This is a genomic window from Xenorhabdus japonica, from assembly GCF_900115195.1.
GTDB lineage: Bacteria > Pseudomonadota > Gammaproteobacteria > Enterobacterales > Enterobacteriaceae > Xenorhabdus > Xenorhabdus japonica.
The window spans coordinates 1-42,707 of record NZ_FOVO01000030.1; the positions used below are offsets into that span (position 1 = coordinate 1).

The 42,707-nt window shown below is 43.7% G+C and carries 49 protein-coding genes, 1 tRNA gene and 2 pseudogenes; 18 read left to right on the plus strand and 34 right to left on the minus strand.

Annotated features, from left to right (window positions below; genetic code table 11):
• The 22 genes from BM135_RS11725 to BM135_RS11830 all read right to left on the minus strand — a co-directional run.
• Positions 1-2,627 (minus strand): TipJ family phage tail tip protein (locus BM135_RS11725; protein WP_092519900.1); only part of this gene is annotated, 2,627 nt, incomplete at its 3' end.
• Entirely contained in the window at positions 2,627-3,217 is a 591-nt protein-coding gene (locus BM135_RS11730) for a tail assembly protein (RefSeq protein WP_092519901.1), read from the minus strand. The genes BM135_RS11730 and BM135_RS11725, both read right to left, overlap by 1 nt.
• Complete coding sequence (locus BM135_RS11735; RefSeq protein ID WP_092519902.1) at positions 3,160-3,873, minus strand: C40 family peptidase; 714 nt, start codon at positions 3,871-3,873, stop codon at positions 3,160-3,162. The genes BM135_RS11730 and BM135_RS11735 overlap by 58 nt, the downstream gene beginning before the upstream one ends.
• A gap of 2 nt (positions 3,874-3,875) precedes the next feature.
• Complete coding sequence (locus BM135_RS11740; protein WP_092519903.1) at positions 3,876-4,580, minus strand: phage minor tail protein L; 705 nt, start codon at positions 4,578-4,580, stop codon at positions 3,876-3,878.
• Complete coding sequence (locus BM135_RS11745) at positions 4,577-4,912, minus strand: phage tail protein (protein WP_092519904.1); 336 nt, start codon at positions 4,910-4,912, stop codon at positions 4,577-4,579. Before BM135_RS11745 ends, BM135_RS11740 begins: the two co-directional genes overlap by 4 nt.
• 35 nt (positions 4,913-4,947) lie before the next feature.
• Complete coding sequence (locus tag BM135_RS11750) at positions 4,948-8,298, minus strand: tape measure protein (RefSeq protein WP_092519905.1); 3,351 nt, start codon at positions 8,296-8,298, stop codon at positions 4,948-4,950.
• Between the two features lie 64 nt (positions 8,299-8,362).
• Positions 8,363-8,884: a hypothetical protein gene (locus BM135_RS11755; RefSeq protein WP_092519906.1), complete on the minus strand. Its 522-nt coding sequence runs from the start codon at positions 8,882-8,884 to the stop codon at positions 8,363-8,365.
• Between the two features lie 151 nt (positions 8,885-9,035).
• Positions 9,036-9,389: a hypothetical protein gene (locus tag BM135_RS11760; RefSeq protein WP_092519907.1), complete on the minus strand. Its 354-nt coding sequence runs from the start codon at positions 9,387-9,389 to the stop codon at positions 9,036-9,038.
• A complete protein-coding gene (locus BM135_RS11765) occupies positions 9,386-9,688 on the minus strand; it encodes a hypothetical protein (protein WP_092519908.1) in 303 nt (100 codons plus the stop codon). Before BM135_RS11765 ends, BM135_RS11760 begins: the two co-directional genes overlap by 4 nt.
• Before the next feature lie 172 nt (positions 9,689-9,860).
• The gene (locus BM135_RS11770; protein WP_092519909.1) at positions 9,861-10,550 is read right to left on the minus strand and encodes a DUF6246 family protein; all 690 of its coding nucleotides are present in this window, start codon (positions 10,548-10,550) and stop codon (positions 9,861-9,863) included.
• Positions 10,551-10,599: 49 nt separating this feature from the next.
• Positions 10,600-11,352, minus strand: coding sequence for an Ig-like domain-containing protein (locus tag BM135_RS11775; RefSeq protein ID WP_092519910.1), 753 nt, complete (start codon positions 11,350-11,352; stop codon positions 10,600-10,602).
• Positions 11,353-11,403: 51 nt separating this feature from the next.
• A complete protein-coding gene (locus BM135_RS11780; RefSeq protein WP_092519911.1) occupies positions 11,404-11,778 on the minus strand; it encodes a phage tail termination protein in 375 nt (124 codons plus the stop codon).
• A complete protein-coding gene (locus tag BM135_RS11785) occupies positions 11,775-12,146 on the minus strand; it encodes a hypothetical protein (RefSeq protein ID WP_092519912.1) in 372 nt (123 codons plus the stop codon). The genes BM135_RS11780 and BM135_RS11785 overlap by 4 nt, the downstream gene beginning before the upstream one ends.
• A gap of 1 nt (position 12,147) precedes the next feature.
• On the minus strand, positions 12,148-12,495 hold the full coding sequence (locus tag BM135_RS11790; RefSeq protein ID WP_092519913.1) for a hypothetical protein: 348 nt from the start codon (positions 12,493-12,495) through the stop codon (positions 12,148-12,150).
• Between the two features lie 2 nt (positions 12,496-12,497).
• Positions 12,498-12,863 (minus strand): DUF7370 family protein, encoded by a 366-nt coding sequence (locus tag BM135_RS11795; RefSeq protein ID WP_092519914.1) that lies wholly within the window; start codon positions 12,861-12,863, stop codon positions 12,498-12,500.
• A complete protein-coding gene (locus BM135_RS11800) occupies positions 12,844-13,098 on the minus strand; it encodes a hypothetical protein (protein ID WP_092519915.1) in 255 nt (84 codons plus the stop codon). The genes BM135_RS11795 and BM135_RS11800 overlap by 20 nt, the downstream gene beginning before the upstream one ends.
• 9 nt (positions 13,099-13,107) lie before the next feature.
• A complete protein-coding gene (locus tag BM135_RS11805; protein WP_092519916.1) occupies positions 13,108-14,199 on the minus strand; it encodes a major capsid protein in 1,092 nt (363 codons plus the stop codon).
• A 10-nt stretch (positions 14,200-14,209) separates the two neighbouring features.
• Positions 14,210-14,638 (minus strand): hypothetical protein, encoded by a 429-nt coding sequence (locus BM135_RS11810; protein WP_092519917.1) that lies wholly within the window; start codon positions 14,636-14,638, stop codon positions 14,210-14,212.
• A gap of 5 nt (positions 14,639-14,643) precedes the next feature.
• Positions 14,644-16,032, minus strand: a complete 1,389-nt coding sequence (locus BM135_RS11815) for a DUF2213 domain-containing protein (protein ID WP_092519918.1) — start codon at positions 16,030-16,032, stop codon at positions 14,644-14,646.
• 20 nt (positions 16,033-16,052) lie between these two features.
• Positions 16,053-17,036 (minus strand): phage minor head protein, encoded by a 984-nt coding sequence (locus BM135_RS11820; protein WP_245737391.1) that lies wholly within the window; start codon positions 17,034-17,036, stop codon positions 16,053-16,055.
• Positions 16,993-18,420, minus strand: a complete 1,428-nt coding sequence (locus BM135_RS11825) for an anti-CBASS protein Acb1 family protein (RefSeq protein WP_092519920.1) — start codon at positions 18,418-18,420, stop codon at positions 16,993-16,995. Before BM135_RS11825 ends, BM135_RS11820 begins: the two co-directional genes overlap by 44 nt.
• Positions 18,421-18,432: 12 nt before the next feature.
• Positions 18,433-19,905 carry a terminase gene (locus BM135_RS11830; RefSeq protein WP_092519921.1) on the minus strand — a complete coding sequence of 491 codons (1,473 nt, stop codon included), beginning with the start codon at positions 19,903-19,905 and terminating at the stop codon, positions 18,433-18,435.
• A 23-nt stretch (positions 19,906-19,928) separates the two neighbouring features.
• On the opposite strand from BM135_RS11830, the gene BM135_RS17990 reads away from it, so the two are divergent.
• From BM135_RS17990 to BM135_RS11840, 4 genes and pseudogenes are all read left to right on the plus strand, one after another.
• Positions 19,929-20,099: an HNH endonuclease gene (locus BM135_RS17990; RefSeq protein ID WP_422646151.1), complete on the plus strand. Its 171-nt coding sequence runs from the start codon at positions 19,929-19,931 to the stop codon at positions 20,097-20,099.
• Positions 20,096-20,272 (plus strand): hypothetical protein, encoded by a 177-nt coding sequence (locus BM135_RS17035; RefSeq protein ID WP_175486116.1) that lies wholly within the window; start codon positions 20,096-20,098, stop codon positions 20,270-20,272. The genes BM135_RS17990 and BM135_RS17035 overlap by 4 nt, the downstream gene beginning before the upstream one ends.
• Positions 20,273-20,315: 43 nt before the next feature.
• Entirely contained in the window at positions 20,316-20,633 is a 318-nt protein-coding gene (locus BM135_RS11835; RefSeq protein WP_092519922.1) for a DUF5405 family protein, read from the plus strand.
• A 373-nt stretch (positions 20,634-21,006) separates the two neighbouring features.
• A pseudogene (locus tag BM135_RS11840) lies at positions 21,007-22,101 on the plus strand (tyrosine-type recombinase/integrase); the annotation flags it as partial.
• A gap of 21 nt (positions 22,102-22,122) precedes the next feature.
• Here the strand turns inward: BM135_RS11840 and BM135_RS11845 are convergent.
• A tRNA-Arg gene (locus tag BM135_RS11845) sits at positions 22,123-22,199 on the minus strand.
• Positions 22,200-22,392: 193 nt separating this feature from the next.
• Here BM135_RS11845 and folD point away from each other — a divergent pair.
• The 3 genes from folD (at position 22,393) to sra (ending at position 24,040) form a co-directional block, all read left to right on the plus strand.
• Complete coding sequence (gene folD / locus BM135_RS11850) at positions 22,393-23,268, plus strand: bifunctional methylenetetrahydrofolate dehydrogenase/methenyltetrahydrofolate cyclohydrolase FolD (RefSeq protein ID WP_092519924.1); 876 nt, start codon at positions 22,393-22,395, stop codon at positions 23,266-23,268.
• The gene (ybcJ, locus tag BM135_RS11855) at positions 23,268-23,480 is read left to right on the plus strand and encodes a ribosome-associated protein YbcJ (RefSeq protein ID WP_092519925.1); all 213 of its coding nucleotides are present in this window, start codon (positions 23,268-23,270) and stop codon (positions 23,478-23,480) included. The genes folD and ybcJ overlap by 1 nt, the downstream gene beginning before the upstream one ends.
• 326 nt (positions 23,481-23,806) lie before the next feature.
• Entirely contained in the window at positions 23,807-24,040 is a 234-nt protein-coding gene (gene sra / locus BM135_RS11860) for a stationary-phase-induced ribosome-associated protein (protein ID WP_092519926.1), read from the plus strand.
• A gap of 128 nt (positions 24,041-24,168) precedes the next feature.
• Here sra and cysS read toward each other — a convergent pair whose 3' ends face one another.
• A complete protein-coding gene (cysS, locus tag BM135_RS11865) occupies positions 24,169-25,551 on the minus strand; it encodes a cysteine--tRNA ligase (protein ID WP_092519927.1) in 1,383 nt (460 codons plus the stop codon).
• Between the two features lie 272 nt (positions 25,552-25,823).
• Here cysS and ppiB point away from each other — a divergent pair, with 272 nt between their 5' ends.
• From ppiB to purK, 4 genes are all read left to right on the plus strand, one after another.
• A complete protein-coding gene (gene ppiB / locus BM135_RS11870; RefSeq protein WP_092519928.1) occupies positions 25,824-26,318 on the plus strand; it encodes a peptidylprolyl isomerase B in 495 nt (164 codons plus the stop codon).
• Positions 26,319-26,360: 42 nt separating this feature from the next.
• Positions 26,361-27,083: a UDP-2,3-diacylglucosamine diphosphatase gene (lpxH, locus tag BM135_RS11875; protein WP_092519929.1), complete on the plus strand. Its 723-nt coding sequence runs from the start codon at positions 26,361-26,363 to the stop codon at positions 27,081-27,083.
• Between the two features lie 168 nt (positions 27,084-27,251).
• On the plus strand, positions 27,252-27,776 hold the full coding sequence (gene purE, locus BM135_RS11880) for a 5-(carboxyamino)imidazole ribonucleotide mutase (RefSeq protein WP_245737393.1): 525 nt from the start codon (positions 27,252-27,254) through the stop codon (positions 27,774-27,776).
• The gene (gene purK / locus BM135_RS11885) at positions 27,773-28,855 is read left to right on the plus strand and encodes a 5-(carboxyamino)imidazole ribonucleotide synthase (RefSeq protein ID WP_092519931.1); all 1,083 of its coding nucleotides are present in this window, start codon (positions 27,773-27,775) and stop codon (positions 28,853-28,855) included. The genes purE and purK overlap by 4 nt, the downstream gene beginning before the upstream one ends.
• A gap of 65 nt (positions 28,856-28,920) precedes the next feature.
• On the opposite strand, the gene BM135_RS11890 is transcribed toward purK, so the two are convergent.
• Complete coding sequence (locus BM135_RS11890) at positions 28,921-29,535, minus strand: riboflavin synthase subunit alpha (protein ID WP_092519932.1); 615 nt, start codon at positions 29,533-29,535, stop codon at positions 28,921-28,923.
• Between the two features lie 2 nt (positions 29,536-29,537).
• Entirely contained in the window at positions 29,538-30,005 is a 468-nt protein-coding gene (locus BM135_RS11895) for a hypothetical protein (RefSeq protein ID WP_139204101.1), read from the minus strand.
• 13 nt (positions 30,006-30,018) lie between these two features.
• Between BM135_RS11895 and BM135_RS17515 the strand changes: the two are divergent.
• The 4 genes and pseudogenes from BM135_RS17515 to BM135_RS11915 form a co-directional block, all read left to right on the plus strand.
• Positions 30,019-30,216, plus strand: a pseudogene (locus tag BM135_RS17515) (transposase); the annotation flags it as partial.
• Positions 30,217-30,598: 382 nt separating this feature from the next.
• Positions 30,599-31,543 (plus strand): siderophore ABC transporter substrate-binding protein, encoded by a 945-nt coding sequence (locus BM135_RS11905; protein ID WP_092519934.1) that lies wholly within the window; start codon positions 30,599-30,601, stop codon positions 31,541-31,543.
• Positions 31,544-31,848: 305 nt separating this feature from the next.
• Positions 31,849-32,334: a YbhB/YbcL family Raf kinase inhibitor-like protein gene (locus BM135_RS11910; RefSeq protein ID WP_092519935.1), complete on the plus strand. Its 486-nt coding sequence runs from the start codon at positions 31,849-31,851 to the stop codon at positions 32,332-32,334.
• 40 nt (positions 32,335-32,374) lie between these two features.
• Positions 32,375-33,154 carry an L-threonylcarbamoyladenylate synthase gene (locus BM135_RS11915; RefSeq protein ID WP_092519936.1) on the plus strand — a complete coding sequence of 260 codons (780 nt, stop codon included), beginning with the start codon at positions 32,375-32,377 and terminating at the stop codon, positions 33,152-33,154.
• 65 nt (positions 33,155-33,219) lie between these two features.
• Here BM135_RS11915 and BM135_RS11920 read toward each other — a convergent pair whose 3' ends face one another.
• The gene (locus tag BM135_RS11920; protein WP_092519937.1) at positions 33,220-34,137 is read right to left on the minus strand and encodes a LysR family transcriptional regulator; all 918 of its coding nucleotides are present in this window, start codon (positions 34,135-34,137) and stop codon (positions 33,220-33,222) included.
• 280 nt (positions 34,138-34,417) lie between these two features.
• Between BM135_RS11920 and BM135_RS11925 the strand changes: the two genes are divergently transcribed.
• Together BM135_RS11925 and BM135_RS11930 are read left to right on the plus strand one after the other, a co-directional pair.
• The gene (locus tag BM135_RS11925) at positions 34,418-35,716 is read left to right on the plus strand and encodes a 3-isopropylmalate dehydratase large subunit (RefSeq protein WP_092519938.1); all 1,299 of its coding nucleotides are present in this window, start codon (positions 34,418-34,420) and stop codon (positions 35,714-35,716) included.
• Positions 35,713-36,264, plus strand: a complete 552-nt coding sequence (locus tag BM135_RS11930; protein ID WP_092519939.1) for a LeuD/DmdB family oxidoreductase small subunit — start codon at positions 35,713-35,715, stop codon at positions 36,262-36,264. The genes BM135_RS11925 and BM135_RS11930 overlap by 4 nt, the downstream gene beginning before the upstream one ends.
• A 59-nt stretch (positions 36,265-36,323) precedes the next feature.
• Here BM135_RS11930 and hemW read toward each other — a convergent pair whose 3' ends face one another.
• The 5 genes from hemW to BM135_RS11955 form a co-directional block, all read right to left on the minus strand.
• Entirely contained in the window at positions 36,324-37,454 is a 1,131-nt protein-coding gene (hemW, locus tag BM135_RS11935) for a radical SAM family heme chaperone HemW (protein WP_092519940.1), read from the minus strand.
• On the minus strand, positions 37,447-38,040 hold the full coding sequence (locus BM135_RS11940; RefSeq protein ID WP_092519947.1) for an XTP/dITP diphosphatase: 594 nt from the start codon (positions 38,038-38,040) through the stop codon (positions 37,447-37,449). The genes hemW and BM135_RS11940 overlap by 8 nt, the downstream gene beginning before the upstream one ends.
• Before the next feature lie 73 nt (positions 38,041-38,113).
• The gene (locus BM135_RS11945) at positions 38,114-38,677 is read right to left on the minus strand and encodes a YggT family protein (RefSeq protein ID WP_092519941.1); all 564 of its coding nucleotides are present in this window, start codon (positions 38,675-38,677) and stop codon (positions 38,114-38,116) included.
• Between the two features lie 27 nt (positions 38,678-38,704).
• A complete protein-coding gene (proC, locus tag BM135_RS11950; protein ID WP_092519942.1) occupies positions 38,705-39,526 on the minus strand; it encodes a pyrroline-5-carboxylate reductase in 822 nt (273 codons plus the stop codon).
• 52 nt (positions 39,527-39,578) lie between these two features.
• The gene (locus tag BM135_RS11955) at positions 39,579-40,274 is read right to left on the minus strand and encodes a YggS family pyridoxal phosphate-dependent enzyme (RefSeq protein WP_092519943.1); all 696 of its coding nucleotides are present in this window, start codon (positions 40,272-40,274) and stop codon (positions 39,579-39,581) included.
• 22 nt (positions 40,275-40,296) lie between these two features.
• On the opposite strand from BM135_RS11955, the gene BM135_RS11960 reads away from it, so the two are divergent.
• On the plus strand, positions 40,297-41,298 hold the full coding sequence (locus tag BM135_RS11960; protein WP_092519944.1) for a type IV pilus twitching motility protein PilT: 1,002 nt from the start codon (positions 40,297-40,299) through the stop codon (positions 41,296-41,298).
• A 104-nt stretch (positions 41,299-41,402) separates the two neighbouring features.
• Here the strand turns inward: BM135_RS11960 and ruvX are convergent, their stop codons facing one another.
• Positions 41,403-41,825 carry a Holliday junction resolvase RuvX gene (gene ruvX, locus BM135_RS11965; RefSeq protein WP_092519945.1) on the minus strand — a complete coding sequence of 141 codons (423 nt, stop codon included), beginning with the start codon at positions 41,823-41,825 and terminating at the stop codon, positions 41,403-41,405.
• On the minus strand, positions 41,825-42,388 hold the full coding sequence (locus BM135_RS11970; protein WP_092519946.1) for a YqgE/AlgH family protein: 564 nt from the start codon (positions 42,386-42,388) through the stop codon (positions 41,825-41,827). Before BM135_RS11970 ends, ruvX begins: the two co-directional genes overlap by 1 nt.
• Between the last annotated feature and the right edge of the window lie 319 nt (positions 42,389-42,707).

Below are 42,707 nucleotides of genomic sequence, written 5' to 3' on the forward strand. Positions count from 1 at the left end.
TGTACCTTCTTCATGTCCTCAGCAAAGGCCACCCGGTCGGTAACCTGTGTGGTCTGAATATGCAGGATTTCCGCCCGCATATCCCCGTTCACTTTCAGCTGACGCTGGACAGCTGACCCCGTCAGGGCGGCAGCGGCCATAACCGCCTCAGAGTTATAGTCAATCTGCGATTGCAACCGCTTCCCGACTTCGGCGGTGAGGAACTTGTTGCCTAACTCGCTCAAAATTTCCTTTGTGTTATCATCAGGCGCACCAACCGCTTCAACAAAATGTGATTTTCCGAATTCATTTATGCTGCGAACATAAAACCAATACGGCATTCCTGCTTTTAACTGGCCTTTTATCCAAAATTTGGCAATACCCAAAAAATCGGCTTTAGACTCAATTTCATTGATGTTGGTGATTTGTTTTTCGGAAAACCAGAACTCAAATTGCGTATCTAGTGTCTTTGGTGCACTGATATGAGGGATCGCTTTTAACTCAAAAAATCCCGGCTCAATGTTAACTACAGAAGGTGCGGCAGGAGTGCCAATTATCATCTGAACCTTGGATTCATCCCCCAGCATACCGCTATCATCGCGGGCACGAACGCCAATCATGTAAATTCCAGCATCTAGGCCATTAAAGTAGTATTCAAGTTCTTTGGTATTACTTCTCGATACCACTTTATTGTCACGATATACCGATACATCAAAAGTGATATTGCGGTTAATAGTTGTTGTAGCCCACATTGCACGAGCCTGTATCTGGGAGCTATCGAGAATATAGGCAATGCTCAACCGCTCAATGTTAGGAATGCGGATAACGTTTTGTGTGGCTGGATTCCCCTGAAAATCAACGCCATTATCAACAATCGCTTCTTTCTGCGGCTCATGCTGAATACAGGTGAAGTTGTAATTGCCCGTTTTATTGTCCTCGGCAATGCTCATAACCCTGAATAAACGAGTTACCAGTGATTTTTTGGAAATGGAAAAAATGCCCCATTGTCGCAAGCCGACAGGCGTATCTTTTAATGTGACAATATCGCCATTAGCAGAATCAATATCCACCCGAACAAATTTGCCCTCATTTCCCATATAAGAGAAATAACCTGATTCCCCCTTGGTAAATTCAACAGGTGCATCAAGACGAACTTCTTTGCCTGAAAATGAAAGTATCCGTCCACCAACACGCGCAACAGCGAAACTGTTATCTGCAATCTCGATAATGCCACCCGGTGTGCAGTTAATGCCCTCTCGACCTGTACTGAATGTCACTGAATCAGTTTCAAGCTTTTCAGTCTCAATTATCCATTTGCCGACACGATGAGCCTGACCGCGACTGGTGCAACCAAAAGCAGCCACCTTTTTAATATTGATTCCAAGACGGGCCACCAGCTCATCATCTTGGATAATTTCCCGCTCGCCTTTCCAGCCGTTATCTGGGTTAGTCCATGTAACCTCAATCATGGTGTGGCGTGCTTTTTTTGCAGCAGAACTGTAGTTGAACTTTCCCTCAACCACGTTAGCGTTGGTGAATGTCCAGACCGGATCGGATGGCCTATCCTGAAATGCAGTAAGTTTCAAACCGTCCCATACCTGCATACCACGGAATACGGACGCCAAATCATCCAGAACATCCCGCGCTTTTCGTTGAGTGGCTATGTAGGCGTTACAAGTGAAGCGAGGCTCCATTCCACCAAAGCCATTGGGTACGGATTGATCACAATACTGAGCAATGGCATACAGTGCGAATTTGTCACAACCAAATGACCCCATCAACTTCCCGATGCCATAGCGGGTATTGGTCACTAAATCATAGAATATCCATGCTGGGTTATTGGTGTACGCTGGCTTAAAGCGTCCTGTCCATACCCCCTTATATTCACGTGTCTCAGGATCATAATTGTCAGGTACCTGAACAATCATTCCCTTAATGTGATAGGTACGCTTTGGTGTATCAGCGAATAATGACCTATCAATACGCATACCAACCACAGCGCTATTGGGGTAGCTCATCAGGGTATCCGTGATTTCGGTATAACTGGCCCATACCGTACCGTTACGGAGTTGGTCACTTTTACTGTCATCCGTTAGGCGAGATACCCTGATTTGGAAAGGTTTTTTCTTGGGCGCATCAATAGTGTGGGATTCCAGATATTGACCGCTGATTTTCCCTGGTCCTATCTGAACGGTCTTTGCATTGTACCAACCAGAACCGTCATTTACATCAATAGCCATTTGCACTGAACTGTTGCTTTGATTGCCTTTGCTATCCGTTTGGACGAGCTGACTAACTCCCAGAGTGAACCTGACTCTATCCACATCACGGTTGGACACAGATCTGAGAATAGGCATGTCTTTTTTCACTTCAACACTGACAGGAATTTCACTTTCAACGAATGGATAATCACTGAGTGGTTCTTGGGATTGAGTGCCAGCACGCCACTGTACAGTAACGCCGTTAATATTAGGATTGCCATTTTTATCAACAACAGGAGTTCCGTTAATCCTGAACCCATGCAGCCCGCCCACAGGCCCTTCTATTTGTCCTTCGCTGACCAGATCAACAATTCTCAAAAACTGTTTGTTTTTTAGGTTGTCGTCAACCAATGTTGGCGTACTGCCACCGCCTCCACCCTTACCCATTATTCCGTCTCCAAGCCTTGAGAAATAACATTCGAGCCTACAACCATCTCACCGTATGCAATGGGAACCGGATAGCCTTGACCGATACGATTTTCCAGTGAATTGAAATACTGATTACCACCTGTTTTGCTTGAACCCATTTCAGGGGTTTGAGGCATTTTGGTTAACATGGATGCCAAACCTGCACTGATCAGGGCAACGCCCGTAATTGCTAATCCGGTTGCTACTGTGCCAGTCATACCCATACTCGCCCATGCTGCCATAGATGCGCCACCCGTATAGAATGCGGCGGCAACAGCCACAACACCCAAAATAGCCATGCCAACACCATTACCACCAGCACCAACAACAACCGGAACGATAGTAACGGTATCCCCATCATTAAGCGGATAGTTCATACCAACGGGAATGCTATTTTCTGTCATATCCCGCCCTGCAATACGTACACGGATATGTCCATCGGACAGTGCTTGTTGAAAGCCTGTTAACTGGTAACACAAGCATCTCACCGCCTCCGCTGCATCACGAACCTCTAACTCGTAACGCCGACCAAATCTTCTAAGATGGCCTCCAAGCTGTAGTTTGACCATTGTTTGTGTCTCCATACTGAGTGGGTGTATCTGAGCCAATAGCCGTCATAAACATCGCGTTTACTTATGCGATCTGGCCTGTGGTGTAGGATTTGCTGATTACCGATATAAATAGCCCCATGACAAGGCGTCTGACTGCCTAGGCAGATAAGAATGATATCGCCGGGTTGAATTTCATCTACCTGTTCAAGTCCCTGACTGGCTATATTATCGAGATAAAGATTTTGCCCGGCATTCCACCATTCATCGTCACGGCTGAAATCGTCCAACTCGATACCAGCAAGGTGATAAGCATCACGGATTAATGAATAACAATCCTGTGTGCCATGTATGAATTCCCGACCCAATAAACGCGGAACAGGGCGGAATTTATGAACCCGATCACCACAGGTCAACCACCACGGTAACCCGGTTTTAATTTGCTGCTCCCTATCTCCGGTACTCAGGCGAGACTTGCCGTTTGGGTGACTGTGAACAATGACCTCAATATCCGCAAAACACTCTGCGGTTATCCAGTCATCGGGGTTAATTTCGAAATAGTTCTCAGGATCTGGCGAAATATTGCGGCATGGAAAATAACGACCTCCCGAAATCAGGCCGCACGATTCCCTCACCCCTTCCACTTTCGCGTGGGCGATAATGTCTTTTTCAATCATGATTAACCTAGCTTGTTAGCACCTAAAAAGCCGCCAAAGGGCATAGATAAAGGGCGAGGGAATCGTTTAATACAGCCGCTGTACTTCTTTGAGCAGCGGTCTTTAAGTAAATTAGTAGTTGGCTGGTCTTTTTCATCTGCCACGGGTGGGCCATCATAGCCACAGTCAGCAGAACGATATTGCCAACTGCAAATATCAGCCTGAATCACCCGCGCCGGAATCAAAGCGCCATCAGTCTCACTGGGTAATGCGAGTACATAAGTTACGAAGTCAGCGTTGGAATCTTGCTTTTGCTCTATCAGGTACTTGCTCACGGCTTCTCTGGTTGGATCTGCCTGTGGGTTGCCATTCGAAAAATTCACCGCATCAAGATAAATTTCCGGCACTTGATGACGTGTCACCACAGCACCCAAGGCATCATTGAAATCCTGATTTATTGCTGTAATGAACCCGTTAATGTTGGCAAAAATCATTTTTGGTCTGGAGCTTGGCCCTTTGCCACTCATTTCAAATCCTGTCACCTCAACTGGATAAGGTTCATAACGCATTCCCTGCCAGATAATAGGCTGTAACTTCCCATTCATGCCATCATGAAAGCGGTAGATGTCGCCACCAAAGACCGTTAAATCTATCTCATACAGATTGAGAATGGCATTCTGAGCCAGTTCGGTGACCTCAATCCGCATCTCTTTTGGAATGTCTCTCATGCCACCACCTCCTCAAAGATGCAGCTAATAGACCAGCGCATCCGATGACGGTTGACCGTCCACGAACGGCAAACGAAGGTACGCAATTGGTTATCATCACTGGTTCGCCATGTGAATGACTCTACCGCGCCTCGTGCCCGTAGAAACTCATCAATAGCACGTCCGGTCTCCACGCTCCCAACAAAGCTAAGCTGGTAGCGTTTTAACTGGTTATTGATACCGTCTTTAATGCGCTGCTCGTAGCCGTCACCAAACTTAATCACTTTGACACGCGGCTCATGGCTGACCTCGTAGTTATCCTGTGGCCGCCACTTAAATTCTGGTTTTGTCATATTTTACCCAATAAAAAACCCATCCGAAGATGAAGTCATTCATTTAACATTCCACCCGGTCGGCGCTCATCTATCAGCACGTCATAAATGGATTTCTTCACCATTCCCGACATCAATCGTGCATCCTGTTCAGAAAAGTTACCTTGTGTCTGCACACTAAACGAAATATTGATATCGCCGACAGAAACTCCACCCCCCCCTTTCCCTATGTCTCTATTGCTAACCACCTTACCCCTGTCACCCGGTATCATATATTGATGACCATTATTAGCCTTGAATATCTCAGGCTTGTTATTTTCACCAATACGATAAGCCCCGTTCGGGCTAACTGGTCCGCCGTTTTTACGGGCACCCAATAACGCAATCATCGCAGGGACAGCGGTTGCCATAGCCATCATGCCGACTGTAGCAGCGGATCCCATTGTTGCCACACTAGTAGCCGCAGCAGCAGGAGCCATTGCCGTAGTAATCGTCGCACCTGTAGCAACAGCATCGACCTTAGCAGCTGTACTCGCGGCTTTCCCAATCACCATATTCTTGATTTGCTGCATACCCATCTGAACCAGCGCCGAAACAGCTTCATTCGTGATGGTAAGCGCCAAATTTCTCATGGCTTCATTAGCTGTCTGAGTGCCGGTTAACAGCCCTGTTATGGAATTGGCAGAGCGTTGCCCCAATGATTCAACAGCATCACCTAGAAATTGATACATCTCATTTTGGCTCTTCCATTGCTCCCATTGGGAACTCGCAAGGTCTTCTTGGTATTTCTTTTCAATAGCGGCTCTGGCGGCCTCAGCTTGTTCCTTAAGCTCAGTATGCTGTTGCTCAAACTGCTTGATGGCTTCTATCTTCCTGTCATGCTCATTGATGAGATTTTGTACTGGGTCGAATTCCCCAAGAGTTTTCATAGCAGGTGATACGGCCTCATTGACTTTGCGTTGTCGCTCTTCTTCTGCGGCCTTATCCTTAATCGCTTTCATCTGTTCCTGAAAGATTTTTTCGTCGATAAGGTGTTTATCGTACATCCTCTTGAGGCCATCTTCCTCTTTCTTGCGAAGCATGGCAGAGTGAGCGGCAACATCAAGTTCAGATGCTTTAATCTTGTCGTCTCTTTCTTGATTAGCCAGCCAAATTCTTTCGGCATTAGCTTCCGCTGCTTTTAGCTGGGATTCACTAGAACCTTCCGGCATTGCCTTGCGAACGTCATATTTAGCCATCTCAAGGCTATTTTCTTTATATCCGGTATTGAGACGATCTAAGGCTTCTTGTTGGCGTTTTAATGTTTCTGTTGCTTCATTGGCTGATTTGGAGGATTTTTTATTGGAATTTTTCGCTTCCTCTCCGTTTTGCCATATTTGTGTATACATCACTTCCAATTGTTTAATTGCATTCTGATCTGCTATCCCCGCATCCTCGGCATCATATTGAGCTTGAAGTTCTGCTCTGGCTTTACCTTCAAGCTTACTTAAAGCGAGGCGTCTTTCAGTTTGCTTCTTTAATTTTTCACCTTCGTCACCACCCCAATTTATTTTGAGGTATTCAGAGTTAAACTCTTTCAGTTCATTAGTCGCTATACCTAGAATTTGAGCAAAATGCTCCTGTGCACCAGTCATTCTGGCAATTGAACTTATAGCTTTATCTTGAGCCTCTGCGTTTTCTTTAGCTGCTTTCATTTGCTCAACGATAGTTTCATTAACTCGCTTGTATATTAATGCTAAATATCCCTCTGCATCAGCTAACTTTATTTTCTTGCTATAAATCTCCCCTGCTAATTCTTTTGCTTTCCTAACATTCTTATTGTAGTTCACCATGTAACCATTATTTTCATCTGTAGTTACTCCAAATTGAACAGCTAAATCCCAATATTTCTTCTGTTCCTGATTTGCTCCCCTTAGTTCTTCCTCTAGATCACTCATCTCATCCTTTAAGTTTTTTATATATTCTATCGTCTTGGCTCCAGATGCTTCTGCCTGTACTTTATTCATTTCTTTCAATTTTTTGATGAGATCTGACAAAGTTTCGCCAAATTCCATAGAGGCCTGCTTTGCTTGTTGCGCCTGTTGGTAATAATAGAATAATGCTCCACCAGCCAACATAGCAGCTCCCATAGGCCCACCAATTAATGCAAGCGCTCCCTTTAACCCTGTCAAGGTTATACTAGCTGCTTTATTTGCCGCAGTTGATCGTGCTGTCGCTATCGTTTCCGCGTTTTTGGCTTGGACGTAAGCCGCTGACGCAGCTATGGAAGCCGATTTTTTAGCATTGAGATTATCTAATGCGAATGCTTCCGCTGCGCTCCCTTTTGCTACGTTATATTCAGCCTGAGCAAGATTTAACGCAGAGGCAGCAGCATCTTTATCAGCCCAAGCCTTTCTTGTTGCTGCCTGAGCGGCATATAATGCATTCCGAGCTGAAATCTGTGTCGCTCTCGCCTCACCGATGGATGCAGCAGCACTCTCCAATTTTTTTCTCGTAGCTAGTGTCAGCGCCCCAACAAATCTAGAACCCATTACCGCAGCGACCACCAAAACCACATTTGAAACAGCATTCATGTTTTCACTCAAGGTAATAATCACATCATTAAATGCACTAACTCCGGCTTTTACTGTAGATGACTCACCAAAGAATTTGGTCAGATTATTGCTTGCTACCTGCATAGACTGACCCATTGTCATAATGGTTTTTGCAAATTCTTTGCCAATAACATTACCTTGAGATAATAACCCCTTAACTACAACATCTGTTGTCAATTTCCCCTGCGCAGCCATTTTGCGTAATTCACCAATATTCACACCCATAGAATCAGCCAAGGCGACCATTAGGCGACTACCCTGTTCTGCTACAGAGTTGAATTCCTCACCACGCAGAACGCCAGAAGCTATACCCTGCGACAATTGAATAATTGCGTTCTCTGCTTCCGTGGCGGTCGCACCTGAGACAATAAATCCTTGGTTAATTACCTCTGTTAGTCTCGTTAATTCAGCCGCAGAAATATTATATTCTCGTGTACCTCGTTCCAATCGACTATATAAAGTGGCCGTTGCATTCAGGCTGGTACGGGTATCCTGTGAAAGTTGAAATACCCTATTGGTTACATCAATCAGTTGCTCATTAGCTCGAACAGAGTTAGCTAGCTTGTTATTTACAACCGTCCATGCATCAGCGTAAGCAGCTACTTGTTGAACCGATAGTGCGGAGGTAAGAGCGATGGCGACTTTCGATACTGAGGATAATGCCTTTTCTGCCCCATTAACCGCCTGCCCTGTTTGATTAAAGCGTTGCTCTACCTGCCCTAGACGCGAATCTAATTGCCGTTGCGCCGTCAACAATTGCGCTACATCCATTGATACCTGATAAACGATATTACCTACTTGATATTCTGCCATTTACTGGTTCCTTAAAAAGGAAAACCCCGCCAAAGCGAGGTCTTGGTTATCAATTAATTTTTTATTACAAGGCGCTTTTCAAATCATCGGTGTCAAATTGGATTCTCGTTTCTCCATTACCAGTTGAAATAATGGAGTTAACATTATCTTTTCTATACACACTGTATTTAGTACCTAAACAAGATCTTTTCTCCACACAACCATATGGAATTTTTTTCACTGCATCACTATCTGTGATGTTATTTTCTGTTGCCACAGGCTCGCCAAGTTTGCTATGTGCATAAGAGGAAAGATTCTTATAATACGATGATGAATCATCTTTCACTGTTGCTACAACACCAACTATTTTTCCATCAATAACTTGAACGAAATAATTTGCTGAGTCTCCGGCTTCTGGACTTGGAACTTTTTTTAGATCAGCTAATATGAAATGTTTTTTTGATGAGATTAAATCAACTTTTTTCACCAACCCTTGCTCTTTAATTTTCTCAAAATCACCACCAAGAGTTATACCAAAAACCTTAATTGATCTATCACAACCCGCCAGAAATAAGCAACTAATCACAACTAAAAAGAGTCTTCTCATCACAATTCCCCATCATTAAATTTTGCTCATAATACCAACCAATTAGTGCAAAACAACGCAAAACGCCACATTTAAGTGGCATTTGTGTGATGATTATTTGATTAAAGCCGAAAAATCAGCGCGCGGCGGGTTGGGTTAACTATTATGTCTGTTAAGCGGCTTTATGGCGCTTACTTGCTGATTTTCTTTTTTCGTTTTTCATCGCCTTGCTGTGAGCTTCTGTCAGTATCCGTTTTTTCTCACTATTAACAAAACGATTTAAAACCTGCCGAATTAATGGTTGATAGCCCAGACCGTTAAGGTCAGCTATCATTTTCAGGTCTTCTATCAGAGACTTATTTAACCTGATTGAGATTGGCTGTAAGTCCAGCGCCTCGTTAATCAGATCCTCCGTGATATCGTCAGATACTTTAATGTGAGCCTCACTGCGACCAAGCTCACCGCTCTCCCATGCCTCATCAGTAGAAGCTATCAGGTCTGTTCGCTTATCAGTTTGTCTGCTCATTTCTCTGTTCCTAGGCCGTATTTTCTGTAAATTCTCAATTCATCTTCGTTAGGTGCATAGGCTGTTCTTATAGCCACCCCTTTATCAGGGTAATGAATAAAGACTATCTTCAACTTAACACCATAATCAGTTTCAGATATAAACCATCTAGTAGGCGGGTCAGTTCTATTGTCTTCTCTCGCATCCTCAAGAAAACTCCCTGTCCGATTAGAAAAACACTGGAGTATATCCTCTTCATTAACAGGCGGGCTCTTGCCTGCTAACTTCAACCTAATGTTTGATGATATCAAGAGCTTCATATATCGGCATCTTTAACCTATGGTTAATCTGTATATACAGAATACACCACGAAACAGATCTAAACAACTCAAAAGACTTATAAAATATCGATAAATGCCGTGTAATTAATAGATAAAATAAATCATAAAACTATGAATTTTGTATATACATAATATTAAATGTTTAAAACTATTATTTTTTCATGCTAACCAGTCTTCGCTTGCCATTCATCAGGTCATTAGCTCGCTGATCATCAGCATCAATAACGGCATCATACTCTTCACGGGTGAACCCCTTCTCATCGGGAAACTTGGCTTTCAGCATCATCTGAAATTCGGTCATCGTTAACTGTTCAGCCTCTTCGCGTGACATATTGAAATGAGCGCGAGCCGCATTGATATACTCAATAGCTTTAAACTGGTCAGAAAACTCTTCCGTTCCTTCATGGCGCTGTAGTTTCCTGATTTTCACTTTACCAATGACGCCATGTGTTATCAGCTCTCTGGCAATCACAATAATGTCGTTAATTGGCACACTACCCAGGCGATATACAACCCCTTTTTGCCCTGGTCTCCATTCACCAATCAGCTCTTCCACATCATCGTTACAGCACGCCTGCACAACTATTATGGATGTTGACAGGATACTGCGTCCAAATACAGGTTTACGCATCAGTTTAATCAGCCAGTCTGGAAGTGTGCCGTAAGCCACCAGCGCACGGTTAATTAATTCCTGAGTCTCTGCCCCGTTTAATAATGTATACGTCTCTACAATCTGTTTAGGTGTACCAATACGTGTCATTGCAGCGAAAGAAGGGCGCAGTAAATAATCGGTTTTATCAGTGGAGATAACCATCTCACCAATATCAATAATGGGCGTCATAATTCCTCCTGAACATTATCAAGGGCGCTCGCAAGTGCCCTTTGTAATATTAAGCGGTCACAGTCACAGCGCACTTAGCTGCTTTGTTGCCATCCTGAGTCAGAACAGTGATATTTACTGCGCCTTCTGCAACCCCTTTTACCGTCACGACATTGCCTACCTTACTCACTGTAGCGACATTGGTTTTATCCGATGTCACGGTATAGTTTTTATTGGTCGCATCAGCAGGGCTGAAATTTACGACAAATGAACCGGTTTTTCCTACTGCTACCGTCAATGATTGAGGATTAACAGTGACGGATTGCACAGCGACTTCTTCAATCAGCCAATCAACCGTATCAGCATCACTGACTTTCAATTCACCGGAATAGGTGGCAATCTCGTTAGCTCCAAATTGAGATGACCAAGATGTAAACACCATATAACCTTGCAGAACGAAAGAGTTTTCTCCAGTGAAGTCCATTTGCACCCAATATGACGGTTGGCGCCCGGATTGAACTTCTTTCGGGATCTCCCGCAGCAATCGCAATGGACCAAAATCTTCGGCCTTATCGCGTTTGCGGTATTCACCGTCAAATGAGATTGTTAAGTCCATACTGGTTACGACGCTTTCCACCAGCCCTTTTGAATCATCCGCCTCTGAGGTCAGGGTGTTGGGGGATAGGTCAAATGATTTGGTGGTCAATGCACCTATCCGAAAAAACGCTGATTGGTCTGGTACTGCATCAGGACAACCATGCGCAATGCGAATAATAGCGTTGCGACCAATAAGTTTATTGGTTTCTACTGGGCAATTTGCCATGTGAATAACCTCTATTAATAGAAATAAAAAAAAGCCGCCTGAGCGACTTGATTATGATGTACAGCGAAAGAGCAACCGGATAACGTATCGGTTCTCTTGTGTGGGGATGGGGGTTGTTAATCCCCCTAGATTGAAAACGGAGGTCAAACAGTCATCGTCTGGATGTTCGGCAACATAGTCGAGGATTTCCTGTGCACGCTGGATAGCGGGTTGTGGATTATTTTGTCCACTGACCAGAATTACCTGCACATTGTCATCAGCCCCTAAATCATCCAATCGACCAGTGCCACCAGCGGGCTGAAAAACCATGTATTGTTTCTCGCCGCCATCACCTTTCTGTTCAATCCAAGTGACCATCTGTACCGTGAAACCATCAATCAGCCCTGCCGTTGCCAGATAATGCCGGAATTGTTCAAATACACTCATAACGATTTCAATTCCTCCGTTACGGCCTTATCAATCTGTGTCCTCATTTCATCAAACCCCAATTTAAGGAACTCTTTTTTCGCTGTAGCTCTGCGAAAGCGCTGCTTAAATTTAGGATCATGAACATAAAGCGCATAGTTTGCAGAATATCCTACCCGCCCCGTTAATCGTGCTCCCTGAAAGCGAACATCACGGAACTGAGAGTTAATGAGAAAAGAAGTATCGATTGGAGTATAAAGTGCAGCCTGAGCGCTTCCGATATACAGCGCTTTATACATAGCACGGACAACTTTCCGCCCACGTATATCACCGATTAGGGCATTTAACTTAGCCTGCGCTTCTTTAATGCCTTTGACTTTTACGCCCATATCAGACTCCTGTGACTAACGCATAATCATCTGCAAGACGTTCGAAAGTATCGGCATAGCGCACGGTGTGTTTGATTTCGTCAGCCCCTGCCGCGATAGGATTAAGATTAGATGACTCACCAATCAGGATATAATCCCCTATAGAGGCATCAGCAAACTCAGTCCAAAATGTGTTTTTGACAACAAGTTCAGCACCAACCCCTGATATTTTGCTGGACAACCCACCCTGATAATCACACAGGATAGTACGTGGCGTTTCATAACCAAGTGGCTTGCCATACTCATCATTCCCCAGCCGCTTCCAGAATGTGCACATAGCGGTATAGGCCCAGTTCGCCGTATTGCTCATATTCACCCCACTACATCAAAGAAGCCGACTGTTTTGCTCTCCAGCGGCAAGCCAGACAAACAGCCGGATGTATCCCACACTCTGATTTGCTTAAGCAGATAATCCGTTCCAGCGGAATCATAAGCGAATGAACGGGAAGCGCCGGAAGGGGAACCTTGCGATGCAATTTTTCTTGCACCGGTCAGGGAGGCTAAACGGACGGCGGCATAGATAAGCAGTAGTTTTTGCAAGTTTTCATCGTAGCCATGAACAGCCATGCACTCAGATTTGTCATTCACCTGACCCAGTAACAACTCCAGAACTGAATCAGGCAATGTAAACCCAAGTTCGGCGATCATTGGCTTGATATCATTCAGCGCTATCTGCATCGTGTTTATCCTTCTTACCTTTGCCTTTGGCTAATTTCTCAGGCTCAGGCTCAGGCTCAGGAGGATTGTGCGGTGTTGCTACTTCAAGCACACTATCCTTAATTAACTCCGCCAGCCCAATCAACGCCCAACGCTTTGCAGTTTCCTGATCTACTTCCACCAAATCGCCAACCTCCAGTTTTTGGAGATCGGCACCAGAAAAAAGATTACCTGCAATCACTTTTACCAGTGCCATAAATACTCCTTACCCTTTGGCGAACAGCACACCATGCTTGTTGTTGATATCAGTCTTGACCATCAGGCCAGCCGCACCCCATGTACGCCATACATAGTCAGAGTTGTAGAACTGGCGTGGATCAGCGACCGTACCGAATGCTTGACCAACGACAGGTGAGATAACACCAGCACCCAGTGGTACAACCAGAATCTCATTGCCTTCCAGTTGAAAATCTTCTTTGATTTCTTTGATACCCGTCAGTTTTTTGATTTCCTCTAACACTGTGCGAGTGGCGTTAACATCAAAGTAAATCTTCTCCCAATGAGACAGGATGTCACCTGACACATACCAAGTTTGCTCGGCATACATGAAGTTTTTCAGGCGCAATGTGTCACGCAGTGCAATGGCGCCTTCACGGATGGCTTTAGCTTCTGCCTTGGTAAAATCAATGTTCAGGCCACTCGCGCCCAAATCCACCATGCCAACACGCTCATCAGCTTTCAGGCCTTTCCATGTCTTTCCGTCAAACTGAACGTAGTTGCCTTCGCTATCACGGAAACCGTTAAATATGTAATCCACATACTTACGGCGAACGCTATCCACTGAACCACGCTGAGCATCAGCCAGCGACGCCAAGGCAGATCCTTTGTTAAAAATTGGGTCACGCCACTGGAACTTAAATCCAGAATCATGAATTGGCACCATCGTTCCATCAAAGGAGTATGCACGAGCATCTAACGCAGCACCGATCTGCCCGCTCATGGACGTATGCGCCCAGCCTTTACCGCCAGTACGCGCGTATTCGTACACCGACTCTTCCAGACGCACAGAACGAGATAATGACATCAGGTCATTCAATAACGTGAATTCTGTGTTAGGCTCAAATTCAGCCAGTACTGTTTGGTCATACGCACGGTACAAACGGCGAATATCGTCGATGGCATTGACCGCATTCAGCACAGGCGCGTTATTTGCCTCCCCCTGCCAGCGAGTACGCGCCAAGAAATCCGCTACTGCCTGCGCAGAAGCATTACGGGCAGCTTCGAGCTCGCGAAACTGCATTTGATTGACTTCAAGGTTCCCTGTTTCGGTCGCCTGTTTGGTTGAAAAATAAAACATTCATCTCTCCTTATTTAAAAACCACGCGTACTAGATCGCCCGCTTTTGCCGTGATGTTGTCTTCTTCGACATAGGCAAACGCAACAACGCCATCACCTGCCGCCGCAATCTGACCGTTAGTAACTGTTACAGGTTGCCCCTTTTTGTACGTTCCGGCAGCTGCACAGAGGTTTAGGAACATTCCCGCCATCGGCTGCATAGCAACAACCACACCGCCCGCCTTAATTGAGTCGTCCACGGTCTGGCAGCGGAGGTAGTCGATATTGGCGACATAGAGCATTGCTGCCTCTTTGCCATCGACAGAAGCTTTGAATTTGCCTTTGTCAAAATAACCAATCGTGCCGGGCTGAGTATCCGCCGCCGCCGCACCTTCGCGATTCAGCATGGGGTTGGTAAATACACCACCCGCATGAATTACATGTTTTCCGTCTTTCGCCATTTCTATTACTCCGGCATAGATGTGAATGATTCAGAAGAATTGTTTGTAAATGATGAATTCAAACCTGTTGAGGTCTGACATTGTGCATAGAAGCCATCGAGCGCCGCGCCATCCAGTGCGTTAACTACCGTGTCATCTAGACCGAACTTCGCTTTCACAGCAGCGCGTTTATCGGATTTCTCCTTGTCTGCGTTGGCTGTCAACTGAGATTCCAGCGTGGTGATTTTGTCAGTCAATGGTTTCATGGCTGCGTTTATTGCTGCGGTGATCGCATCAGTATTTGTTGCGGCCTCTTTCTCTTTTTTCTCGCGCGCGGCTTTTTCTTCCGGCGTTTCTTTGTCTTTTGCTTCGTCAGCATTCATCTGGTTGTATGCATCAAGCAGCTCAGCTTCGGTCTTGCCGTCAGTCGGCTTACCTTTCGCTTTCAGGGCGTTAACAATCATGTCTTTCATCGGGTTATTAGCTCCGTTGGTTTTAATTTCGTATTCAGTTGGCTTGCGCACAACTTCGACAGACTCTCCGACGAGTTCGGCTGTACCGTCATCGTTCATGAGATATTTTTGTTGGTAGGTTTTACCGGACAGGTAATAGATAAATTTGTCAGGCCAGACGGTTTCAGGGTAAGGCCAGTCATCATCGGGATATACAGTCCTGAGTTTTGCCCTGAGAGCTGAGTAAATATCATCGAATGAGAAATTAGAGGCGTTGGTGAAAAAGAACTTAGCTTTATCAATCACGCCTTCTTTTGTGCAATCTGACGCATCAGAAAGATTGACCACTTCGACCTCTATTTTCTGTCCATCAGAATTAACAAAAATCCCTACGCCCTCTTTTGGTGTTGCGGCTCCTGGCTCATCAGGAGGAAGAATAGCCACATGATCGAACTGCATGTTTCGTGCAATCCATGTGTATTTTTTCCCCTTTGACTTCCCTCCGTTCTGCTCACGTTGTAGCAAGAGTCCAGTAGAAATGTGTATAGGCTCAGCTTCCTTGTTAGCGATCATGTCATCCAGACGTTGTAACAAAACCTTGCCTTTTTCTGTAGACTCCGCATACCGACGGTTAATCTTCATGTCCATGACAACCCGATCACCGTCTTTGCGTACATTCTCAGCCCACGCACCAACATGAAACTGATTTACCGCACGGGGAACATCCGCAGAGACATACTGGCCGTCAATGCTGGGGTGTCCCAAAGGCATTTGCTTGCCTTCTATTGATTTGTAGCTCTTGTTAATCTCACTAGCGGGATATAACCCTCCGTTCATCACAACATCATCGACAACGGGCACAACGCCACGAATGACGACATGCTCATCACTATCAATAGTTTCAGTTGAGATATTGGAAGAATTTAAGGCCAGTGATTTAACATGAACGCTAGATAGCTTCATGCTGTGACCTCTTTGAATTGTTACGTAGATGAATCAGGTTCTTGCCACTCTTTCCGTTCTTCTGTCAGACGCTCAGTCAGACCCGTGTTATACAATTTTCCTTTATCATCCAGTACCACAGGCTGTTGTGCACAATAACAGCGATAGCGATTCCCATTTTTAGAATAAAACTCTTCAACTTCCTGCTTGGTATAAATCTTCCCGTGCCTCGCGGCGTGCCATGATCTGGTAGTTGGTTTCAGGGCTGATAACCAAAGCAACTTAATATTCAATCCAAGCCGCTCTTTAGCCCACACCGTTTCATTCCAATTAGCTTCTCTCAGTGCGCCGACCTGCTCAGTTTGGGCTATGTTCTTAGCGTGGCTCATTGATACATCCAACCGCTTACTCACAATCGCCACTGTTTCCCTTGGATTTACCCCACGAGCGATAGCCTCAGCTATTACATTGGACAAATCAGCCCTTGCCGCATCAGACAGCCCCTTCCAATCGCTATAGGTTGCTACAAATGCCGTAGCAATCTGATTCTGATAGGCAGGTGTTGATAGCAGAACAGAAAGCATCGTTTGCTGTGCGTAAACTTCTGACTGCACCGATAGGTTGGTATAGGCATTTAAAGTTCCGCGTTTATACTCATCGGATATATAACTAAGCACCCATAACTGATCTTTCCAACCCTCAAGCAAATATTCGTCCAAAATTCCCTGTATTCGTTCAAGCAGCAACGCTAAAGCACCCGCTGACATGCCATAGATGAAAGCTTCTTTATTCACACGGAATAACCAGTCCGGCTTTCCTTTTGCGTTTTTCGCAAGAATATAGCCTGATATCCCATCTTTTTGATGTCCGATTAGAGTGCTGTCAAATAATTGCTTGAGGGCTTTCTTGATGTCGTAATACCGTCGCTCTATATCACGGAACATCTTATTCACAGGGCGGTATGACTGGGTGGGGTCGCGTTTATTCCTCGGTATTATCGGGGTTCCGATTCTGGTCTTGCTCATCAGTTAGCGGATCTCCTGTTGCACCCTGTGGCTCAGGTTCTTCTTCCAGAGGTTCCAGTTCACCCACTGTACGAATTTCATTAGGGGTAAATATAGGCGTTCCGAAAGCTTGCTGGGTCTTAAGTGCTGCTTCTGCCATTTTAATCATATTGTCGATTTTCTCCTGCTCACTGGATGCTAGCATGTCAGACCATGCAATAGTGACCTCGCCAGAAGAAGGTGGCTCGATAATGCCGATTTCCCACAATCGCTTTATCAATTGCGTTACATATTGAGTTAGAAATCCCCATCGGCGACCGTTCAGGCGCACTTTCCATGTCGCGTCATCTTTATCCCCGGCTAATTTTCCCGTTTGAGTACCAAACAGAATGGTAAACGGCACTTGCACAGAGGCGCAAAACTCACGAGTGGTCACTTCCCATGTCGGCGTTGGATCGCCCGGAGCCACAGACAAGACATTCAACCGCCCTGCTTGCATCACTGCTGCCGAGTCCGTCCCTCTATTTAATTTACTGATTTTGTCTTCTAATGCCGCGCCGAGGTCTTTGTAGCCAGCTTGAATCGCCGCTGTAGTGATGTCGTGCAGATTAGTTTCTTTATCAAACTCCACCCCAATTTGACGAGAAGCATTTTTCAAAAACCCTTCTGAACTGCCACCGGAGACCTTTTCAATATCCAGTAGTTTGTTATAACCCGATCTGAGTAACGGCGTCCCTGAAAAAATATTTCCATCCTCAGCCCCCTCGCACAAAACAATAACCCGCGATGGGTGAATAGCAAGTTGCTTGGCTGGCCCTTGTATCTCAACCTGACCGACCGGACGCTCATCAAAATTGAACATCTTTGGCTGTCCGTAGTTTTCTGAATTGATATCGGTATCCCATTCGGCAACGGTGAGTTGAGGCTCCCAAACTGGAATCAGGTTTACCAGCGCTTCGCCTTTTAACCTTGATACTACCGTGGTATCAATAGGCTCACTCCATACCCTACTATCCCGAACTTGAATGAGCAGCGCCGAGTAATGCCCTATCATATTACGGCGATCAGAATCTTTGATTTTCGGCCAATATGGTTTTAATAATTTTGTTACTCTTGTCTCCCATGAACTGGTGACATCCACCTCTTTCTTTTCCTCACCATCAATGATGGTCGGGTTATCCTGCCAACACCCATCCAGTAAACGATGCACAGCAGCATGTGCCACTGCATTACGTTCATAGGCGTTGTAATATTCTCTGAACCTGAGTTGTTCGGGATAGCCGAACTCAGAATAGATATTGGTGCGTTTCGTATTGCCGCTAATACCACCAGCTGCATAGATCATCCGCTGGGCGATAGTGTCAGCCAGACTATTAACCAGAAACTCTGTTTTGCTTTCACTCACGAAAGACTCCCCTTAAAAGAAAAATGCACCGACTGTCTTGCGATTGTTCTTGGCTACCGCGAAATAACGAAAACCATCGGCACCGTGTGATGTGAAGTCATGAAGCGGCTTATCTTTCCAGCAGCCGCGCTTGTCATCCCACTCTTTGCGGTAGCTTTCCAGATGGGAAATGCCTTCACTGCACTTTTCTTCATCGAATACGCAGTTAGGCAAAATTTCACGTACCGATTCAATACCGGTATCAACACCAACTTTTGGCACGACTTTGAATATCATTGAATACCGCTGGCCGTCGATTTCATAACCTTCTCGCGCCAACTCTCGGCGTGACTTAGCATCAGCACCAAATTCACGGTTATCGATGTCATGTGGCCCCCAATGCTCACCATAGGTATAGCCTTTGTCTTTCAGCACCTTCATATAGTGCCGCAGCCCTTCGCATGAGTTCTCGTAGTAGTCAATAATGTGAAACTCTTCACCTACTTCACGCACGAACCAGATAGCCGTTGAATCCCCCACCCCGATATCCCAGAACGTGTGTACAGGCAGGTGTGAGTTATCCGGCAATTTGCCAATGCGTTTGTTTTCGTACAGCCAGCGAAATTGCTTGGCGTAATAGGCTCCTTCGACTGATTGCTGGAATGCCTCGGAGGGGATCGACGGGTATTCCCGCTTCATGTCATCGCCGAGCGTTTTCTCTTTGGCGAAATACCAAGCCTGTTGGCGTTCAGTTAGAGTAATGCCGTACTTACCTTGCAACTCTGAGAAATAATCACGCAAGCGGCTTGGTATTGCCTCTACCGGATCAATGGCATAGAGAGGATTCTTCCACCACGAGAAGAAAAAGAATTTCCAATCGAGGTTAGATAACTGCTTACCCTGCATCTGAGCTTTCTCTGCCGTCTGACAGTAATCAAAGAAGTAACCCGCTCGCCCTTCTGCTGTGCTTTCAATCGTGGTGAAACAGTCAGTTGATACCGCTTCAAATGCCCCAGTGACAATCTCACGCGCTTTATCGGGGAACTTGGCGCATATCTTCCCGAACTCCGACACATGTAGATAGCGTAATGTGCCCCCACGAAAGGAAGTGGAGACATACAGTGAACCACCTTTGCGAAAGACCAGCTCCCCGGCTGCATCGTTACTTGCAGGGTTGGCCGCTTTAATTGAATCGGGCAATCGGTCGTAGGCATATTTGACCTTCTCTCGAAACAGGCGCTTAGCATCGTTTAGCGTGTGGGCTATCAGGGCGCATTTTGCTGACTCAAATAGCGCAGCATCAAGTTGAATAATGCAGACTTCTGTTGTAAAACTAAGCTGACGGGCTTTAAGAATGATGTTGCGGGTGTGAATGCCTTCGAAGTATTCCAGCTGCTCTGGCGTCATCTTGAATCTGACAGGGCGGCCTTCTTTGTTGGTTATCCAATAGAGGTGATTGAGCCGCCAGAGTTTATCGCGCAGTAACGCTAAATGTTCTGGCTTCATATTATCCCTTAGCGAGTTCGTCCATCGATGGCAACCCTCAAAATTGCCAGATTGATAATTTACTTATGGTTACACGTCAGGAAAATGTAATTTTAAATAAATTGTACCCCAACACACCTACTGAGTATAAACAAACTACTACGTATTTAGCGCGTATAATGATAGCAATCAATAATAAAGAGAGAGTGATATGAAAGTAAAAATTGAAATAACAAAATCAGAAATATTAGAATACATCAATGGCGATTATTCCATTCCAGAATCTGAATGCCAAGAATTAATTCAGAATGACGCAAAAACTATTTTAGAACGAGGCGGATTTCAGAAAATAACAATGGACGATATCACCGTTATTATTCATGAATAACCATTCGAAAATGGCAATGGACTGCCTAACGTGAGAATTAAATATGAAACTAGATTTAGGAAAATACGTTATTACATCCGATAGTCGAAAATTTATTTTAAACACCAAGACAATATTAAAGTCGGGTAAAAATGCAGGACAGGAAACATTACGTACAATTGGTTATTATCGGCATCTGAATCAATTAATGCGTGATGTAATGAGAATGGAAATTGATAGCGCCGACATCAGAACGCTGCAACAGCTCAGTGACAAAATAGATTTAATCACCAGAAATACGGCTGAGATGCTGAATAATATGTCAACTGAAATTCACAGGTGCCACGCTCAGATTCGTGAACTCGAATCTCAACACCCATGACTAGCGAATTTGAGAATGTAAGGAGCGTCTCGGTTGACTATTTCGCGTCAACCGTTTTACAAATTTATTTGATTTTGTCAACCGAGCATCATGAATACACAGAACACATACGAAAACGCAAGGAGGGCGGTGGCGAGGGAGTGCCTGAATGAACTAAATAACCTGCCCAAATACGACGATACCGCAGTCACCGCAATTCTCGATAAATACGTTCCCAAATTTAAACCACTCAATCATATGAAATTCAGTGCAAAATCTGTGCTGGCATATTATGTGAGAGTTATTAAGAAGGAGATGAAATGAGGCTCATCACTAATAATGAAAGCGTCACCCTATCCCGTAAATCAGCAGCAGCTTTCATAGGGATTGATGTATTAAGGAGTCTCTTGGGACAACGGACAAAAAGCAAGCTCAGGAGCTGCACGACCGAAGAAAGGCCGAATTATGGCGCATAGAAAGATTGGGCGACTTCCCTGACGTAACTTTTGATGAAGCCTGCTTGCGATGGATTGAAGAAAAGGCCGATAAAAAATCACTGGATGATGATAAGGGGCGCATGGGGTTCTGGCTGGAGTACTTCGGAGGGGTCAGATTAAAGGATATTACCGAAGCCAATATTTATACTGCGGTTAGTAAGATGAAAAACCGTAAGGCCAAGGAGCGCTGGGAAAGCCACGTTAAAGCTGCAAAGAAGAAAGGGCAAGAAATCCCTGCCTATGAAGAAGTCCCGGTATCGGTGGCAACCAAAGCAAAACACTTGGCCTTGATGAAAGCTTTATTAAGAGCAGCTGAAAGGGACTGGAAATGGCTAGAGAAAGCACCGGTGATTAAGATTCCCCCCGTTAGAGACAGACGTGTCAGATGGCTGGAACCTCACGAAGCTCAAAGGTTAGTTGATGAATGTCCCGACCCGTTACAGTCAGTCGTTAAGTTCGCACTGTCTACAGGACTGAGGCGTTCAAATATTATTAATCTGGAATGGTCTCAAATTGATATGCAAAGACAAGTGGCATGGATACACCCAGATCAAAGTAAATCGTCTAGGGCTATAGGGGTAGCCCTAAACGAAACAGCTTGTAAAGTATTGCGTGATCAAATAGGAAATCATAGTAAATGGGTGTTTGTCCATACCAAGCCATCAACCAATCCTGACGGGAAAGTCATGCCTAAAGTCAGAAAGATGCGTGTTGATGATAACACAGCTTGGAACTCTGCATTAAAGAGAGCAGGGATAGAAAATTTCCGGTTCCATGATTTACGGCATACATGGGCTAGCTGGTTGGTTCAGTCAGGCGTTCCATTATCAATTTTACAAGAAATGGGGGGATGGGAATCAATCGAAATGGTAAGGCGTTATGCTCACTTAGCACCCAATCATCTCACTGAGCATGCGCGACAAATTGATGCAATTTTTGGTGGTTGCGTCCCGAATCCGTCCCAGTCAGGAAAACTAGCGATTGCAAAATAGAGGTAACTCATTGATTTTAAATGGTACGCCCTACAGGATTCGAACCTGTGACCTACGGCTTAGAAGGCCGTTGCTCTATCCAGCTGAGCTAAGGGCGCATTATGATATGCAGAAAAATAAGAAACATCATTAATGCGTTGATGTAGCACCGGATTATACGGGCATAATGGAATGAGTCAATGGGCTTTTCGCTCATCTGCTCATTTTATGATTATCAATAAAACTGACAGGCGGTTCATGTTCTGACAAAATAGCATTTATTCCTATACTTGATGATGGAATCTTAAATACATGTCAGCACAAATTATTGATGGGAAAACGATTGCGCAGACAATCAGAAGCGAAGTTGCAGAAAAAGTCAGGCAGCGTGTTGCAGCCGGAAAACGAGCGCCGGGTCTTGCCGTCGTTTTAGTGGGCGAAAATCCCGCTTCTCAAATTTATGTCGCAAGTAAACGCCGCGCCTGTGAAGAAGTCGGTTTTATGTCACGCTCTTATGATCTGCCTGATACCACCAGCGAAGCCGAATTACTCTCCTTGATAGATAATCTAAACGCCGATACGAAAATCGACGGTATTTTAGTTCAACTCCCTCTACCTGCCGGCATTGATAATGTCAAAGTACTGGAACGTATTCATCCCGATAAGGATGTGGATGGTTTCCATCCTTATAATATCGGTCGTCTATGCCAACGTGCCCCAAAATTGCGTCCTTGTACTCCACGCGGGATTGTAACCCTGCTTGAGCGCTGCAATATCAATACTTATGGGCTAAACGCGGTTATTATTGGTGCTTCTAATATCGTTGGACGCCCGATGAGTCTTGAATTGTTGCTGGCAGGATGTACGACTACGGTAACGCATCGTTTTACCAAAAATTTACGTCAGCATGTTGAACAGGCTGACTTACTGATCGTCGCGGTCGGTAAGCCAAATTTTATTCCCGGCGAGTGGATTAAACCTGGCGCGATTGTGGTTGATGTCGGCATTAATCGACTGGAAAATGGCAAAGTCATTGGTGATGTGGATTTCGATAACGCGTCCGAACACGCAAGTTGGATCTCTCCTGTGCCCGGTGGTGTTGGCCCGATGACCGTTGCAACATTAATTCAAAATACCTTGCAGGCTTGCGAGGAATATCATGATGTAGATACAACTGAAGGTTACTGATGGAAATTTTTTATTTAGATAGTCATCCTTATGTCGAATTATGTGATTTGCTGAAGCTTCAAGGGTGGTGTGAAAGTGGAGCTGCGGCAAAGACAGTGATTGCAGAAGGTTTGGTGGAAGTCGATTCTCAAGTTGAAACCCGCAAACGCTGCAAAATCGTTGCCGGTAAAGTGGTTTCCTTTAATGGCGGATCTGTTCGCGTTGAAGAGTAATTAAGCAGGGTTGCAGCTCACAAGGCTGCAACTTGAAAAATAGAAGACTTAACAGTTAATTATTTTTATTACCGTCAGCATAAGACAAAACACAAAATCAAAAGCTCTCCAAGAATCAATCCAGTAAATATCGAACTAAAAGTCAATCCAAGAAAAATATTAAATATCTAATGATTTCGATAATTCTGACAGTAACTTCATCTGACTTTATTCACGGGATATGTGACATTGACGATATCTTGATAAACAATTATGTCAGTAATGTTTTGGTTTTCTAATAAGTTGCTATACTGAGAGACTTGCGTACAACTGAAACGGAGTTAATTATGTTAAGTAATAGAGCTGCAAGAAGGTTGTTGGGTTTGTCTTATAAATTAAGTAATTCTAAACGTCGAGTAAAAGTCTCTCTTCTCAATCCTGCTTCCGATGATAGTGCACATCAAGTACCAGAGCATCTGAGTAATTCCTCTTTTGTTTCCATGAAACGGGACTCAGTTTCTGGAAAAGTTACCTATCACGTTGTAAATGCTTTCTATCCTGAGTATCTAAATACTCATTGATAAATCTGTCGGTTTTTATTTCGCTTATATATACAACACAGCTAAGTATTACAGCTAAAAATATCGCTATGAAATTGTAAATGCGATAAAAACTGAACCGCCCATCTAAGGGGCGGTTCTGGAATCGATTATTTACGGCGCCATGTTGTTCCTTGTGGCCCATCTTCCAGCTCAATTCCCATTTCATTTAACTGGTCGCGTGCCGCATCAGCCAAAGCCCACTCTTTGTTTTTACGAGCATCATTACGTTGTTTGATTAGCGCTTCGATTTGGGCTACGTCATCATCTGCCTGTGCTCCACCTTGCAAAAAATGTTCTGGATCTTGTTCCAAAAGACCAAGAATACCCGCTAATTTACGCAGTTCAGCAGCCAAACCGTTAGCTGTCACCATGTCTTCTGTCTTCAGGCGGTTCAGCTCACGCGCTATGTCAAACAAGACTGAATATGCTTCCGGTGTGTTGAAATCATCGTTCATTGCTTCAGTGAAACGGGCTTCAAACGCTTCTCCACCAGCAGGCTGAGCAGATTTATCTGTACCACGCAGGGATGTATACAAGCGCTCCAGAGAAGTACGCGCCTGTTTCAGGTTCTCTTCCGTATAATTCAACTGGCTGCGATAGTGGCCGGACAGCAGGAAATAACGTACGGTTTCAGCGTCGTAATATTCCAGCACATCACGGATGGTAAAGAAATTGTTCAATGATTTGGACATCTTCTCTTTATCTATCATAACCATACCGGAATGCATCCAATAATTGACGTAAGGGCCATCATGGGCACAAGTTGATTGTGCAATCTCATTTTCATGGTGCGGGAACATTAAATCAGAACCACCACCGTGAATATCAAAATGGTGCCCCAGTGCCTTGCCGTTCATTGCGGAACATTCAATATGCCAGCCCGGACGACCTGCACCCCACGGAGATTCCCAGCTTGGCTCACCCGGCTTGGACATTTTCCACAACACGAAATCCATTGGATTACGTTTTACATCTGCCACTTCAACACGGGCGCCAGCCTGCAATTGTTCCAAATCCTGACGGGAAAGCAGTCCATAATTAGGAGTGGTGTCAATAGAGAACATGACATCACCATTTGCAGCAACATAAGCATGTCCACGCTTAATCAGCTCTTCCGTAATTTCAATAATCTCAGGGATATGTTGTGTTGCACGAGGCTCTAAATCCGGACGCAAGAGGTTTAGTGTATCAAAATCGCAGTGCATTTCTGCCAACATGCGTGTGGTTAAATCGTCGCAACTTTCCTTATTTTCGGTTGCACGTTTGATAATTTTATCATCAACGTCAGTGACGTTACGGACATACGTCAGATCGTATCCCAGATAACGCAGGTAACGGGCGATAACATCAAATGCAACAAATGTTCTGCCATGACCGATATGACACAAGTCATAAATGGTAATGCCGCACACGTACATGCCCACTTTCCCTTCGTGAATCGGCTTAAATTCTTCTTTTTGACGACTGAGAGTATTGAAAATTTTTAGCATCAGTGGGTTTTCCGTAAAAATTGATGTACGTGTAATAAAATCAAATGAATTGATTGATTATAAGCTTCTTTATCAGCGTGATAAATAAATGCGGCATAGAGAAGTCAGGTGAGGTATTTCACCTTGATATGCAATGCTTTGCAAGTACCACAAGCCGCCTTATTCTGATGCGGCTCAGAGTACTGACTCAAAATCTGAGATGTGATATAACAGCGGTTGTTCCGAATCCCCTAAATACGGGGCTAATCAAAACTATTATTAGGATTTATATTATGGTGACTTTCCACACCAACTTTGGCGATATCGTAATCAAAACATTCGCTGATAAAGCACCTGTAACTGTTGAAAACTTCCTGAGTTACTGTTCTGAAGGTTTTTATGACAACACCATTTTTCACCGTGTTATCAATGGATTCATGATTCAAGGCGGTGGCTTTGAGCCAAGCATGAAGCAGAAAATGACTAAGGATACTATTAAGAACGAAGCCAACAATGGCCTGAAAAACAACCGCGGCACTCTCGCAATGGCGCGTACCAATGATCCACATTCTGCAACTGCCCAATTCTTCATTAACGTTGTGGATAACGATTTCCTGAACTTCCGTTCAGAACGTCCAGATGGATGGGGTTACTGCGTATTTGCTGAAGTCGTTGAAGGTATGGATGTGGTTGATAAAATCAAAGATGTTTCCACTGGCCGCAGCGGTATGCACCAAGATGTACCACGTGAAGATGTGATCATTGAACGTGTGACTGTCAGCGAATAGTTACTGTTAGAAATATACTGTTAGAAAATAGTTAATCGTTACATGAGTACACTGTTTATTGCAGATTTACATCTTAGCGAACAAGAACCGGCAATCACTGTCGGTTTTCTGCGTTTTTTACGTGAAGATGCAATTCATGCTGAGAGCCTTTATATCCTCGGTGATTTTTTTGATTACTGGATTGGTGATGATGATCCCAACCCACTACACACCAAAATCGCCCAAGCACTTAATGAACTGAAACAAAAGGGTATTAACTGTTATTTCATTCATGGTAATCGTGATTTTTTGCTTGGTTCCCGTTTTGCCAAAGAGAGTGGTTTGATCCTGCTACCACAGGAAAAGGTGCTGGAATTGTATGGTAAACGTATTCTGATTTTGCACGGCGATACACTATGCACTGATGATATCGGCTATCAGCAGTATCGTAAGCGAGTACATACTCCGTGGATACAGCGGTTATTCCTGTTTCTCCCTTTATTTATCCGCTTGAAGATTGCAACCAAAATGCGTGCGGGTAGCCAATACGCCAACAGCCAAAAATCCAAATCTATTATGGATGTCAATCAAGAAGCTGTTCTCGAACATTTCAAAAAGCATCAGGCAGATTGGATAATTCACGGACATACGCATCGCCCGGCAATACATGATATCCAACTAGATGATAAAGCTGTGCATCGTGGTGTATTAGGAGCATGGCACGACCAAGGTTCAATGTTCAAAGTCACAGAAACGTCCATTGAATTGATACCCTTCTCTTTCTAAACGGCTTTGCTTCTTTTTTGGAAAAATCCACAAATCAAGCGACGCAAACGTTTTCCTTATGCGATTAGCGTGATATGATCCGTCGCCTGAAATTTCATCTTTGTTCTGGCAGACACCCTATACAGGAGCATCTGATTTATGACGTCCAGTCCTGATCCCACAACAGCTATGACTTCTACAACAGAAATAGAGCACCAGCACCACGCCAAAATTGCCATCGTCATGGGTTCGAAAAGCGACTGGGCAACGATGCAACATGCAGCTGATATTTTGACCTCTCTTGCTATTCCTTTCCGTGTTGAAATTGTTTCGGCACACAGAACACCGGATAAACTTTTTCATTTCGCAGAGCAGGCGAAAGAAAACGGTTTTGATGTGATTATCGCTGGTGCAGGTGGTGCGGCACATTTACCGGGAATGTTGGCAGCCAAAACTTTAGTGCCTGTGTTTGGCGTTCCGGTACAAAGCGCTGCGCTTCGCGGTGTCGATAGCCTGTATTCTATCGTGCAAATGCCAAAAGGCATTCCTGTTGGCACATTAGCCATTGGTAAGGCAGGAGCAGCAAATGCTGCATTGTTGGCTGCCCAAGTGCTAGCTTTGCATGACTGTGCTCTGTTTCAACGTTTGTCCGATTGGCGCAGTGCACAAACACAAGCTGTCTTGGATAATCCAGATCCACGGGAGGAGGTATGAAGCCCGTTTGTGTACTGGGAAATGGTCAGTTGGGCAGAATGCTGCGGCAAGCAGGTGAGCCGCTGGGGATCACTGTTTATCCTGTTGGGTTGGATGCCGAGCCAGAAGCAGTGCCTTATCAAAGCAGCGTGATCACCGCAGAAATTGAGCGCTGGCCTGAAACCGCATTAACCCGTGAACTGGCGCATCATAAGGCTTTTATCAATCGAGATATTTTTCCACGGCTGGCTGATCGTTTGCCACAAAAACAGCTCATGGATACATTGGGCTTGGCAACCGCACCGTGGAAACTGCTTTCCTCCCCCGATCAATGGCCACAGCTATTTACGGAATTAGGGAATTTCATTATTGTTAAACGCCGGACAGGAGGTTATGACGGACGTGGGCAATGGCGTATCAGGCCGGGTGATGAAGCAACTCTTCCGCCAGAAGTTTACGGTGAATGTATTGTAGAACAAGGTATTCCGTTTTCGGGAGAAGTATCTCTGGTTGGTGCCCGTAATGCCAAAGGTGAATCAGTATTCTATACATTGACTCATAATTTGCACCAGGAAGGTATTTTGCGTACTAGTGTTGCCTTGCCTGATTCTGCCGATAAGCAATTTCAACAAAAGTTTCAACAAAAAGCAGAGAAGATGCTGTCCGCCATCATGAATCACCTGAGCTATGTGGGTGTTATGGCGATGGAATGCTTTATTGTTGGCGATAATTTATTGATCAATGAATTGGCTCCACGAGTTCACAATAGTGGTCACTGGACACAAAACGGGGCTTCTATCAGCCAGTTTGAACTTCACCTACGGGCGCTCTTAAATCTCCCTATGCCACAACTAGAAATATTTGCGCCATCCGTCATGATCAACCTGATCGGTACAGAAATAAACCCCGCATGGCTTAGTTTGCCGCTGGTTCGTTTACATTGGTATGAAAAAGAAGTTCGACCTGTACGTAAAGTCGGTCACTTAAATGTGACTCATGCGGATAAGGGCACATTGCAATCTACGTTACAAGAATTAGCGCCATTATTGCCCGCTGAATATCAAAGTGGTCTTGAATGGGCGCAATCTAAATTAAACTGACCCTATCATGATCAGCTCAAGGAAGTGGTAATGATTAACCACTTCCCTCCCTGTCTCATTGATGATCATGCTGTTCTTGACAGGGTTCTAGACAGTGTATCCACAATTGTTCTTGTCGTTTGGTCTATCTCATAATTGAGAAAATCCCCCACCTTAATATTGCTGAGATTGGTCATCCTCAATGTCTCCGGGATCAGGTTTAAAACTATCGTCTGGTTTTCTTCATCAATGCCGTTGATGGTTAAACTACAACCATGAAGGCCAATAAAACCTTTCAAGAAAAAATAGTTGATATTGCCTTGAGGGATCTTGATAACCAACCGATAAGTTTCCCCAGCTGCGGTAAATTCAACAACTTCTGCCATCCCCTCTATATGCCCATAAAGACTGTGCCCGCCATTTTCTTTATACATCTGGTGTGACCTTTCTACATTGACTGCATCCCCAACGGAAAGAAATTTTAACGTTGTGGTATCAGCAGTAAAATCAGAAATATCAAAAGAGACGCTATCTTCACTAAATTGAGTCACAGTCAGGCATGTGCCATCAACCGCGATACTGGCTCCGATGACAATATCATCAAAAAAGTGATTATTATTGCTAACTATCAGTGTGCTAAATCCATTCTTTTTATTGAGTGACAATACATTCTCTTTACCTTGCACAATTCCTGTATACATAGCTATCCTCTTTTCTGGAGTAAGAATAATCCTGTTGAATAAGAGACTTTATGTTCGTTAGAAAGATATTTATCATACAGTAGTTGATAAAAATCGTTAACTGCATTTTCCTGATCAGACTTGGAAAATTGCTGATATATGACAGAACCACTTCCTAAATGCCAATCCCTGAAATCATCATAATTCGAAAAATCAATAGCTTCTTCAATCCGATAGCTTTTGAGTATTTTAAAATCTTTAGTGAAATCCTTAATTTTTTTATTATCAAACCGATAGTCATCAAAGACTACTGACGATGAAACAGGAGAATATTTATTTCTTACTGCTTCTAATACCTTTCCTTGAACATCCTTTTCACCGTAAAAGAAATTGAAGTCAAAAGCACATGACAAAAACAAATGACCATTTGGTTTCAAGTATTTTAAAATTTTATCTAATACTTTTTTCTCTTTTGGAATAAACCAATACAAGCAAGCAGCACAAAATGAGAACACGAATGGATTAATCAGAGATTACTTTCCAAAAGGAACCGATTTTAATCAGGTATCAGAGTTAGAGATTAACCTTGTGGCAAATCGCTTAAATCATCGTCCTCGTAAAACACGCGATGATAAAACACCGAATGAATTATTTAAAGGAATACCCACTCATTTACTTCGTTCGTTACGATGTTGCACTTAATATGTGAATCCAAGAGATATTATCTCATTTCGGAAATATTTTACCTGTAGTTACACGGATCTTTTGCCAGAGGAAATGTTCCAAAACCGATAAAAAAGAAAAATTGGACACTCTTCAAGTTCCCGTTATATGAGGTGATATTACCGTTAATAATTGCGATATTGTTGTTGCGGATGAAGAAGACATTGTTGTGATTGAGTCTGATAGAGCTTTTGAATTGTGGGAAGAAGTGCAACTTAACTATCACCTGTATAAAATAAATTGATTGCTTTTAAAGCAAATAATAATCAATATGAAATTGATTCTTATTTTGTTGACATATTAATACTGCCACCTAGAATGCAAGTCATCTTTTACTAATAGGCTCAATTTAGGTGTAAAAATGAAAAAAATCCTGCCAATTGTTATTACATCATTACTTTCTGTTACCAGTTACTCTGCATTCAGTCAATCATCAGAATTATTTACACCAAATTCAGTAATGGCTCAATCTGGTAATTATGTCACAGTAAAGCATCTTTCCGGTGAAACTCAGGTTAAAAAGAATCCAAAACGAGTTGTTCTGTTTGATTTCGGAACTTATGATTCGATGGCAAAATTGGGGTTATCTGATCGAGTGATTGCACTACCTATCGATAACCTACCTGAATATGTACGCAGTGATGTGTCTGAAAGTATGCACAATGCTGGGGGAATGAAAGAACCGAATTTGGAAAAGTTAGCTGAAATAAAACCTGATCTGATTATCATTACAGGGCGTCAGGGATCTTCCTATGATCGTTTGTTGCAAATTGCACCCACTGTAAATTTAAGCACCGACAATAAAAATTATCTGTCATCCGTTGATAGTAATCTAAAATTATTAGGCGAATTATTTAATAAGCAGGATATAGTTAAAATCCAATCTGCTGAGTTAGAAAAAACTATTGCATCCGCACAGGAAAAAGCGAAAGCAGCGAATAGCAATGTACTGGTATTACTACACAATGCTGGTGAATTATATCCTAATAATCAAGCTATTGTTTACAACGTAATTAAAGCTCCTCGTGCTGTATTACCTGCCAAATCAGACACAGACAAAAGTCGTTCAGTGACAGCGGATATGATTGCACAAGCAAATCCTGATGTGATTTTTATTATCGATCGTAGTGAAGCAATTGGCGCAGGTAAGCTGGAAAAAGATCGGTTTGAAAATGATCAAGTCAAATCAACTAATGCCTACAAAAACGGTAAGATCGTGTACTTACAGTCTGATCTCTGGTACTTGTCTGGTGGCGGTTTGGACAGTATGACGCGACAAGTCAATGCAATTGCTGATGCATTGTAATTTCGCAAATTAATAATTCATTTTCCCTGAAATTACCCCGAAATCTAATTATCTAGATTTCGGGGTAATTTATTAACAATCTATTATTTATTAAAAACAAAAAATAATTAAGATCATTTTTGCAGAATATTAAGAAGGTTGAATGTCTTGTGAAAAAATAAAGGGAACAGGTATACCATCAAAATATTTCCGCGACTCACTTATTGTTCCTAAATTGAAACAATCAGGCAAAATCATGCTCTAGTCTTGCAGCAGAGAAAAACTGCGTTAGGATGTTTTAAAAGACATTGAATGGGGACACAAGCATGATTATCAGTTCATTTGAATTTAAGAATAATGACTTCTTGAAAAAAGAACATGAATTTAATGAATTTGGTGGCAATGGTGATAACCGTTCCCCCGAACTCGCTTGGACAGAAGTACCAGCTGAAACCAAAAGTTTTGCTATTACTGTCTATGATCCTGATGCACCGACAGGCAGTGGTTTCTGGCACTGGGTCGCTTTTGATATCCCCATTGCAACACAAGTCTTACCTGCAAATGCAGGGCAAAGTGATGGTAGCAAATTGCCAATCGGTACGATTCAGAGCAGAAATGATTATGGCCTGATTGGTTTCGATGGCCCTTGCCCGCCTGTCGGTGATAAAGCGCATCGCTATGTTTTCACTGTACATGCCTTATCGGTAGAAAAACTGGGAGTCAATGCTGAAACAACAAACGCCATTGCGCGTTTTATGATCCAAGCCAATACCTTGGCAACAGCTTCTATTACCGGTTACTACCAACGTTAACTGATTAATAATTCTTCCGTTTCCAGTAGAGGATATCAATATGAGCAGCAAAAAAATTCAATGGAATAATGGGTTACAGCAGGAAGCAGTAGAGATCCTCTCTAATGACGGAGGAATGATCGTCTGCCCAACCAAAGTTGGTTACATTATTATGACATCTGATGCGCAAGGTCTGGAGCGCAAATTTGAAGCTAAGCTGCGTAATCGCAATAAACCAGGTGTTGTTTTGTGTGGATCTTTGGAACAGTTGAAAGAGTTGACTCAGCTTAACGCGGAAATTGAAGAACTTTATCAAAGACATTGGGATGAAGATGTATTGTTAGGCTGTATTTTGCCGTGGAAGGAAGAGGCAGTAGCCCGTATCCCAGATGATGGTTCTAAAGAACTGATGATGGATCAGCGTGGTACGAGTTGTTTCGTGATTAAGTTTGGTAAACCGGGCGAAATATTGGCAAAAGAACTTTGGGAAAAATATGGCAAGTTTTCTTTTGCCAGCTCAGCAAATCCATCAGGTAAAGGTAATCGTGGGTTGGTTGAATGTATCGGTGAGAGGATAGAAGAACGAGCCGATTTGATTATCTCCGCCAATGACTATGTTAAATCTATCCAGCCAAATGAAACCGAGCAAACTCGTTATGAGCAAGGCGTTATGGTTGCAATGGTAGATGAAAGTGGCAAATTAGTTCCTCTGCAAAATGGCCAGCGCGATATTACCCCGTGTCCGGTATTAATCCGCAAGGGGTTGGATGTAAACAAAATCATGGCGATGATGTCCGACATTTTCACTACTTGGGATTACCGTCACGGCAATTATTATTAATTACTATTGATAGCTATCAATGCTTTTTACAGATGATATTTTTAGCGGGTGCGATTGCACCCGCATTAATGATTATTCCTGCTCTCCAAATCTTGCTTTAACTTGCGTTGCAAAGAATTTGCAAACTGTTGGACACGCGAAGATAGCGTGCTTTCTGATTTAAACAATATCCATGCTTGATAAATATCCATACTCCATTCGGGAAGAAGCCGCACCAGTTTTCCTTCTGCGACTGCTTCATGAGTAACGTAGTCGGGTAGATAGGCAATGCCAGCCCCAGCCACAGCGGAACTCATTAATGCTACACTGTTATTGATGCGAAATCGGCTGCGCACTTCAATATCCAGCTTATTTCTTTCTTTACGGAACGGCAGGGAGATAGTATGTGCGGGGCCACGGAATAGCAGGTAATCGTAGCGAGGGAGATCTTCGGGTTTATTTATTGGCGAAAATTGGCTTATATAGTCCGGTGTTGCGTAAAGCCCCCAGGTAATATCAATCAAAGGCATGACAAGTGGATATTTTGGTGCTTCACGTCCTATGATGATCGCAATATCGCATTGATCTTCCTCCATATTAATCGCTCTGTCAGTCAGTTCCAGATCTACGCTGATATGAATATTTCCCGCAATAAAACTATTCAGGGCGGGGACAATACATTGACTGCCAAAGGATACCGGAGCAATCAAACGCAAACTTCCCATCGGTTCTTCATGGAAATTACGTATAAAATGTTCGGCATTTTGGGCTTCGGTAAGAATTCGGTGGCAATATTGGTAATAACTCATTCCGACTTCTGTTACTTGAATTTTGCGCGTAGTACGGTTGAGTAATTGGGTACCTAATCTTACTTCCAATTGTGCAATTTCACGGCTAACCGACGACTTGGAAAGCCTTAATGATCTCGCAGCTTCGGTAAAGCTCAGCGTCTCTACGACGCGTGCAAAGACCACCATTGAGGTAAGATTCTCAATATTATTCATGTAATAACCTGATGATTTACTCGAGGGAACTACTCTATAACATATCACATCTCCTATAGTGAGACGTCAATATTCCTTTTCCATGTACTTGTCCATACGAAAAGGTCATGCAGAAAAATCATGCCGGATTCAATGAGTAAGAATTTCCCATTTTGTGAACAACTGTCTCATACTGGAAACAGTGAGCGACACAATGGTATTTCCCTACGTTAAGGCGTAGTAATCTTGTTAGGATGACAATCTATAGAGTCTGTTTCAAACTTTCGGAGGGCCATGTGAGATGAGCCAAACTATTACACAAAAAATTCTTGCACGGGCAAGTGGGCGTGAACAAGTCACTCCGGGTGAAGTGGTTTGGGCGAAAGTGGATATTCTGATGTCTCACGATCCCTGCACTCCGGGTGTAGCCAGCGTATTTAAAAAGGAATTCGGGCAGGATGCAAAGATATGGGACCCCGAACGTTTTATTTTAATCCCGGATCATTTTGTCTATTCGGCTGATTCACAAGCTAATCAGAACATTCGGGTGATGCGTGAATTTGCCGCCGAACAGAACATAAAATATTTTTACGATGTAGGGACACCCAATTATAAAGGTGTGTGCCATATAGGACTTGCAGAGGGAGGGCATACCCGCCCCGGCGAGGTATTATTGGGTACTGACTCACATACTGTTACTGCGGGTGCTTTTGGTGCATTCGCCATTGGATTAGGTATTACTGATGCAGCCTATGCGTTAGGTACGGGAGAAATTCCTCTTAAGGTACCAACGACCATTCGGGTAAATTTTACCGGAACTAAACCAGCTCATGTTTTGGCTAAGGACATGATTTTGTCCATGTTGTCAGAGTTAACCGTCGATGGTGCGACATATCAGGCCATCGAATTTGGTGGGAATGTCATTGATGAGTTATCAGTAGAAGAGCGCATGACGATTTGCAACATGGTTGTTGAGTGTGGGGCTAAGAACGGTATTATAGTTCCTAATCAGGCGACTTTGGATTATTTAGCAGAACGAAATAATCTCCCTTTCGAGATTGTTTACCCTGACGAGGATGCACAGTATAGCTGCGTGTTAAACATTGATGTTTCCACAATGGAACCAAAGATTGCTAAACCCCACTCTCCAGATAATGTTGTTTCTATTGAACAAGTTGCTAATGTTGCCATTTCTCAGGCATATATTGGCTCCTGTACAGGCGGCAAGCTGGAGGATTTTGTTGCGGCAGCCCGTGTTATCAAAGGGCATAAAGTTGCTATTCCGACTTACGCAGTACCTGCAACAAAAGAAGTTTTTCATAAAACGATTACAACCCAAATTGATGGTATTTCTGTTTACCAAATTTTAAGTGATGCGGGCGTTAAACTTTCCTCTGAGTCAGGATGTGCGGCCTGTTGTGGTGGCCCGCCGGATACTTTCGGGCGTGTCAATGATCCAATATCCGTGATATCTACAACTAATCGTAACTTTGTCGGCAGAATGGGGCATAAACGCGCCAATATTTATCTGGCTTCCCCTTACTCTGTTGCAGCTGCCGCTATTACTGGTCAAATAACAAATCCTGAGGAGTTTTTATGAGTGAGTTAAAGGAAAATATCATTCGGGGTGAGGTGTATGTATTGACCGATAATATTGACACTGATCAGATTCTTTCAGCCGAATACCTCAAGGTCAATCCTTCCACTCCTGAAGGATATGCCCAACTGGCTTCACTGGCGATGTGTGGATTACCGGAAGGCTCATTACCTTTTATTGATGAAAGTCAGGGAAAAGCGAAATATCCGATTATTGTGGCAGGGCAGAATTTTGGCTGCGGCTCTTCGCGTGAACACGCAGTTGCAGCATTAGGTGCTTCAGGTGTAAAGGTGGTTCTTGCTCAATCTTATGCCCGTATATTCTTCCGGAATTGTGTATCAACCGGGCAGGTATTGCCTGTTGCAGCCCAAGAACGCTTGTGTGACAAATTGGTTACAGGGGACAGTATTGAGATTGATATTGAAAACCAGACGGTCATTCTGCTGAAAAGTGGTGAGAAATATCAAATTGATCCAATTGGTGAACTTGCCAATATTGTATCTGCCGGAGGGTTATTTTCTTACGCTCGTGCGACTGGAAGAATTAAATAATGTGAAATAAACTGCACCTGAAAATTAAAAGGTGCAGTTTATTTTATTAATTTCTTTCTTCAAAGAAACAGTTCCAGTAAGGAATTCAGGAACAGTTTTCCGTGTTTAGTAATTTGCCAATGTGTTTCGCTTTCAGCGATATAGCCTTTAGCCAGTGCTTCATCAATTTGTGGACGAATGGCACTTTCCGGTAACCCGGTGAAATCACTAAAATCCTGACGTGGCATTGATTCCAACAAGCGAAAACGGTTCATGAAAAATTCAAATGGACGATCTTCATTATCCACTTGATTTTGTTGATCCAAATAACGCTCCTGCATATAACCGCGTGGATGCTTGGTTTTTACGGTACGAAGGATACGGCCGTCTTCAAACGAGATTTTTCCATGTGCGCCGCAACCAATTCCCAAATAATCACCGAACCGCCAGTAATTGAGATTATGCTGACATTGATAACCCGGTTTGGCATATGCCGATGTTTCATATTGTTGATAACCTGCCTCCGTCAGCAATTGATGGCCTTGGGAAAAAATATCCCACAATGCGTCATCATCCGGTAAAACCGGAGGGCGAGAGCCGAAACTGGTATTAGGTTCAATCGTCAGTTGATACCAAGACAAGTGTGGCGGAGATAATTCAATGGCCTGACGCAAATCATTCAATGCTTCATTGAGTGTCTGGTTGGGCAAACCATGCATCAAATCCAGATTGAAGCTGCGTAGCCCAAGTCTATCAGCTAATTTTGCTGCTTGTTTGGCCTCTTCTGGGCCGTGGATACGCCCCAAACGGATAAGTTTATCTGAACCGAAACTTTGTACGCCAATGGAAATTCGATTGATGCCCGCTTGTTGATAGGCGCTAAAACGATCGGCTTCAACGGTTCCCGGATTGGCTTCCATTGTAATCTCTGCTTGCGGAGAGAGTGGCAGTGAATCTCTGACACCATCAAGCAGTCGCTGCATACCTTCAGCACTTAACAGGCTTGGGGTTCCTCCACCAATAAAAATCGCTGATACCTCACGATCACCAACCATTGGCAGATCAGCATGCAAATCAGCCAATAGATGATCAACATACTCTTGGTGCGGCACGTCTCCTTTTAAGGCATGTGAATTGAAATCACAATAAGGGCACTTTTGCACGCACCACGGAATATGAATATAAAGACTCAGAGGTGGCAACTTAAGCATTATGCATGGCTTCCAACAACATTGCTAATGCTTTCCCACGGTGTGAAACGGCATGTTTCTGCTCACGAGTTAATTCAGCTGCTGTGCAGTTAAATTCTGGAGCATAAAAAATGGGATCATAACCAAAACCACCTTTTCCGGCAGGTTCACGGGTAATAAATCCTGACCAGCGACCGTGAAATACCAAAGGAGTAGGATCTTCTGCATGGCGTAAAAAGACCAATACACAGTTGAATTGGGCTTGGCGCTGTTCATCAGGAATATCGCGCATAGCTTCTAATAATTTTTTCAGATTCTCCTGATCAGAGGCATCACTGCCTGCATAGCGAGCGGAATAAATGCCAGGTGCGCCGCCCAATGCGTCAACAGACAATCCTGAATCGTCTGCAATCGCAGGCAAACCCGTAACTGTTGCGGCATGGCGGGCTTTGATGATTGCGTTTTCGATGAAAGTGAGACCCGTTTCATTGGCTGAATCAACACCTAATTCGATTTGAGCCACGATGTCTAATCCAAAGTCAGCCAATAGATCAGCCAGTTCACGAACTTTGCCTGCATTTCCCGTGGCGAGAACAACTTTTTGCATTGCCATTTATTTAATTTAACCTATGTATCCAATGGATATATGTACCTAACTGAATCTTTGTACTTAATTGAAATTAATTTACGATCATTGAAGCTAACCATCCCATCACATCGTAACGCAGGGCATTCAGTGCGTAGAGAATAAGCATGACAATCATGGCAGAGAAATCAAGGCCACCCATAGAAGGGATGATGCGGCGGATGGGTGCCATTAGTGGTTCGGTCAATTGAATCAGAACATAGTCAACAGGATTGCGTCCTTGACTAATCCAGCTCAATAACGCACGGGCGATGACTAACCAGAATACAAGCTTTCCGGCAGCAGCCAGTAATTCAATCACCCCAAACAAGAATATAACACCAGAAGGTATTAGAAATTGTCCTGCGGTAAGCCATATAGGCAACAAGATCTTGAGAAGAATAAGCGGGTAGGTGAGAACCACAGACGCTGTATCAATGGGGCCAATGGCAGGAATTACTCTGCGTAATGGACGCACCACAGGTTGAGTGATTTTAACGATAAATTGTGCAAATGGATTATAGAAATCACAACGTGCCCACTGCATCCAGACGCGCAGCAATAAAACGGCAATATATAAATCTAGAATTGTAGAAAAGATGAAGTTTAAAGATTGCATGTAGCAGCCCTGATTGAATTAAACCAATTAAAATAATTTTTCCATTTCCTGCGCTCGGCAGATAGCGGTTTGCATAGCATTGGACACAATTTCAGGCAGCTTGCCTTCATAAAAAATGCGTAGTGCTTCAGCCGTTGTACCGCCTTTAGATGTTACCTGCTCACGCAGGATAGCAAAAGGAAGATCTTTTTGCGTTTCAGCAAGTCTAGTTGAACCGATAGCTGCTTGCAGGACAAGTTCTCTGGCTGTTTCTCTGTCGAACCCCAGACGTTCCGCCTCTTGCTGCATCGATTCCATGAACAGGAAGAAATAAGCAGGGGCACTGCCTGCGACGGCGATAATATCGTTAATGCCGTTTTCCTTATTTACCCAGCAAACTTTCCCGACACTGCTCATTAGTGAAGCAGCAAATTCGCGATCAGATTGCTCAATATGTTCTGGTGCAAACAGTCCGCTGATCCCTTGTCCGATAAGAGAAGGGGTATTTGGCATGATGCGGATAATATTGAGATTATCCTGCAAAAGCGCGTAAAAACGGGAAACAGGAATACCAGCCGCAATGGAAAGAACGAGTTTTTGACTGAAATCGATATGTGAGCGCAGTGACTCACAAACTTCCGCCATCATCTGTGGTTTAACAGCCAGAACAATGACATCAGCTTTTTGCGCGTAACGAATATTATCGCTTTGACTGTTAATGCCATATTCTTTTGCCAGCACACCACGGCGGGTTGTATTTGGAGAACAGACAGTGATGAGTTCAGCAGGGTAGTCTTTTTTGACTAATCCGGCAATGATGGCGTGAGCCATATTTCCGGCGCCAATAAAGGTGATTTTACGATTTTCCATTAAACAATCTCGCATAATTAGTTAGTTTTAGATGTCATATCAGTTGGTTACGTTAAGAACTGTATTGGCGAGCACCGAATATTGCTGTTCCAATCCGAACCAATGTAGAACCACAAGTAATGGCAGCTTGCATATCATCTGTCATGCCCATTGATAGTGTGTCGACTTGGGGGTATTGCGTTTTCAGCCCAATAAATGCTTGCTCCATTTGGCGAAAAACGGCTATTTGGTGTTCAGCATTGCTTTCTGGTGCAGGTATTGCCATCAATCCGCGCAATACCAAATTGGGTAATCTATTAATAGTTGCAGCCAGTTCGGTTAATTCTTCCAACAAAATGCCTGATTTGCTCTCTTCTCCACTGATATTAATTTGGATCAGAATATTGAGAGGCGGCATGTTTTCAGGCCGTTGTTCACTTAAACGCTGGGCAATTTTCAATCTATCGACGGTATGACACCAATCAAAATTTTCTGCAACCAGACGACTCTTATTAGATTGTAATGGACCAATAAAGTGCCACACTAAATCGTCACGGTTGTTAAAGAGTTGAATTTTTCCAACTCCTTCCTGAACGTAATTCTCGCCAAATTCCCGCTGACCATTGGCTATAGCTTCTGCGATGGCGTTCGCAGGTTTGGTTTTACTAACTGCAAGCAAGGTAATTTCTTCTGGAGAACGCCCGCATTTTTGAGCTGCAAGGCTAATACGGTTCCTGACATCGTGAAGATTTTGTTCGATATTGTTCATAATTGACTCAGGAGATAAAAAAATGAATATGGAAAAATTAGTGGCCCTTAGTGTAAAGCATAATGCTTCCGATCTGCATCTTTGTGTCGGGCAAGTTCCGGTTTTGCGTATCAATGGTATGTTATACCCACAGATACAATTGGAAGAAATTCAATCCGATACCCTTATGGCATGGGGTAAGGAAATCTTATCTGATGCACAGAAACAGCAATTACAGCAGCACGGTCATGTCGACTTTATTGTGGTAATGCCAGATAAGCAGCGGCTCAGGGCAAATCTGTTCTATCAACAATCTCATTTATCGCTGGTATTGAGATTGATTACAGATAAATGCCCGACATTGGAACAACTATATGCGCCTGACATCATCCAGCATCTTATTTTGCAGGAAATGAGCGGATTAATATTAGTGACAGGCGCGACAGGAAGCGGCAAATCCACTACGCTGTCAGCCGTGATTAATGCTTTAAATAGTCAGGCTTGTAAACATATCATCACGCTGGAAGATCCAATAGAATTTGTTCACCAAAGTCGAAATTGTTTGATACAGCAAAGGCAGATTGGTAAGGATGTCGCGGATTATCAAACGGCCTTGAAAGGGGTATTACGGCAAGATCCAGATGTAATTCTATTGGGAGAATTACGAGATAAAGAGACGATTCGGCTGGCACTGACAGCGGCTGAAACGGGACACTTGGTTTTATCAACATTGCATACCCGTGGGGCAATTCAGGCGATAGATCGCTTGGTTGATGTTTTTTTCGCAGAAGAAAAAAGCTGGATTTGTAGCCAATTGGCCGGAAGCCTAAAGGCGGTTATTTCTCAGCAGCTACTCCCTGCCAAAGACGGTGGCAGAGTAGCTATTCATGAAGTTCTGGTCATCAATCAAGCTGTTAGCCATTTGATAAGAGAAGGTAAAAACCATCAAATAGCATCATTAATGCAGACTGGTGCTGCTTGCGGTATGCAAACTTACGAACAAAGCCGACAACAGCGCAAGTCGTTGGGATTACTGGCAATATAAAAAATAAAAAGTAAAGAATCGAGGTTCTGGCAATTGTTTTGAGATAAACGACTTGCGGTAACAGCCATGCCTAATGATGAGTATGGCTATTACAAAAACTATTGTTAGGGATATTGCTGCTCAAACCAGCTTTCCAGGATAATAACAGCAGAAGCGGAATCAACCTTGCCTTTATCCAGAGCCTTGTAGCCACCATGATCAAACAGATGAGAGCGTGCTTCCACGGTGGTCAATCGTTCATCTTGCAGTTCAACTTGTACTCCGAAACGCCCATGTATGCGATTGGCGAATTTACGGGCTTGTGAAGTGACGAGTTGTTCTGTGCCATCCATATTGAGTGGTAGGCCGACGATAACCAGATCGGGTTGCCACTCTTTGAGTAGTTTCTCAATGAGTTCCCAATTGGGAGAGCCTTCATTGGCTTTAAAAGAAGATAATGCTCTGGCTGTACCTGTGATTTCTTGTCCGATGGCAGCCCCAATACTGCGAGTTCCAAAATCAAAGGCAATAATTGTGCGATTTTTCATCAGGCGTGTCCTGCTTGTGATGCGAGATTATAAATATTAACTCCCAGTAAAGAAGCAGCCTCACGCCAGCGATCAGCGATAGGAGTATTGAAAATAATAGAAGGTTCAGCACTGACAGTAAGCCAACTGTTTTCCATAATTTCCTTTTCCAACTGCCCTGTTTCCCAACTTGAGTATCCGAGGGTCATTAAAAAATCTTTCGGTTGGCGTGGTGTTCCCAATGCTTCCAGCACATCTTTAGATGTTGTGATCATGGTGTGATCAGAAATTTGGATGCTGGAACTGAAACCTGATTGTGGTGTATGCAAAATAAAGCCGTGTTCTTCAGACAGTGGGCCACCGGCTATTACCGGTAGATCGAGATTGATGGTATTGTCTCTATCTTCCGGGGCGATATCTAATTTTTGCAAGATACTTTGGATAGAAACTTGAGCTATTGGCTTGTTGATAATTAATCCCATTGCCCCATTTTGATCATGTTCGCAGATATAAACTACAGAACGATTGAAATAAGGATCAGAGAGCGAAGGCATGGCAATAAGGAAGTGATGCTGTAGGTTCATGTGTTTTCTGATAATTATTTTGGCAATGTAAGAATGATTTGGCCCACCAGTATGTGGACAGAGCATAGCCCTTTATACAAGGACTACACTTGATTTTCAATGAATTAAATAATCATTGAGGTGGTATAATTACCCTATTCCATCCATTAAAGTGGATGGAATGTGGATGCTTCCTCCCAGTGGATTGAATTTTATGGCATCCTGTATATTCTTCGGTAGTCAGCTAGGGCAAACGGGTCTAATTTATACAGATGAAAATCCCACTGTCAGGATTTTCATCATATAGCCATTATCCCAGCCAGCCTTCTGGCGCTTAGTC

Excerpts from the sequence above, each read along its gene's own strand:
- BM135_RS11730 (WP_092519901.1), bottom strand. The coding sequence starts at position 3,217 with ATGGTCAAACTACAGCTTGGAGGCCATCTTAGAAGATTTGGTCGGCGT.
- BM135_RS11735 (WP_092519902.1), bottom strand. The coding sequence starts at position 3,873 with ATGATTGAAAAAGACATTATCGCCCACGCGAAAGTGGAAGGGGTGAGG.
- BM135_RS11740 (WP_092519903.1), bottom strand. The coding sequence starts at position 4,580 with ATGAGAGACATTCCAAAAGAGATGCGGATTGAGGTCACCGAACTGGCT.
- BM135_RS11745 (WP_092519904.1), bottom strand. The coding sequence starts at position 4,912 with ATGACAAAACCAGAATTTAAGTGGCGGCCACAGGATAACTACGAGGTC.
- BM135_RS11750 (WP_092519905.1), bottom strand. The coding sequence starts at position 8,298 with ATGGCAGAATATCAAGTAGGTAATATCGTTTATCAGGTATCAATGGAT.
- BM135_RS11755 (WP_092519906.1), bottom strand. The coding sequence starts at position 8,884 with ATGAGAAGACTCTTTTTAGTTGTGATTAGTTGCTTATTTCTGGCGGGT.
- BM135_RS11760 (WP_092519907.1), bottom strand. The coding sequence starts at position 9,389 with ATGAGCAGACAAACTGATAAGCGAACAGACCTGATAGCTTCTACTGAT.
- BM135_RS11765 (WP_092519908.1), bottom strand. The coding sequence starts at position 9,688 with ATGAAGCTCTTGATATCATCAAACATTAGGTTGAAGTTAGCAGGCAAG.
- BM135_RS11770 (WP_092519909.1), bottom strand. The coding sequence starts at position 10,550 with ATGACGCCCATTATTGATATTGGTGAGATGGTTATCTCCACTGATAAA.
- BM135_RS11775 (WP_092519910.1), bottom strand. The coding sequence starts at position 11,352 with ATGGCAAATTGCCCAGTAGAAACCAATAAACTTATTGGTCGCAACGCT.
- BM135_RS11780 (WP_092519911.1), bottom strand. The coding sequence starts at position 11,778 with ATGAGTGTATTTGAACAATTCCGGCATTATCTGGCAACGGCAGGGCTG.
- BM135_RS11785 (WP_092519912.1), bottom strand. The coding sequence starts at position 12,146 with ATGGGCGTAAAAGTCAAAGGCATTAAAGAAGCGCAGGCTAAGTTAAAT.
- BM135_RS11790 (WP_092519913.1), bottom strand. The coding sequence starts at position 12,495 with ATGAGCAATACGGCGAACTGGGCCTATACCGCTATGTGCACATTCTGG.
- BM135_RS11795 (WP_092519914.1), bottom strand. The coding sequence starts at position 12,863 with ATGCAGATAGCGCTGAATGATATCAAGCCAATGATCGCCGAACTTGGG.
- BM135_RS11800 (WP_092519915.1), bottom strand. The coding sequence starts at position 13,098 with ATGGCACTGGTAAAAGTGATTGCAGGTAATCTTTTTTCTGGTGCCGAT.
- BM135_RS11805 (WP_092519916.1), bottom strand. The coding sequence starts at position 14,199 with ATGTTTTATTTTTCAACCAAACAGGCGACCGAAACAGGGAACCTTGAA.
- BM135_RS11810 (WP_092519917.1), bottom strand. The coding sequence starts at position 14,638 with ATGGCGAAAGACGGAAAACATGTAATTCATGCGGGTGGTGTATTTACC.
- BM135_RS11815 (WP_092519918.1), bottom strand. The coding sequence starts at position 16,032 with ATGAAGCTATCTAGCGTTCATGTTAAATCACTGGCCTTAAATTCTTCC.
- BM135_RS11820 (WP_245737391.1), bottom strand. The coding sequence starts at position 17,036 with ATGAGCAAGACCAGAATCGGAACCCCGATAATACCGAGGAATAAACGC.
- BM135_RS11830 (WP_092519921.1), bottom strand. The coding sequence starts at position 19,905 with ATGAAGCCAGAACATTTAGCGTTACTGCGCGATAAACTCTGGCGGCTC.
- BM135_RS17035 (WP_175486116.1), top strand. The coding sequence starts at position 20,096 with ATGAAAGTAAAAATTGAAATAACAAAATCAGAAATATTAGAATACATC.
- BM135_RS11835 (WP_092519922.1), top strand. The coding sequence starts at position 20,316 with ATGAAACTAGATTTAGGAAAATACGTTATTACATCCGATAGTCGAAAA.
- folD (WP_092519924.1), top strand. The coding sequence starts at position 22,393 with ATGTCAGCACAAATTATTGATGGGAAAACGATTGCGCAGACAATCAGA.
- ybcJ (WP_092519925.1), top strand. The coding sequence starts at position 23,268 with ATGGAAATTTTTTATTTAGATAGTCATCCTTATGTCGAATTATGTGAT.
- sra (WP_092519926.1), top strand. The coding sequence starts at position 23,807 with ATGTTAAGTAATAGAGCTGCAAGAAGGTTGTTGGGTTTGTCTTATAAA.
- cysS (WP_092519927.1), bottom strand. The coding sequence starts at position 25,551 with ATGCTAAAAATTTTCAATACTCTCAGTCGTCAAAAAGAAGAATTTAAG.
- ppiB (WP_092519928.1), top strand. The coding sequence starts at position 25,824 with ATGGTGACTTTCCACACCAACTTTGGCGATATCGTAATCAAAACATTC.
- lpxH (WP_092519929.1), top strand. The coding sequence starts at position 26,361 with ATGAGTACACTGTTTATTGCAGATTTACATCTTAGCGAACAAGAACCG.
- purE (WP_245737393.1), top strand. The coding sequence starts at position 27,252 with ATGACTTCTACAACAGAAATAGAGCACCAGCACCACGCCAAAATTGCC.
- purK (WP_092519931.1), top strand. The coding sequence starts at position 27,773 with ATGAAGCCCGTTTGTGTACTGGGAAATGGTCAGTTGGGCAGAATGCTG.
- BM135_RS11890 (WP_092519932.1), bottom strand. The coding sequence starts at position 29,535 with ATGTATACAGGAATTGTGCAAGGTAAAGAGAATGTATTGTCACTCAAT.
- BM135_RS11905 (WP_092519934.1), top strand. The coding sequence starts at position 30,599 with ATGAAAAAAATCCTGCCAATTGTTATTACATCATTACTTTCTGTTACC.
- BM135_RS11910 (WP_092519935.1), top strand. The coding sequence starts at position 31,849 with ATGATTATCAGTTCATTTGAATTTAAGAATAATGACTTCTTGAAAAAA.
- BM135_RS11915 (WP_092519936.1), top strand. The coding sequence starts at position 32,375 with ATGAGCAGCAAAAAAATTCAATGGAATAATGGGTTACAGCAGGAAGCA.
- BM135_RS11920 (WP_092519937.1), bottom strand. The coding sequence starts at position 34,137 with ATGAATAATATTGAGAATCTTACCTCAATGGTGGTCTTTGCACGCGTC.
- BM135_RS11925 (WP_092519938.1), top strand. The coding sequence starts at position 34,418 with ATGAGCCAAACTATTACACAAAAAATTCTTGCACGGGCAAGTGGGCGT.
- BM135_RS11930 (WP_092519939.1), top strand. The coding sequence starts at position 35,713 with ATGAGTGAGTTAAAGGAAAATATCATTCGGGGTGAGGTGTATGTATTG.
- hemW (WP_092519940.1), bottom strand. The coding sequence starts at position 37,454 with ATGCTTAAGTTGCCACCTCTGAGTCTTTATATTCATATTCCGTGGTGC.
- BM135_RS11940 (WP_092519947.1), bottom strand. The coding sequence starts at position 38,040 with ATGCAAAAAGTTGTTCTCGCCACGGGAAATGCAGGCAAAGTTCGTGAA.
- BM135_RS11945 (WP_092519941.1), bottom strand. The coding sequence starts at position 38,677 with ATGCAATCTTTAAACTTCATCTTTTCTACAATTCTAGATTTATATATT.
- proC (WP_092519942.1), bottom strand. The coding sequence starts at position 39,526 with ATGGAAAATCGTAAAATCACCTTTATTGGCGCCGGAAATATGGCTCAC.
- BM135_RS11955 (WP_092519943.1), bottom strand. The coding sequence starts at position 40,274 with ATGAACAATATCGAACAAAATCTTCACGATGTCAGGAACCGTATTAGC.
- BM135_RS11960 (WP_092519944.1), top strand. The coding sequence starts at position 40,297 with ATGAATATGGAAAAATTAGTGGCCCTTAGTGTAAAGCATAATGCTTCC.
- ruvX (WP_092519945.1), bottom strand. The coding sequence starts at position 41,825 with ATGAAAAATCGCACAATTATTGCCTTTGATTTTGGAACTCGCAGTATT.
- BM135_RS11970 (WP_092519946.1), bottom strand. The coding sequence starts at position 42,388 with ATGAACCTACAGCATCACTTCCTTATTGCCATGCCTTCGCTCTCTGAT.